This window comes from Rheinheimera sp. KL1, assembly GCF_001275035.1.
Taxonomy (GTDB): domain Bacteria; phylum Pseudomonadota; class Gammaproteobacteria; order Enterobacterales; family Alteromonadaceae; genus Pararheinheimera; species Pararheinheimera tangshanensis.
The window spans coordinates 1-57671 of sequence record NZ_LAMX01000033.1 but is presented as its reverse complement, the minus strand read 5'-3'; the positions used below and the strand labels follow the sequence as shown (position 1 = coordinate 57671).

46 protein-coding genes (1 of these 46 running past the window's edge) are annotated in these 57671 nt (G+C 47.5%); 26 read left to right on the top strand and 20 right to left on the bottom strand.

Annotated features, from left to right (window positions below; translation table 11 throughout):
* Window positions 1-1693, top strand: the 3' portion of a protein-coding gene (locus WH43_RS18225) for a S9 family peptidase (protein WP_053425989.1). The gene continues 761 nt to the left of window position 1, outside the view; the window shows 1693 of its 2454 coding nt (coding positions 762-2454); the start codon falls outside the window, past its left edge; its stop codon occupies window positions 1691-1693.
* A 45-nt stretch (window positions 1694-1738) separates the two neighbouring features.
* Here WH43_RS18225 and WH43_RS18220 read toward each other — a convergent pair whose 3' ends face one another.
* Window positions 1739-2398, bottom strand: coding sequence for an RluA family pseudouridine synthase (locus WH43_RS18220; protein WP_152342898.1), 660 nt, complete (start codon window positions 2396-2398; stop codon window positions 1739-1741).
* A gap of 104 nt (window positions 2399-2502) precedes the next feature.
* Here WH43_RS18220 and WH43_RS18215 point away from each other — a divergent pair, with 104 nt between their 5' ends.
* Window positions 2503-3189 carry an RluA family pseudouridine synthase gene (locus tag WH43_RS18215; protein WP_053425987.1) on the top strand — a complete coding sequence of 229 codons (687 nt, stop codon included), beginning with the start codon at window positions 2503-2505 and terminating at the stop codon, window positions 3187-3189.
* On the opposite strand, the gene rrtA is transcribed toward WH43_RS18215, so the two are convergent.
* A complete protein-coding gene (gene rrtA, locus WH43_RS18210) occupies window positions 3152-3751 on the bottom strand; it encodes a rhombosortase (protein WP_286050006.1) in 600 nt (199 codons plus the stop codon). The two genes, WH43_RS18215 and rrtA, sit on opposite strands and share 38 nt — an antisense overlap.
* Before the next feature lie 148 nt (window positions 3752-3899).
* Here rrtA and ggt point away from each other — a divergent pair, with 148 nt between their 5' ends.
* A complete protein-coding gene (gene ggt, locus WH43_RS18205) occupies window positions 3900-5636 on the top strand; it encodes a gamma-glutamyltransferase (RefSeq protein ID WP_053425986.1) in 1737 nt (578 codons plus the stop codon).
* Window positions 5637-5657: 21 nt separating this feature from the next.
* Window positions 5658-6389 carry an enoyl-CoA hydratase gene (locus WH43_RS18200; RefSeq protein ID WP_053425985.1) on the top strand — a complete coding sequence of 244 codons (732 nt, stop codon included), beginning with the start codon at window positions 5658-5660 and terminating at the stop codon, window positions 6387-6389.
* A 133-nt stretch (window positions 6390-6522) separates the two neighbouring features.
* Here WH43_RS18200 and WH43_RS18195 read toward each other — a convergent pair whose 3' ends face one another.
* A complete protein-coding gene (locus WH43_RS18195; protein ID WP_053425984.1) occupies window positions 6523-6966 on the bottom strand; it encodes a hypothetical protein in 444 nt (147 codons plus the stop codon).
* Window positions 6967-7071: 105 nt separating this feature from the next.
* A complete protein-coding gene (cysK, locus tag WH43_RS18190) occupies window positions 7072-8043 on the bottom strand; it encodes a cysteine synthase A (RefSeq protein ID WP_053425983.1) in 972 nt (323 codons plus the stop codon).
* Window positions 8044-8169: 126 nt separating this feature from the next.
* Between cysK and WH43_RS18185 the strand changes: the two genes are divergently transcribed.
* The 4 genes from WH43_RS18185 to WH43_RS18170 all read left to right on the top strand — a co-directional run bounded on the left by WH43_RS18185 (window position 8170) and on the right by WH43_RS18170 (window position 12505).
* Window positions 8170-9015, top strand: a complete 846-nt coding sequence (locus tag WH43_RS18185; RefSeq protein WP_053425982.1) for an AAA family ATPase — start codon at window positions 8170-8172, stop codon at window positions 9013-9015.
* Window positions 8963-10195 carry a vWA domain-containing protein gene (locus WH43_RS18180; protein ID WP_286050005.1) on the top strand — a complete coding sequence of 411 codons (1233 nt, stop codon included), beginning with the start codon at window positions 8963-8965 and terminating at the stop codon, window positions 10193-10195. Before WH43_RS18185 ends, WH43_RS18180 begins: the two co-directional genes overlap by 53 nt.
* 57 nt (window positions 10196-10252) lie before the next feature.
* Entirely contained in the window at window positions 10253-11284 is a 1032-nt protein-coding gene (locus WH43_RS18175; protein WP_053425980.1) for an RDD family protein, read from the top strand.
* A 102-nt stretch (window positions 11285-11386) separates the two neighbouring features.
* Window positions 11387-12505: a beta-ketoacyl-ACP synthase III gene (locus WH43_RS18170; protein ID WP_053425979.1), complete on the top strand. Its 1119-nt coding sequence runs from the start codon at window positions 11387-11389 to the stop codon at window positions 12503-12505.
* A gap of 67 nt (window positions 12506-12572) precedes the next feature.
* Here WH43_RS18170 and WH43_RS18165 read toward each other — a convergent pair whose 3' ends face one another.
* On the bottom strand, window positions 12573-12881 hold the full coding sequence (locus tag WH43_RS18165) for an isoamylase early set domain-containing protein (RefSeq protein WP_053425978.1): 309 nt from the start codon (window positions 12879-12881) through the stop codon (window positions 12573-12575).
* A 428-nt stretch (window positions 12882-13309) separates the two neighbouring features.
* Here WH43_RS18165 and WH43_RS18160 point away from each other — a divergent pair, with 428 nt between their 5' ends.
* Both WH43_RS18160 and WH43_RS18155 read left to right on the top strand, forming a co-directional pair.
* Window positions 13310-14530 carry an efflux RND transporter periplasmic adaptor subunit gene (locus WH43_RS18160; RefSeq protein ID WP_053425977.1) on the top strand — a complete coding sequence of 407 codons (1221 nt, stop codon included), beginning with the start codon at window positions 13310-13312 and terminating at the stop codon, window positions 14528-14530.
* Window positions 14530-17718, top strand: a complete 3189-nt coding sequence (locus WH43_RS18155) for an efflux RND transporter permease subunit (RefSeq protein WP_053425976.1) — start codon at window positions 14530-14532, stop codon at window positions 17716-17718. The genes WH43_RS18160 and WH43_RS18155 overlap by 1 nt, the downstream gene beginning before the upstream one ends.
* 206 nt (window positions 17719-17924) lie before the next feature.
* Here the strand turns inward: WH43_RS18155 and WH43_RS18150 are convergent, their stop codons facing one another.
* From WH43_RS18150 to pabB, 3 genes are all read right to left on the bottom strand, one after another.
* Window positions 17925-19304: an L-serine ammonia-lyase gene (locus WH43_RS18150; protein ID WP_082335855.1), complete on the bottom strand. Its 1380-nt coding sequence runs from the start codon at window positions 19302-19304 to the stop codon at window positions 17925-17927.
* 133 nt (window positions 19305-19437) lie between these two features.
* Window positions 19438-20004, bottom strand: coding sequence for a CoA pyrophosphatase (locus WH43_RS18145; RefSeq protein WP_053425975.1), 567 nt, complete (start codon window positions 20002-20004; stop codon window positions 19438-19440).
* A gap of 4 nt (window positions 20005-20008) precedes the next feature.
* Window positions 20009-21397, bottom strand: a complete 1389-nt coding sequence (gene pabB / locus WH43_RS18140; RefSeq protein ID WP_053425974.1) for an aminodeoxychorismate synthase component I — start codon at window positions 21395-21397, stop codon at window positions 20009-20011.
* A gap of 315 nt (window positions 21398-21712) precedes the next feature.
* On the opposite strand from pabB, the gene WH43_RS18135 reads away from it, so the two are divergent.
* From WH43_RS18135 to WH43_RS18120, 4 genes are all read left to right on the top strand, one after another.
* The gene (locus WH43_RS18135; protein ID WP_053425973.1) at window positions 21713-23233 is read left to right on the top strand and encodes a fumarate hydratase; all 1521 of its coding nucleotides are present in this window, start codon (window positions 21713-21715) and stop codon (window positions 23231-23233) included.
* Window positions 23234-23285: 52 nt separating this feature from the next.
* Window positions 23286-25307, top strand: a complete 2022-nt coding sequence (locus tag WH43_RS18130) for a S9 family peptidase (RefSeq protein ID WP_053425972.1) — start codon at window positions 23286-23288, stop codon at window positions 25305-25307.
* A 95-nt stretch (window positions 25308-25402) separates the two neighbouring features.
* Window positions 25403-25621: an MmcQ/YjbR family DNA-binding protein gene (locus tag WH43_RS21230; RefSeq protein ID WP_286050004.1), complete on the top strand. Its 219-nt coding sequence runs from the start codon at window positions 25403-25405 to the stop codon at window positions 25619-25621.
* Between the two features lie 166 nt (window positions 25622-25787).
* Entirely contained in the window at window positions 25788-30347 is a 4560-nt protein-coding gene (locus tag WH43_RS18120; protein ID WP_053425971.1) for a sensor domain-containing protein, read from the top strand.
* A gap of 10 nt (window positions 30348-30357) precedes the next feature.
* Here the strand turns inward: WH43_RS18120 and WH43_RS18115 are convergent, their stop codons facing one another.
* Both WH43_RS18115 and WH43_RS18110 read right to left on the bottom strand, forming a co-directional pair.
* Window positions 30358-32214, bottom strand: coding sequence for a M48 family metallopeptidase (locus WH43_RS18115; protein ID WP_053425970.1), 1857 nt, complete (start codon window positions 32212-32214; stop codon window positions 30358-30360).
* Window positions 32215-32219: 5 nt separating this feature from the next.
* Window positions 32220-32810: a LemA family protein gene (locus WH43_RS18110; protein ID WP_053425969.1), complete on the bottom strand. Its 591-nt coding sequence runs from the start codon at window positions 32808-32810 to the stop codon at window positions 32220-32222.
* Window positions 32811-33137: 327 nt separating this feature from the next.
* Here WH43_RS18110 and WH43_RS18105 point away from each other — a divergent pair, with 327 nt between their 5' ends.
* Window positions 33138-36146, top strand: coding sequence for a di-heme oxidoredictase family protein (locus WH43_RS18105; protein WP_053425968.1), 3009 nt, complete (start codon window positions 33138-33140; stop codon window positions 36144-36146).
* A gap of 63 nt (window positions 36147-36209) precedes the next feature.
* On the opposite strand, the gene WH43_RS18100 is transcribed toward WH43_RS18105, so the two are convergent.
* The 3 genes from WH43_RS18100 to asnB form a co-directional block, all read right to left on the bottom strand.
* Window positions 36210-36470: a VF530 family DNA-binding protein gene (locus tag WH43_RS18100; protein ID WP_053425967.1), complete on the bottom strand. Its 261-nt coding sequence runs from the start codon at window positions 36468-36470 to the stop codon at window positions 36210-36212.
* Window positions 36433-38451 (bottom strand): hypothetical protein, encoded by a 2019-nt coding sequence (locus WH43_RS20960; RefSeq protein ID WP_286050002.1) that lies wholly within the window; start codon window positions 38449-38451, stop codon window positions 36433-36435. Before WH43_RS20960 ends, WH43_RS18100 begins: the two co-directional genes overlap by 38 nt.
* Before the next feature lie 230 nt (window positions 38452-38681).
* Entirely contained in the window at window positions 38682-40346 is a 1665-nt protein-coding gene (gene asnB / locus WH43_RS18090) for an asparagine synthase B (protein WP_053425966.1), read from the bottom strand.
* 297 nt (window positions 40347-40643) lie between these two features.
* Between asnB and WH43_RS18085 the strand changes: the two genes are divergently transcribed.
* The 6 genes from WH43_RS18085 (at window position 40644) to WH43_RS20955 (ending at window position 44868) form a co-directional block, all read left to right on the top strand.
* Window positions 40644-41468: a DUF3025 domain-containing protein gene (locus WH43_RS18085; protein ID WP_053425965.1), complete on the top strand. Its 825-nt coding sequence runs from the start codon at window positions 40644-40646 to the stop codon at window positions 41466-41468.
* A gap of 39 nt (window positions 41469-41507) precedes the next feature.
* The gene (locus WH43_RS18080; RefSeq protein ID WP_053425964.1) at window positions 41508-42308 is read left to right on the top strand and encodes an ATP-binding cassette domain-containing protein; all 801 of its coding nucleotides are present in this window, start codon (window positions 41508-41510) and stop codon (window positions 42306-42308) included.
* A complete protein-coding gene (locus tag WH43_RS18075) occupies window positions 42309-43511 on the top strand; it encodes an ABC transporter permease (RefSeq protein ID WP_053425963.1) in 1203 nt (400 codons plus the stop codon).
* Between the two features lie 149 nt (window positions 43512-43660).
* Complete coding sequence (locus tag WH43_RS18070) at window positions 43661-44410, top strand: NUDIX domain-containing protein (protein ID WP_053425962.1); 750 nt, start codon at window positions 43661-43663, stop codon at window positions 44408-44410.
* A gap of 103 nt (window positions 44411-44513) precedes the next feature.
* Window positions 44514-44726 (top strand): hypothetical protein, encoded by a 213-nt coding sequence (locus tag WH43_RS18065; RefSeq protein WP_053425961.1) that lies wholly within the window; start codon window positions 44514-44516, stop codon window positions 44724-44726.
* On the top strand, window positions 44719-44868 hold the full coding sequence (locus WH43_RS20955) for a hypothetical protein (RefSeq protein WP_286050001.1): 150 nt from the start codon (window positions 44719-44721) through the stop codon (window positions 44866-44868). Before WH43_RS18065 ends, WH43_RS20955 begins: the two co-directional genes overlap by 8 nt.
* A 651-nt stretch (window positions 44869-45519) precedes the next feature.
* Here WH43_RS20955 and WH43_RS18055 read toward each other — a convergent pair.
* From WH43_RS18055 to WH43_RS18045, 3 genes are read right to left on the bottom strand one after another with little or no spacing between them, the layout of a single operon-like run.
* Complete coding sequence (locus WH43_RS18055; RefSeq protein ID WP_053425960.1) at window positions 45520-46155, bottom strand: outer membrane protein; 636 nt, start codon at window positions 46153-46155, stop codon at window positions 45520-45522.
* Window positions 46156-46187: 32 nt separating this feature from the next.
* Window positions 46188-48119, bottom strand: coding sequence for a TonB-dependent receptor (locus WH43_RS18050; protein ID WP_082335854.1), 1932 nt, complete (start codon window positions 48117-48119; stop codon window positions 46188-46190).
* The gene (locus WH43_RS18045) at window positions 48026-48607 is read right to left on the bottom strand and encodes a carboxypeptidase-like regulatory domain-containing protein (protein WP_053425958.1); all 582 of its coding nucleotides are present in this window, start codon (window positions 48605-48607) and stop codon (window positions 48026-48028) included. The genes WH43_RS18050 and WH43_RS18045 overlap by 94 nt, the downstream gene beginning before the upstream one ends.
* Before the next feature lie 191 nt (window positions 48608-48798).
* Here WH43_RS18045 and WH43_RS18040 point away from each other — a divergent pair, with 191 nt between their 5' ends.
* Together WH43_RS18040 and WH43_RS18035 are read left to right on the top strand one after the other, a co-directional pair.
* Window positions 48799-49542, top strand: coding sequence for an SDR family NAD(P)-dependent oxidoreductase (locus tag WH43_RS18040; protein ID WP_053425957.1), 744 nt, complete (start codon window positions 48799-48801; stop codon window positions 49540-49542).
* A 9-nt stretch (window positions 49543-49551) separates the two neighbouring features.
* Window positions 49552-50094 (top strand): DUF2878 domain-containing protein, encoded by a 543-nt coding sequence (locus WH43_RS18035; protein ID WP_053425956.1) that lies wholly within the window; start codon window positions 49552-49554, stop codon window positions 50092-50094.
* Here WH43_RS18035 and WH43_RS18030 read toward each other — a convergent pair.
* The 4 genes from WH43_RS18030 to WH43_RS18015 form a co-directional block, all read right to left on the bottom strand.
* Window positions 50072-51463 carry a sensor histidine kinase gene (locus tag WH43_RS18030; RefSeq protein ID WP_053425955.1) on the bottom strand — a complete coding sequence of 464 codons (1392 nt, stop codon included), beginning with the start codon at window positions 51461-51463 and terminating at the stop codon, window positions 50072-50074. The genes WH43_RS18035 and WH43_RS18030 overlap by 23 nt on opposite strands.
* Complete coding sequence (locus WH43_RS18025; RefSeq protein ID WP_053425954.1) at window positions 51463-52140, bottom strand: response regulator transcription factor; 678 nt, start codon at window positions 52138-52140, stop codon at window positions 51463-51465. The genes WH43_RS18030 and WH43_RS18025 overlap by 1 nt, the downstream gene beginning before the upstream one ends.
* A gap of 62 nt (window positions 52141-52202) precedes the next feature.
* Window positions 52203-52778 (bottom strand): DUF3833 domain-containing protein, encoded by a 576-nt coding sequence (locus WH43_RS18020; RefSeq protein WP_053425953.1) that lies wholly within the window; start codon window positions 52776-52778, stop codon window positions 52203-52205.
* Entirely contained in the window at window positions 52775-53320 is a 546-nt protein-coding gene (locus WH43_RS18015) for a chalcone isomerase family protein (protein ID WP_152342896.1), read from the bottom strand. Before WH43_RS18015 ends, WH43_RS18020 begins: the two co-directional genes overlap by 4 nt.
* A gap of 496 nt (window positions 53321-53816) precedes the next feature.
* On the opposite strand from WH43_RS18015, the gene WH43_RS18010 reads away from it, so the two are divergent.
* The 3 genes from WH43_RS18010 to WH43_RS18000 all read left to right on the top strand — a co-directional run bounded on the left by WH43_RS18010 (window position 53817) and on the right by WH43_RS18000 (window position 57548).
* A complete protein-coding gene (locus tag WH43_RS18010; RefSeq protein WP_053425951.1) occupies window positions 53817-54350 on the top strand; it encodes an NAD(P)H-dependent oxidoreductase in 534 nt (177 codons plus the stop codon).
* Window positions 54351-54374: 24 nt separating this feature from the next.
* Window positions 54375-56192 carry a monovalent cation:proton antiporter-2 (CPA2) family protein gene (locus tag WH43_RS18005; protein ID WP_053425950.1) on the top strand — a complete coding sequence of 606 codons (1818 nt, stop codon included), beginning with the start codon at window positions 54375-54377 and terminating at the stop codon, window positions 56190-56192.
* 198 nt (window positions 56193-56390) lie between these two features.
* The gene (locus WH43_RS18000) at window positions 56391-57548 is read left to right on the top strand and encodes a GGDEF domain-containing protein (RefSeq protein WP_053425949.1); all 1158 of its coding nucleotides are present in this window, start codon (window positions 56391-56393) and stop codon (window positions 57546-57548) included.
* The last annotated feature ends 123 nt before the right edge of the window (window positions 57549-57671 follow it).

Below are 57671 nucleotides of genomic sequence, written 5' to 3'. Positions count from 1 at the left end.
GTCACCTAAAGGCGATATGCTTTTGGTTGCGCTCGCGGACAAAGCTGAATGGCGTGATAAAACCGACATTATGCCAAACTACATTACGGCCTCAGGCCAGATCGCAGCAGAGGAGGTGCGTCGTCGTGTGGCGGATCAGAAACCTCAATCTCATCAGCTGTTTTTAGTGGATGTCAAAACTCAACAAGCCACAGAACTGAAGTTTGATACCTTGCCTGGCTTTGATGAAGATGTATTAGCGGCGGTAAAAGCTGAAAATGCCAAAGCACAAGGCAAAACCTATCAGTCGAAGAAGGCGCCTCGTGCTATTGAGCTGATTAATGATTGGAGCTGGAACCAGTCCGCTATTCAGTGGCATAACTCAGGTTCACAGGTTGCCGTAATGCTCAAAGCCTGGGACAACAAAGACCGTTGGCTGGCGACTGTCGATTTTGCCAAGAAGCGCCTGGTTAGTCAGCACCGTTTGCATGACGAGGCCTGGATCAACTACAGCTTTAACGACTTTGGCTGGTTAAGCCAGAAAGAGACCTTGTATTACCTGTCCGAAGAGTCAGGTTATGCGCATTTGTATGTCAAAGCTTTAAATGGCGATGCGAAAAAACTGACGGCCGGTACTTTTGAAGTCAGCAACCCACATCTATCGAAAAACGATCAGTACCTGTATTTCAAAGGTAACGTCAGCCATCCTGGTATTTATGAAATTTATCGTGTGGCGTTAAATAACGGTCAACTGGAACAGATGACGGCTTTAAAAGGCTCGGCCGATTACCAGTTATCGCCGGATGAAAACAAGCTGCTGTTGACCTGGTCTAACTCTGTAACACCACCAGAGTTGTACCTGATGGACAACAAACCTAAAGCGAAAGTGACTCGGTTAACCTATACCGTATCTAAAGAACTGACCGCACTAAATCTGGCGGCACCACAAGTTGTTGCAGTTCCGTCCAGTCATGGTAAACAACCGGTATTTGCCAAACTCTACTTGCCTAAAGATTATCAGCAAGGCGAAAAACGCCGTGCCGTGATTTTTAACCACGGTGCAGGGTATCTGCAAAACAGTGATTTGGGGTGGTCTGGTTATTTCCGTGAATATTTGTTCCATAACCTGCTGATCCAAAAAGGGTATGTGGTGCTGGATATGGATTACCGTGCATCAAAAGGCTATGGCCGTGACTGGCGTACCGCTATTTACCGTCAAATGGGGACGCCTGAGACTCAGGATTTAGTGGATGGTGTGAAATACCTGGTGGCCAATGCTCATGTAGATGAAAAACGTATTGGTACTTATGGTGGGTCTTATGGCGGCTTTATGACCTTTATGGCGCTGTTTACCCAACCGGATCTATTTAAAGCCGGTGCAGCACTTCGTCCTGTCAGCGATTGGGCTTATTACAACCATGGTTACACCTCAAATATTCTGAACACACCAGATGTTGACCCTATAGCCTATCGTCGTAGCTCGCCTATTTACTTTACTGAAGGTTTAAAAGGCAAACTGTTGATCAATGCGCCTATGGTTGATGACAACGTGTTTTTTCAGGATGTAGTGCGGGTGGTACAGCGTTTAATTGAGCATGAAAATGCTAATTTTGAGACAGCAATTTATCCGGTCGAGCCACATGGTTTCCGTCAGCCAAGCAGCTGGCTGGATGAGTACAAACGCATCTTCCGTTTATTTGAACAAGAGCTGTAACAGAGCAATACCAATGAAAATGGGGTCAATTGACCCCATTTTTACTTAATCAAAATCCGGTTCAAGTTCAAAGCGCAATAATTGCGATGAATAAGGCTGATACACTTCTAAACACAGCGCCTGCAATAATAAACGCGGCGCAGCGGCATATGCTTCGTCATGCGCATAAAAAGCATCGCCTAAAATCGGATGCCCCAGGCTTTGCATATGCACCCGCAACTGATGCGAACGTCCAGTCACAGGTCTGAGTTCCACTAAACTGCTTTGACCGTCAAAACTTAACCGCTGAAAATAGGTCAGCGCAGCTTTACCGGTTTTCTGACAGATTTTTTGTAGCGGTGGCTGAGTTGGATCCGCAAGCAATGGTGCGTTGACCATACCTTGTTCAGCTATCTGACCCCAGACCCGGGCGCGATAGATTTTTTTCACAGAGCGCGAGGCAAACTGCTGTTTTAACACCGCTTCAGCTTTACGACGAAGGGCGAAGACCACTAAACCTGATGTACTCATATCAAGGCGATGCACCAGTTGGGCTAATGGAAACTGCTGCTGCACCCTGCTTAACAGGCAATCCTGCATCTCTGCGCTGCGGCCAGGATTGGTTAATAAACCACTGGGCTTGTTCACCACCAAGATGTCTTTATCCAGATACAAAATATCCAGCACGGGATTAGTTGGTGGGTTATACACAAAAGGCCGTTGCATCCACTTACTCTTATTCATACAGATGGTTAGTACAGATTAGCTACTGCAGTTATAGCCCCAATTCTGGCATACTAGCCTTCACTTTGTATCTAGTTATTTGGTCGATGAAAACTGCTATTGATGATTTGGCGATTTTACCCGCCACAAAAGAGGCCTGGACTTTGCTGTATCAGGACGAATTTCTGTTGGTAGTGAATAAACCTGCGCATTTGCTCACTGTGCCAGGTCGCCACCCACAAAATCAGGATTGCCTGATAAGCCGTGTCCAGCAAGAGTTTCCAAATGCTGCTGTGGTACATCGGCTGGATTATGACACCTCAGGTTTATTAGTGTTGCCTCTGACTAAAAAAGCCTTATCGACCATCAGTAAAGAGTTCCAAAGCAGGGGGACAAAAAAGCTCTATCAGGCTGTGGTTTCAGGTGTGCCATATCCTCCCGTTGGTACTGTTGATAAAGCCATAGCTGCAGATCCGGACAACAGGCCTTTGTATAAAATCAGTTCGGATGGTAAAGCCTCGGTGACGCACTATAAGGTGCTGAAAGAATTACCTGAACATCAGGCCTCTTTGGTGCAATTGGAGCCAGTGACAGGGCGCTCACACCAATTACGGCTGCATATGCAAAGCATGGGGCACGCAATTTTAGGTGATCCTTTTTATGCAAAGCCCGCGCAGCAACAACAAAGCAGTCGTTTAATGTTGCATGCTGCTGAACTTGAGTTCACTCATCCACAAAGCGGTGAGTTGATGCATTTTAAAGCTGAGGCTGATTTTTTAAAGGCATTGTGTTAATCAGACGCACAAACAGCAGGCCAAGTAGCAAACCACAGACCACCCCATACAAATGAGCGTCTATCGCTACATTCGCCTCTATCAAAGCGGCCAGTTCTGCATCTGGCCCCTGGTAGTGCTCGTAAGCTACTTTGGCAAATACGCCGAATAAAATAAGCCAGCCGGATTGAATTTTATGGTTGATATCAAGCAGTGCTCCCACAGTAATAAAACAGTGCAACCAGCCAGATAAACCGACATAAATTTGAATATCAGGGCTTAGCAGATACAAAAGAACACTAATACCCAGACAACCAAAGAGCAGCAGCAAGGTAAAGGATTTGAGGCTGTAGTAAAGCTGATGCAGCATCAGCGTCAACACCAAAGCCGCCAGGTTCATTGCTAAATGCCAATGGTTGCTGTGCAGCAAATGGCCAGTCAAAGCGCGCCAGATTTGTTCCGGCTGAGCTCTGTGGTATTCCAGCACAGAGCGCAACTGTTCAGGCAGAAAATGCAGGGCGACCAGTAGCAAAACAAAAGCCAGCAGGCCGAACTGGAAAGAAGACAACGCGCGAAAATTCATCAGTACCATCATGTGCTTGATCAAACTGCTGCTATGCAAAAGCATTCGTCGCTTCAGGTCAAGGTTTTTAACGTGAAAAACTGCTTCAGTCATTGATCCAACTGGCCCGACTAGGTAAGGTGAAGGTCTGTCGTAGGTAGGAAAAACAATGATAACAATGAAACCCAAATGTTGGGCTCTGGCAGCGACCTTGCTGTTTAGTAGCTCCGCTTTATTTGCCGCTATTACCGATCCTGAAGCCACCACGGCTATAGAACAAAAACAACTGGTCATAGCCAGGCATTATATGGCCTCTGCTGCAAATCCGTTGGCGGTAAAAGCTGGCGAGCAGATCCTTGCTAAAGGGGGCAGTGCGGTCGATGCAGCGATAGCCATGCAACTGGTGCTGGGCCTGGTGGAACCACAAAGTTCAGGTATTGGTGGTGGATTATTTTTACTGCACTGGGATAAACAAAAAAACAGCTTAACTTCGATTGATGGCCGTGAAACTGCACCTGCGGCCGCCGGACCTGATTTATTCGTGCAAAACGGCAAGCTGATGAGCTGGCGTGAGGCTTTTGTCGGTGGTAAAGCTGTGGGTGTGCCCGGAGTGATCAAAGCATTGGAGCTCGCGCATCAACAGCATGGTGTATTGCCATGGGCCGAACTTTTTACTCCGGCTATTGAAATTGCGGAGCAGGGTTTTACGGTATCGCCCCGATTAGCGGGTTTACTTAAAGCCAATTGGAATCCGGGGCTGGATAAATTTGCCTTAAGTGCCGCCTATTTCAAAACCGAAGGTCAGTGGTTGCCAACAGGTTTTGTGCGTAAAAACCCCGACTACGCAGCCTTACTGAAAAAAATTGCCAAACAGGGCAGTCAGGCTTTTTATCAGGGCGATAATGCAAAAGCTTTAGTTGAAGCTGTGCAGCAGGCCGCGGTGAATGCTGGCAATATCACCCTTGCTGATGTCAAGGCGTATCAGCCAAAACAGCGTGAGCCGCTTTGTATTCCCTACCGGGAGTTTAAAATTTGCAGCATGGCACCGCCAAGCTCAGGGGGATTAGCTGTACTGCAAATGATGGGGATGTTGTCATATTACCCTCTGGCGAAACTCAAACCCAATTCAGTAGAAGCTATTCATCTGATCAGTCAGGCCGGTAAATTAGCTTTTGCCGACAGAGAACGTTTTGCGGCTGATCCGGATTTTGTCAAAGTGCCGGTTCAGGGCTTGCTGGCAGCGGATTATCTGAAGCAAAGAGCTGGCTTATTAACTGCTCCAGAAGGCGCTGCAGCTGTTGCTGGTCAGCCGCAAGGCGCCGAACCTTTGGCATCAGGCAACGCCATTGAGTTTGCTAACACCAGCCATTTATCTGTAGTGGATAGTAAAGGTAATGCAGTCAGTATGACCACCAGTATTGAAAATGCTTTTGGCTCAGGACTATTTGTGAATGGCTATTTACTGAACAACCAGCTAACCGATTTTTCATTACAAGCAAAAGTAGATGGCTATTGGGTGGCCAACAGAGTAGAAGCTAAGAAAAGACCTCGCTCTTCAATGGCTCCTATGATGGTGTTTGATAAAGACGGCAGCTTGGTCTACATCACAGGCTCACCGGGTGGCAGCCGCATTATTAATTATGTAGCGCAAAACCTGGTGGCTGTGCTTGATTGGGATATGGATGCGCAACAAGCAGCCAACTTACCACGTTTTACTCACAGAAATGATGGCTTAGTACTGGAGCAAAATACCAACTTAAGCCAGCTGGTGCCGGCATTGTTAGAACTGGGATACAAGCCAAAATTAGCCGATTTGAATAGTGGCATTCATGCTGTAGAGATTAAAAAAGACCGTTTGGAAGGTGCTGCCGATCCAAGACGTGAAGGCATTGCAGCGGGTCAGTGAGCAAAAGGATCAGGACAAGACATGAGTATTAAAGTATCGACAGAGGATGGCGTGTTAAGCCTGACTCTGAACAGGCCGGATAAAAAAAATGCGCTGAACAAGCAGATGTATCAGCAACTGGTGCAGCAATTGCAGCAAGCGGCGCAGGATGATGCGGTCAACGTAGTTCTGCTGCAAGGCTCTGCAGAGTGTTTTTCCTCGGGCAATGATTTAGCTGATTTTCTACAAAGTGGTGAGCTCAATGACACTCATCCAACAGTGATGTTTTTGTATGAAATGGCGAAGTTTCCAAAACCTGTAGTCGCTGCTGTGGCAGGTTTGGCAATAGGTATTGGTACTACGGTGCTGCTGCATTGTGATTTGGTGTACAGCACTGCTGATTGTCGTTTTCAGTTGCCTTTTACCCAGTTGGGTTTATGTCCTGAAGCGGGGTCGAGCCTGTTGTTGCCTCTGCTGATTGGCCACCAGCGTGCCAGCAGTCTGTTATTGCTATCAGAGGCTATAGATGGCAATGAAGCCTGGCGTATAGGTTTGGTGAATCAATTGGTGGCAAAAGAAGAGGTGCTGGAGTTTGCCCTGAATAAGGCGAGGAAGCTGGCAGCTTTACCAACAGATGCGGTGCAAAGCAGTAAAAAACTGATGAAGACGGGCAGTGCTGTACAGCAGACGATAGCGCTGGAGCTGGTGGATTTTAGTCGTTTATTACAAGGACCAGATTGTCAAAGGGTGATCCAGCAGTTTTTTAGGGGGTAACCTGCAGCACAGCCACATTGGTTGAAGCTGCAGGGAGGCGGCAAGTGATTGAGACCCCAGCAGCAGAGTTCAGCTCTGTGACTGGAGCTATAGCCTGCAGGCAACGATGCTGCAGCTTCACGTCAGAAGCTTATCAGACGTCTGTTCGTGAATAAGGATTAGGTTTGACCCCTTCTACCAGCCAGCGGCCATCTTCTTTTACCATTTTAACAATGCGCAGCTCTATTTTTTTATTGCCGTTGCTTTTGCCTTCAAACAACATAGTGATTTCGGCATGGTTACCATATTGCTCACGCAGGTTTTTGCCGGTGCGGTCAATGCTAATCACCACTTCATCAAAACTCATGTTGTATAAGGTGCGTACCACGCCTCTGGTATTGCCATACGCATCCAGAATACGGGCGTAAGATTCTGTGCTCAGCGCTTTGGCACGCTCTAAATCTTTAGTGGTGTACAACGAATGAAAAAACTCACCGGCAGCAAATTCGGGTGAGCCTAAATCGGCATTTACTTTGGGGCCATCTTCAGAGCAGGCGAACAGCAGCAATGAAAAAAGTAGTGCTAAAATTTTTTGCATTCGTTTTACCCAAATGAAATAAACAACCTACAGTCTGGGGAACTCCGTAGCAAAAGTAAAGAAAAAGGCCACAGAAGTAGCCTTTTTGTAGTTCTAAATACTTGATTAAGCTTGTAATTCGCTTTCAGTGAAGAAGTCGGCAAAGAGTGCGCTTGATAAATAACGTTCTGTGGAGCTTGGAATGATCACCACAATGTTTTTTCCAGCATTTTCTGGTTTTTCTGCCAGACGTTTGGCTGCAACGACTGCTGCACCTGAAGAAATGCCTGCCAGAATACCTTCTTCTTTCATCAGACGGTGAGCCATTGCAATGGCATCGTCATTACTGACAGTTTCTACCGCATCAATGACGGATAAATCCAGGTTGCCCGGAATAAAACCTGCGCCTATCCCCTGAATTTTATGTGGGCCAGGCTTAATTTCCTGACCAGCCAGCGCCTGAGTGATCACTGGAGAGTCCACAGGTTCCACGGCCACGCTAATTAGCGGATGCTTTTTCTCCTGCTTAATATAACGACTGACACCCGTAATAGTACCGCCTGTGCCTACACCAGCAACGAAGATATCCACCTTACCATCTGTGTCATTCCAAATTTCAGGACCTGTAGTGTCAAAGTGAATTTGTGGGTTGGCCGGGTTTTCGAACTGTTGTAAAAATACGTATTTGTCAGGATCGGACGCCAGAATTTCTTTGGCTTTTTCAATAGCGCCTTTCATGCCTTTCGCGCCTTCAGTCAGCACTAAATTGGCACCTAAAGCTTTGAGCAGCTTGCGGCGCTCTAAGCTCATGGTCGCAGGCATGGTCAGAGTTAAAGCATAACCACGGCTGGCAGCAACAAAAGCCAGAGCTATACCTGTATTACCAGACGTAGGTTCGATAATTTCTTTACCTGGACCTAACAGACCTTTTTTCTCCGCATCCCAAATTAACGCCGCACCTAAACGACATTTCACTGAAAAACTAGGGTTACGGGACTCGATTTTGGCGAATACATTGGCACCTGAAGTGACACGCTTTAAGCGCACCAGCGGCGTGTTACCAATAGAGAGTGAGTTATCTTCATAGATCTTTGACATAATAAAAAACCTTCAGGGTTTGATGAATGGGTATAAGAATACCCGCGCCTTGTTAAAACGAAAGAAAAGATTTGATATAAGATATTCCCATCTTAAGCCTGTCCTTTAAAAAAGAAGTAATCACAGATGATTTTCCAAAGCACAGAACACTATATTTTATCTCCTGAATTGGCACTGGCCGTTAACGCTGCAGTGACCTTAGAAAAACCTTTATTGATCAAAGGTGAACCTGGTACTGGCAAAACCCGCTTAGCAGAAGAATTAGCCGCAAGCTTAGGCACTGATTTGATTAACTGGCAAATCAAATCCACCAGTAAAGCTCAGCAAGGTTTGTATGAATACGATGCAGTATCCCGCTTACGTGATGGCCAATTGGGCAGTGAGCGGGTGGCCAACATCAGCAACTACATCAAACCGGGTAAACTCTGGACTGCTTTTACCGCAGAACAACGCCCTGTGTTGCTGATTGATGAAATTGACAAAGCTGATATTGAATTCCCTAACGATTTATTGCACGAGCTCGATCGGATGTCCTTTGATGTCTACGAAACAGGAGAACGTATCACTGCAAAGCAACGGCCAATAGTGGTGATCACCTCCAACAACGAGAAGGAATTACCAGACGCTTTTCTTCGTCGCTGTTTTTTCCACTACATCCGCTTTCCGGACAAAGACACCTTAACTCAAATAGTGCTGGCGCATTTTCCTAAACTACAGGCCGAGTTATTAACTGCCGCGTTAGAGGTGTTTTTTGACTTAAGAGCGGTAGACGCTTTGAAGAAAAAGCCGTCAACTTCTGAGTTACTGGATTGGTTAAAACTTTTGTTGGCTGAACAAATAGCGCCATCGGTATTGCAGGATAAACAACATCAGGGCGGTTTGATGCCGTTGTATGGCGCCTTACTGAAAAATGAGCAAGATGTCGCTTTGCTGGAAAAACTGGCCTTTATGGCCCGTCGCGCTGGCCGTTGATATGCTGATATCGTTCTTTTTAACTTTACGAAAATACGGTTTGAAATCCAGTATCACGGAGCTGTTGGATTTACTCAAGGCGTTGCAGCAGCAACTTATATTTGCAAGTACAGATGACTTTTATCTGCTTGCGCGTTTGTGTCTGGTCAAAGATGAAAGCCAGTACGACAAATTTGACCGTGCTTTTGCAGAGTATTTTGAAGGCATTGAAAGTCTGGATTTAGCCTCGCTTATTCCGGACCACTGGCTATTGCCCGGACTGATTAGGCAGTTGAGTGACGAAGATAAGGCCAAACTGGCTTCTTTAGGTGGGCTGGAGCAATTGCTGGAGCAATTTAAGCAACGTTTAAAAGAGCAGCAGGAAAAACACGCTGGCGGCAATAAATGGATAGGCACAGGCGGCTCTTCCCCTTTTGGTGCTTATGGCTTTCACCCTGAAGGTATCAGAGTTGGCCAGCAGGGCAGTGGTCAGCGCCGGGCGGTTAAAGTTTGGGATAAGCGTGATTTTAAAGACTTTGATCAAAATGCCGAACTGAATCACAGAGCGATGCAGCTGGCACTGCGACAATTGCGGCGTTTTGCCCGTACCGGACAAGCCACAGAACTGGACTTAAACGGCACTATTAAAGCCACAGCTCAGCAAGCGGGCTGGCTGGATTTAAAGTTTCAGGCGGAGCGGCATAATGCCGTCAAAGTGCTGATGTTTTTTGATATAGGCGGCTCTATGGATGATTATATTCATGAATGTGAGCAGCTGTTTGCTGCCGCCCGCACTGAATTTAAGCATCTGGAGTTTTTTTACTTTCATAACTGCCCGTACGAACAGGTATGGCGCACTCATCAAAGACGCAGTGCTGACGCAGTCTCTATTACTCAACTGGTACAGACTTATCATAGTGACTACAAAGTCATTTTTGTGGGGGACGCCACTATGGGCCCCTATGAAATCACCTATCCGGGCGGTAGTGTCGAGCATTTTAACCCTGAATCCGGCGAAGTCTGGTTAAAACGCTTGTTGGCGCATTTTCCCAATGCAGTCTGGCTCAACCCACAGCCGCAAGCCTGGTGGAGCCATTATCACTCCATTGAAATACTGCAAAAACTGATGCAAAACCAGATGTATGCTATGACGCTGGACGGTTTAAGCGGTGCCATCCGGCATTTATCAAAGCGGCATTGAAAAGGCCAGACGAACTGATTAAAGTGGTTTATTCATCAGGCATTTACGGAAAATTTAATGCAGCACGAACAGCCGGACCATCAGGATATCAGAGAAGTTGCGCCCGACACTTTTGTTGACGAGACGGGCCATCAACTGACCAAAAAAGAAGTTCGGCAAATAGTCACGCCTCATGCTTTTTTTGTGGCTGATGAGCTGATAGGCCAGCCTTTGGCCAAACCCCTGCGTCGTGGGGTTGCCATGGGTATAGACGGCTTAATTATCAGCGGTCTGGCATCGGCCAGTCTGATATTTGTGTTACCCACTATGCTGTATTTATGCTGGAACAGATACAAAACCCACAACAGCAATCATCTGTTGCTGATGGTGTTTGCAACTCTGGCTATGCTGGGGACTTTAAGCTGGGCGCCACAGCTGGTGCAAGAACAGGAGCAGGATAGGACCTCAGCCTCAGACATGAATTTAACCCCGCATGCAGGTGCTGAACTGGCTAAAGTGTCGATAGAGTTGTCCAGCAAAGCCTGTGATGACAGATGCGTCGAAGACAAGATAAAAGAGCTGGCGCTTGAGCTGCAAGAGTCTGGAGTCAGTGCTGAACACCAGAGAGATTTGCTGAATGAGGTGTTGGATATCACTGAGCTTAAAGGTACTGAAAAACGTGCTTTACTGGATCAGTATGTAACAGAACCCACAGCAGTGGCTGCGGAGCCCGTTGTTACTAAAACTGAAGCTGTCAACGAAGAATCCTCTTCAATCTTGGATAAGCTAAAAAACTCAGATTACAGCCTGATCAAATGGGTCAAAGGCATACTGGCCGACTTTGGCCTGGGTTATGGTTGGGCTATGGTTTATTTTACCTTTTTTGTCAGTTGGAATAACGGCCAGACCATAGGCAAGTTATTGACTGGTATTCGTGTGGTGCAACTGGATAACCAGTCTTTGACCTTGTGGGCCTCCTTTAGCCGGCAAGGTGGTTACGGCGCAGGTTTTGCAACAGGACTGATTGGGTTTGCGCAGATTTTATGGGATCCAAACCGACAAGCGATACAAGATAAAGTCGCCAGCACTGTCGTGATCCAACAGCCTTGAGCGAATAAAAAATCTCGGCAGGTCGTGGTCGTATTAAGCTAGAATAGCCACCAATTTAGCAACTCATCAAAAGAAGTTGCATTTATGACAAAGGTATTCTGAATGAAAAATGTGCTGATCAGCGGCTCAGGCCTGTTTACTCCCACCGAAATTGTCACCAACGAAGAGTTAGTGGCCAGTTTTAATCAGTATGTCGATTTATTTAACGCACAATATGCTGCTGAGATTGCATCAGGCGAATTGGCTGCACTGGAGTATTCCAGCTGCGAATTTATTGAAAAAGCCTCAGGCATCAAATCCCGCCATGTGTTGCACAAAGAGGGGATCTTAGACCCAGCCGTGATGATGCCGGTTTTCCCTAAGCGTGGCGAAGACGAGCACCCTGAAATGGTGGAGATGGCGATAGTGGCAGCGCAGGAGGCCATGGCGCAAGCCGGTAAGACGGCCGCAGATATCGATCTGATTATTTGTGCTGCGTCTAATATGCAGCGGCCTTATCCGGCTTTGTCTATCGAACTGCAACAGGCTTTGGGCGCAACAGGTTATGCTTTTGATATGAACGTGGCTTGCTCATCCGCTACTTTTGCTATTAGCAATGCGGTGAATGCCATTCGTGGTGGTATGGCCAAAGTGGTGTTGGTGGTCAATCCTGAATTTGCCTCACCCCAAGTGAATTACACCAGTCGTGACAGCCACTTTATTTTCGGTGATGTCTGCACCGCTACTATTATTGAAGCCGAAGATACAGTCACTTCAGAGAATGCGTATCGCATTCTCGGCATGAGTTTAAAAACTGAATTTTCTAATAATATCCGTTGTGATGTAGGGTATACCGAACATTGCCATCCGCAAACTGATCCAGACACCCCCTTTTTCAAACAACAAGGCCGTAAGGTGTTTAAAGAATTACTGCCGATAGTAGCCGATGTGATTTTAAATGAGATGCAGCGTTTGGCTGTAACTCCGGATGATCTAAAACGTTTATGGTTGCATCAGGCCAATATTAATATGAATCTGTTTGCGGCCAAGAAAATCTTAGGCAGAGATCCTTTGCCCGAAGAAGCTCCGCTGGTGCTGGATACTTATGCCAATACAGCCTCAGCAGGTTCTATTATTGCCTTTCATAAACATAAAGAAGGTATTCAATCCGGCGAAAAAGCCATTTTATGCTCCTTCGGGGCAGGCTACTCCGTAGGTTGTCTGGTGCTGGAAAAACGTTAATTGATCAATGGGGAGCAGAGCAAAATGAAGCCGTTGAGTTTCATTTTACTCTGCTCCCTGTTAGTTTTTACAACTGCACGACTGAGTTTTGCTCATAGCTGACCTGAGTTGGCACATAAGCGTCAGCTTGCTCATCATTCAGCCAGGTTTGCCCATCTACCACATATCTGAACTGATACTGCTTCTCTTTGTCCAGATTTAAACTGGCAGTAAAATCACCCGTTTTAGTTTTTTTCATCAACACAGCTACGGGATCCCAGTTGTTGAAGTCTCCCGCCAAAGCGACAGTTTGAGCCTGCGGATACTGATGACCTGCAAAAGTAAAAGTGACTTTGCAGACGGGTTTCGTTTTTAAATACTGTTTACTGATACTCATAGCCGCTTCCTTCCTGAATTACTTTGGGTTTAAAACCACACTCTATTGCATCGTGATGACAATGATGTGTCTAAAAAATAACCAAATCTTGGTCATCTCCACCATAACGAAGCTACAGAAGTCCCCAAAAGAACTTTCTGGAATGGGTATAGATGATTTAGCTATTTATCTGCCAGACACAGACTGAAGTTGTAACTAAATATGTCGAAACTTCACGCAGGGTTCTGTCTGAACTTTTGATGAAGCAGGTCCAACCCCTCTGCAAGGCCTTTGTTTTAAGGTCTGACTGAAAAAAGAGACAACAAAAAAGAATAAATAGCGCACTACGGATTTTGGCGACTAATAAAAACCTTAACATCTACAGGTACAGTTCTGGCGTACACAAAGGTAAGATAAAGTCAGACAGTATTGTGACTAAAGGACTAAAAATGGCGGGCAAGTGGGTGAAAGCTGGGGTTCCTGTATTAATTGTGCTGGGCGCTGTAATTATTGCTTCAGCTCTGGTTGCGGGAAAAAAACCACCAGAGCAAAAAAAAGAAACACGTAAAGATTTGTTTGTTGAAGTAAAACCTGTCAGTCGACAAAACCTGACTTATCAGGTCTGGTCTCAGGGAACAGTGCAGCCTAAAGTGATCACCAGCCTGACCTCTGAAGTCAATGGAGTTATTGTTAAAGTAGCGGATAACTTTATCGAAGGGGGATTTTTCCGCGCCGGAGACTTATTGATCCAGGTCGAGCAATACGATTATCAAACGGCGGTTAAATTGGCCGAGGCGAATCTGGCCCGCGCACAGGCGCTATTAGAGGAAGAAAAAGCCCGCGGCAAAGTAGCGGCAAAGGAGTGGAGTGAGTTCAGCGCAGGTAAAGCTCCTGAACTGGGTTTACGCCGTCCCCAATTGGCACAGGAACTGGCGAATGTGCGTTCTGCTGAGGCTGAACTTGAAAATGCCCGCCGCAATTTAATCCGTACTGAAATACGGGCGCCCTACGATGGCATAGTCAAAGTTAAAAATGCCAACATTGGCCAGTTTATCAGCCGTGGTTTTAACCTGGGCACTATTTATGGCACAGAAGTAGCGGAAGTCCGCTTGCCTTTGTCAGATAACGATGTGGGCTATTTAAATATGCCTGGTTTCACCACCTCAGAGCAGCAGCAACCTGAAGTGTTGTTATCGGCAGAGGTGGCAGGACAGCCACTGAACTGGCAGGCCAGACTGGTGCGTACTGAAGGCATGCTGGATGATGAAAATCGGGTTATTTATGCTGTAGCCGAAATCAAAGATCCTTATCGTTTAAAATCAGACGGTCAGGCTCCATTGCGTTTTGGCCGTTTCGTCAAAGCCCGTATCGATGGTAAATCAGGCGACAATCTGGTGTTGGTTGAGCGGCACTTATTAAAGCCAGATCAAAAGGTGCTGACAATCAGTAAAGACAATAAGCTGCATATTCGCTCTGTTACCGTGCAACGGATGGACGAAGAGTACGCTTATATCAGTGCTGGCTTAGATTCTGCTGAACAATTAGTACTGACCGCTATTGCTAATCCTTTGGAAGGTATGGCATTGCGTACCTCGGCTGATACGGCAGTCGATCATGCAGAAAAAGAGAAAACAGCGATAGCGGCCACTGAGAACGGAGAGAAACGCTAATGCAGCCATTGGATCAAACCCATAAAGGCTGGTTAGCCTGGTTTGCCCGCAATAGCGTGGCATCCAATTTATTGATGGTTATTTTATTGCTGGCAGGTATCGCCAGTGTATTCACTATTAAAAAGCAAACCTTCCCTGAGATTCAGTTAGAACAGGTCACCATTCGGGTGGCTTATCTGGGTGCTGCGCCGCAGGAAGTGGAAGAGGGCATAGTTGATAAAATTGAGGAATCCTTACGAAGTCTCAATGGAATTAAAAAAATCCGCTCTAATGCGGTGGAAGGTTTAGCCACTGTCAATGTGGAAATTCAATCCGGATATGATATTCAGGAAGTGATGAACGAAATTAAGATGCAGGTGGACTCTATCTCATCTTTTCCCGAACAAACAGAACGTCCGGTAGTGTACAACACTAAATTCCAGAGCAATGTGTTGTGGTTATCTGTCTATGGCGATACCGACCAACGCGGCTTAAAAGAATTTGCCAAAGATGTGCGGGACGAGCTGAAAAAACTGCCTGGTGTTAGCAAAGTGGAAGTGGTTGGGGCTTTGGACTACGAGGTCTCCATCGAGGTGTCAGAGCATAAGCTACGCGAATATGGCCTGACCTTTAACCAGATTGTGACTGCAGTGCGTGGCAGTTCTGTGGATTTACCCGGTGGTTCTATTAAAGCGGATAATGGCAATATTTTACTCCGTGCCAAAGGCCAGGCCTACCGTCAACAAGACTTTGCCGACATAGTGCTGATCAACAGAGCCGATGGTACCCGTTTATTATTGGGTGATATCGCCAAAGTGAACGATGGTTTTGTCGAGATGGAGTCTTACTCTACCTTTAACGGCAAACCTTCTGTGTCGATTAAAGTGGATGCGGTAGGCGAGGACAATACCTTAAAAATTGCGGCTGCGGTGAAAGACTACGTCGGGAAGAAAAAGGCTGATTTGCCCGATAGTATGAATATAGATTATTGGGGTGACTCGAGTTATTACCTGCAAGGTCGGCTGGATCTGATGACGGACAATATGCTGATGGGCGCTTTACTGGTGCTGATCAGTCTGACGTTGTTTCTGGAATTTCGTGTCGCTTTTTGGGTGATGGTGGGTATTCCGGTCTGTTTCCTTGGCACTATAGCGCTGATGCCTTTGTCGATGTTTGATGTGTCGATCAATATGATCAGTCTGTTTGGTTTTATTCTGGTGCTGGGCATACTGGTGGATGACGCCATCATCATAGGCGAGAGTGCCTACACGGAAATTGAAAAATACGGCAAATCCGCCGAAACCGTGATCCGCGGCGCTCAGCGTGTGGCTATGCCTGCCACTTTTGGTGTGTTAACCACCATTGCGGCCTTTATTCCTATGTTGATGGTCGGTGGTCCTCAAGGACCGATTTGGGAGTCTATCGCCTGGGTAGTAATCCTCTGTCTGCTGTTTTCTATGGTCGAATCCAAGTTTATTTTGCCCGCGCATTTAATTGCGATGGACAGCAAGCCCTGGGATCCGGATCGCCATGGCATTTTTTATAGCTTAGGTCGTGCCTGCAGCAATGGACTTAAGTTTGTTCGTCTTAAAGTATCAGGGGCAACGGACAGTTTCGTTTATGGTCGTTACAAAAGGGCTATTGCGTGGTGCATTGAGTATCGCTACATCACGGCGACCAGCTTTTTCGCCATGATGGTGCTGATGATAGGTTTAATGGCTGGTGGTCATGTACGTTGGGTATTCTTTCCTAATATCCCAAGCGACTTTATTAATGCCAATTTAACTATGATGGAAGGCTCATCAGGCCAGGCGACAGTGCAAGCCATGCAACAGTTGGAAGCGGCTTTGGTCAAAACCAACGAGCAGATAGTGGCGAAGGGAGAAGAGGGGCTGATGAAGCACCGCTTGACCTTTACTGAATCAGACACTCGTGGTGAGCTGGTGATTGAACTGGAGAAAAGTGAAGGTCGTAACATAGATGCCAACGAGTTCGTCCGGTTATGGCGCGAGCAAATCCCGGAAATTGCAGGCATAAAAACACTACAAATTTTCTCTTCCACCAGTGGCGGTGGTGGCGGTGATATCTCGTTCCAGCTAAAAAGCAAAGAGCTTGATCAGTTGCGTTTAGCTACTGAAGAGTTAAAAGCTGCTATGGTCGCCTATCAGGGCGTTTATGATATTGAGGACAGTATCAGTGGTGGCAACGACGAAATAGTGCTGAAGATTAAGCCTCAGGCTGAGGCTTTGGGTATTACCTTGTCTGACCTGGCCACTCAGGTTCGTTACGGTTTTTACGGTGCTGAAGCTCAGCGTATCCAGCGTGATGGCGAAGAAGTCAAAGTGATGGTGCGTTATCCGAAAGAAGAGCGTCGTTCAGTTGGCAATCTGGAGAATATGAAAATCCGCACTGCCTCAGGTGCCGAAGTGCCATTTTCTCAAGTCGCTGAATACAAAGCTCAGCCCAGTTATTCTGCGATCAACAGGGTAGATGGTGAGCGTTCCGTCACTATTAGTGCTTCAGTAGATAAAGCGTTGGCCGAACCTATGAAGATCACGAAGGAGTTACAGGACAAAGTGCTGCCGAAACTTGCAGAAAAATACGGCATTGAAACGGCATTGGAAGGGGCCAGTCTGGAAGAAGCAGACGCCATGACTGACTTAGCCTTAGGTTTCCTGCTGGCATTGTTTGTGATTTATGCGCTGTTGGCTATACCGCTGAAATCCTATACTCAGCCGCTGATTATTATGTCAGTGATCCCTTTTGGTTTAATTGGTGCCATTTTAGGTCATATGTTGCTGGGCCTGAGTGTCAGCATTATGTCCTTGTTCGGTTTGATTGCATTGGCTGGGGTTGTAGTCAATGATTCGCTGGTGATGGTGGATTTTGTCAACGAATCGCGCCGCAATGGTATCCCATTAAAAGAGGCTGTGGTTGGTGCTGGAACCAGACGTTTCAGGCCTATTATGCTGACATCTTTAACCACCTTCTTAGGTCTTGCGCCTATAGTGCTTGAGAAAAGCTTACAAGCGCAAATTGTAGTGCCCATGGCAGTTTCACTGGCCTACGGTATTTTGTTTGCGACAGTGATCACTTTACTGCTGATCCCCGCTTTGTATGTGATACTCGATGACTTTTTAGGGGTATTCAGAAGTAAAAAGGCTGAAGATACAACCTACACAGTGGATGAGTTACCACAGCAGAAATGACATCACCCATAAAAGACGCCGAAAGGCGGTCTTTTATGGGGTATGCCGGCAACGAAGCACTGGTTTCAAGGACTCAGACTCATCCCCAAAGTCATTGATGTTGCAGCGAGGCGGCAAGCAAACGAGACCCCGGGAGCATAGCTGACTATGTGACTGGGGCGAGAGGATGCAGCCAACGAAGCTGCAGCTTCAAGGACGCAGGGGATTTAACATTCGATGATATTGACCGCTAACCCACCGCGCGACGTTTCTTTGTATTTGCTTTGCATATCACGGCCTGTATCCCACATGGTTTTTATCACTTTATCCAAAGTGACTTTGTGCTCACCCGTACCACGTAAAGCTAAGCGTGAGGCGTTGATGGCTTTAATAGAACCCATCGCGTTACGTTCAATACAAGGTACCTGCACTAAACCGCCGACAGGGTCGCAAGTTAAACCCAGGTTATGTTCCATACCAATTTCTGCAGCGTTTTCGACGTGATCGACAGAGCCGCCGAGGATCTCAGTTAAAGCACCTGCAGCCATAGAGCAAGCGACACCCACTTCACCTTGGCAGCCGACTTCAGCACCTGAAATTGAGGCATTTTTCTTATATAAAATACCAATAGCGGCCGCGGTTAACAGGTAACGGCAGTAAATGTCCGGCGTCACAGGCTGAATGTATTTGTCGTAATACATCAGGACGGCCGGAATAATACCTGCGGCACCATTAGTAGGTGCTGTCACTACACGGCCACCAGCGGCGTTTTCTTCATTGACCGCTAAGGCAAATAAATTCACCCAGTCCATCACTTGCAATGGATCGGAGCTTTTTTCCGCCATCAAGCGTTTATGCAGGGCAGGGGCGCGGCGTTTGACCTTTAAACCGCCAGGTAAAATTCCCTCGGTTCGAATGCCACGCTGCACACAGTCATACATGGTTTGCCAGATTTTTCCCAGCTCCTGCTGAATTTGTTGCTCGCTACGCAGCACTTTTTCGTTTTCCATCATCAAACCTGCAATGGATAAACCGTTTTCTTTACATAGCTTCATCAGCTCGGCGCCGCTTTCAAAAGGGAAAGGTGGTGGGTTGTCAGCGGCAAACTGACTGGCGGCCTCCTTTTCTTTGGCAAAATCTTCCGCTTTAACAATAAAACCGCCGCCTATTGAGAAGTAAATTTCGCTGAACAACACTTCATGACCAGCATAAGCTATCAGCTCCATGCCGTTGGAATGCTCTTTTAAAGTTTTGCGACGGTGAAAGACGATAGCGCCTTCGCGTGGGAACGCGACGGAATGCTTTTGATCCAGCAGAATTTGTTGAGTGTCATCGACGGATTTTAATAAAGCGGGGATCGCATCCGGGTTAATGTTTTCCGGTAAAAAACCGGACAAACCTAAAATGACAGCCTTGCCTGTCCCGTGACCAATACCAGTTTGGCCTAAAGAGCCAAAGAGTTCAGCTTTAACGCTGGTTACTTGATCAAATAAACCCATGGCTTGCAGGTTTTCACAGAATTTTTTTGCGGCACGCATTGGGCCTACAGTGTGAGAACTGGATGGGCCAATACCAATGCTAAACATATCAAAAGCACTAATAATCATTGGAGTCTGCTTTTCGTTATAAGAATTGGGCGCCATTCTAACGGAAGCAAATGAATTTCGTAACTCGCTTTGTAACTGGTCGGTGCTTAGTACAGCAGAAACTGTACGCGGTGCTGTTCTGATTTTGTTACAGTCAGTAAAAATGCAGTTGTTGTTTTAACGAATAGAGGATAGCCGCTGTTGCGCCCCAGATCAGATGTGGGCCATAGGGCATAAAGTGCACAAGATGCGACTGGCCATGCATAGCAAAATATTCACTGTGAATGTTTTGTGAGTCCAGTACGAAAGACAAAGGCAGCCAAAAGGCCGATTCTACCTCAGAGGCTTGCAGTTTGAGTTCAGCCTCCTGGTTTAACAAGGCGATCCAGGGCTGAATTAAAAAGCCAGTACCTGTGGCGTAGCTGGGGAGCTGGCCAATCAACTGCAGTTGCTCTGGAGTGATACCTGTTTCTTCATGAGTTTCACGCAAAGCGGCCTGATGGCTTTGCTCATTTGCCTCCATCTTACCGCCGGGGAAACTGATTTGGCCCGGATGGTGGCGTAAGTCAGAACTGCGTTTGGTCAGTAGCAGTTGCAATTCGCCTTGATACTCTCTTAATACAACCAGTACAGCAGCAGCTTTACTTTTCTCCATCTGCAACAACACAGAGCCTTTGGCTGGTTGAAGGGAAAAACGTTGTAAAAACTGCTGCCGGTTCATATGGTTAGTCCATCAAGGCTGATGTTGTTTCAGTGAGCAAAGGCAGGATCTTATTGACCTTATGGAAGGTCTCTGCGTATTCGGCATCGACCTGTGAGTCGGCCACTATACCGCCTCCGGCCCAGCAGTAAGCTTTGCCTTGCGCCATCACTAAAGTGCGGATAGCGATATTGCTGTCCATATTACCGCTGCTGTTGATATAGCCTACAGCCCCGCAATACACAGAGCGACTATTGGGTTCTAACTCAGCAATGATCTGCATGGCCCGCACTTTAGGAGCGCCGGTAATAGATCCACCCGGAAAAGCGCCGCGCAACAAATCACAAGCGTCAGCACTTGTGCTTAAAGTACCGGTAATAGTGCTAACCAGATGATGCACTGCGGGAAACGACTCGATGGCAAATAAAGCCGGTACTTTGACCGAGCCTGGTACACAGTGTTTGCCTAAATCATTACGCAGTAAATCGACAATCATCACATTTTCTGCCCTGTCTTTCGAGGCTGTTTGCAGCTCATCGGCGCTTTGCTTATCAAGCTGAGCATCAGCAAAACGTGGTCTGGTGCCTTTAATTGGCTTGGTTTCTACCTGACCCGCTTTGAGCTGTAAAAAGCGCTCTGGCGACAAACTTAATACGGCACCTTGGGGCAAACGCAAAAAAGCCGAAAAAGGAGCAGCATTTTTACTGCGTAAGGTTAAATATGCCTGCCATTCATCACCGCTGTAACTGGCTTCAAAACGCTGAGCTAAATTAATTTGGTAACAGTCACCACTTTTCAGATAGTTTTGTACCTGGTCAAACTTCTGGCTGTAGCTGGTTTTATCCATATTAGCTTGCCATGTTGTCGTGAGTTCAAAAGGTGTGATGTCAGCTGTATTATTAAAAAGTGCTGCTTTTTCTGTCCAGTGCGCAGCCGCATTGCCCCGGTAATCGACATACCACAGTTGCTGCTGTTGTTTATCTAAAATCAGGGCCCAGAGGTAAATACCAACCGCCATATCAGGAAGCAAAGTTCCTGCATCTGTCGCTTGTGGCACGGGTTCAATCACTGTGCCTAAGTCATAAGCAAAATAACCTAGAGCGCCGCCGATAAAAGGTAAATCAGCATGGTCTGATAACGTGGGTGTATCCGGAAAATAAGTATGGATAAGTTGCTGCAAGGCGCCAAAAGGATCCATTTGCAACAACTGAGGTTGGCCTCGTTCGGTTTGGATTAATTGACCCTGCTGATAGACAAGGGTCGCGACAGGGCGAGCCACTAAAATATCAAAGCGACTGTTGACGTGATTACTTGCCGCTGAGTCGAGCAACATGGCCCAAGGTTCTGCAGCTATTGCAGAAAAATACTCCAGCAGATGCGGCACTTTGGCATCTAACTTCAAAAACTGTGACATAAGTCGTCTCATAAAACGGGCTAATTCCGGCAAAAATACGCTTGTTGACTAGCCGCTGGATCTGTTGCGCTGTATGATATCAGCCCAACTGATATTAGTTAACCTGAACACAGGAAAAGCCGCTTTGTCTGGATGCAGAACAGACAGAGGCCAAAACACAAGAAAAGATAATGTTACCCTAAGTCATTGGAATTTCAGCGCAACGACAGCGAGTGAATCCCCGCAAGCATAGGCACTATGCATGCGGGGCGAAAATCGAAGTCAGTAAAGCTGCAGTTTCAACAGCGGCGGGGAAAACAGAAGGGCACAAAGAATATGACCGTAATTAGCCAGCAAGACTTTATCGACAGCATCGAAGATGCGTTGCAGTACATCTCTTTTTATCACCCGCTGGATTTTGTTCAGGCGCTTGAAAAGGCCTATCACAAAGAACAAAATCAGGCCGCCAAAGATGCCATAGCCCAAATCCTGATCAATTCCCGCATGTCGGCTGAAGGCAACAGACCTATTTGTCAGGACACAGGTATTGTCACCTGTTTTGTTAAAATCGGTATGGATGTCAAATGGGATAAAACCGATATGACAGTGCAGCAGATGGTGGATGAAGGTACACGTCGTGCTTACCTGAACCCACATAACCCGCTGCGTGCCTCTATTGTGGCTGACCCTGCAGGTGCCCGCAAAAATACCCAGGACAACACACCTTCTGTGGTTCATATCGATATGATCCCGGGTCATCATGTGGAAGTGGCTATTGCGGCCAAAGGCGGCGGTAGCGAAAACAAAACCAAAATGGTGATGCTCAATCCATCGGATTCAGTGGTGGAGTGGGTGCTGGAAACGCTGCCGAAAATGGGTGCTGGCTGGTGTCCGCCAGGCATGTTAGGTATAGGCATTGGCGGTACGGCAGAAAAAGCAGCAGTGCTTGCCAAAGAAGCCCTGATGGAGCCTGTGGATATTCAGGACTTACTGGAAAAAGGTGCTGAAACAGCCGACGAAAAACTGCGGGTTGAACTGTACGACAAGGTCAATAAACTGGGCATCGGTGCTCAGGGCCTGGGTGGTTTAACTACAGTGGTGGATGTAAAAATCAAATCTGTCGCTACTCATGCAGCGTCAAAACCAGTGGTGATGATCCCGAACTGTGCTGCGACCCGTCACGTGCACTTCCATTTAGATGGTTCAGGCCCTGCGGTGTTGACACCTCCGAAGCTGGAAGATTGGCCTGAAGTGACCTGGGAGCTGGGCAACAATGTTCGCCGAGTGAATTTGGATACAGTGACCCCTGCAGATGTGCTGGAGTGGAAAGCAGGTGAAACTGTACTCCTGTCGGGCAAAATGTTGACAGGGCGCGATGCGGCGCATAAACGTATCGCTGATATGTTAGCGAAAGGCGAAGCGCTGCCAGAAGGCGTCGATTTTAAAAATCGTTTTATTTATTACGTCGGTCCTGTCGATGCTGTAGGTTCTGAAGTCGTAGGCCCAGCCGGTCCAACTACAGCCACCCGTATGGATAAGTTTACCGACATGATGTTAGGTCAAACTGGCCTGCTTGGTATGATTGGTAAGTCTGAGCGCGGCGACAAAACCGTAGAAAGCATTAAAGAGCATAAAGCTGTCTATTTAATGGCGGTCGGTGGTGCTGCGTATTTAGTCTCTAAAGCTATTAAAAAGTCCCGAGTTGTCGCGTTTGCCGACTTAGGTATGGAAGCGATTTACGAGTTTGACGTTGAAGACATGCCTGTCACTGTGGCGGTTGACAGTCAAGGAAATAACGTGCATAAACAAGGACCTGCTATTTGGAAAGTGAAGATAGCTGAACTTGCCAATAACTAAAATTAATACATAACGCCCTGACCCTCAGGGCGTTTTTCTACCGGGAGAATCTATGAAAGCCTTGATCTTTCTGACCGCGGCTTTGTTAAGCGGTGCTGCTGTTGCCAAAACCCCACTTACTATTGAACACTTAAATAAACTCAACAAAGTTTACGATGTCGTAGTATCCCCTGATGGTCGTTACCTGGTGTATGGCCAAAAAAATGGCGGCTTTGCTCCAGCAGATACTAGTGCCGATCTGTATTTGATTGATTTGCAGCAAAACAATAAAGTCAGCCGTTTAACCTTTAACGACGACAAAGAACACAGTGTAGCCTGGAGCCATGATGGCAGTGCGCTGTATTTTATCGCCGGCCGTTCAGGGACCTCTCAAGTCTGGCGTTTGCCTGTAACTGGTGGTGAAGCTCAACAAATCACGGATTTGCCTTTGGATGTTGATGGTTTCTTAGTCGCAGAAGACAACAGTAAAATTGTACTGCAAATGGCCGCAAAGCCGGGTTGCGAAACCTTGTCCTGCACCGTCGAAGCGAAGCAAATCAAAGCCGGACAGCAAGACAGTGCTATGGTCTACGACCAGTTGATGGTAAGGCATTGGGATACCTGGGCGGATGAATTCAGAAGTCATTTATACATAGCAGATTTAACGGGCAAAAAAGTCACAGATGCCAAAGACTTATTGCCAGAATGGAACACCGACATTGCTGGTATTAAAGAAGTGTCATTTACGCCAGATGGTAAAAATCTGGTATTCAGCGCGAAAATTCCAGGTATCGATCAAGCCTGGCATACCAACTTTGATATTTTTCAGGTATCGGTTAAAGGTGGCGAAAAAGTCAATTTAACCCGCGATAACGCAGCCTGGGATGCCAAACCTTCATTTTCCAGCGATGGTCGCTTTATGGCCTACCTTGCGATGAAAAAACCAGTGTACGAGGCCGATCGTTTTGGTTTGATTTTATTGGATATGGTGACAGGTCAGCGCAAAGAGCTGGCACCAGAATGGGACAGGTCCATCAGTGACTACAAGTTTGGAGCGGACAACAGAACTATTTATGTCACAGCACAAGACACGGGCCAGCACGGTATTTTCTCTATCAACACCAGTTTTGGTGATATCAGCAAAGTCTATGCAGAGGGCACTGCCGGTGACTTAAATGTGGCGGGCAACAAACTTATTTTTACTAATCATAGCCTGGATAAACCTACGGATATTTACCAAATCACTGCTGAAGCCGGAGCGCCAGCCGCTTTAACTCAAATCAACAAAGAGGCGTTGGCAGATATTCAGTTTGCTGAATTTGCTCAGTTTAATTTCCTTGGAGCCAATGACGAAACTGTGCATGGTTACTGGATGAAGCCTGTCAATTACAAAGAAGGTAAGCAATACCCCATTGCTTTTATCGTGCATGGTGGCCCGCAAGGCAGCTTTGGTAATATGTTTAACTACCGCTGGAATGCGCAGTTATGGGCCGCTCAGGGCTATGGCGTCGTGATGATCGACTTCCACGGCTCGACTGGCTATGGTCAGGCTTTTACTGACTCTATTGCCCGCGACTGGGGTGGCAAGCCACTGATTGATTTACAAAAAGGTTTAGCTTTTATCACTGAAAAAGAAAAGTGGCTGGATGGTAAAAACGCCTGCGCTTTGGGTGCATCCTACGGCGGTTATATGATGAACTGGATTGCTGGTAACTGGCCTGAAGGTTTTAAATGTTTAGTCAATCATGCTGGTTTATTTGATATGCCAAGTTTTTATGGCAGTACCGAAGAGTTGTGGTTCCCTGAACATGATATGGGCGGCCCGGTTTGGAATAAAGACGGCGATTATCAGAAGTTTAATCCGTCAGCTTTTGTCGATAACTGGAAAACCCCTATGTTGGTGATCCACGGCTTAAAAGACTACCGCGTGCCTTATGCACAGGGACTAGCGGCTTTTACTACCTTACAGCGCAAGGGTATTGAATCCAAACTGGTGATATTCCCTGATGAAAACCACTGGATTTTAAAACCACGTAATGCCGAGCGTTGGTACAACGAAGTCTTTGACTGGATGAAATTGCATACCAGCAAATAAGCGGTACTGTTCGCGGAAGGCTGCCTGTGCAGCCTTCTTTATTTTTGTAATTTGCGTTGTGTTTCTTTATTGCAGCAATCAGCCGGATGATGTCTATGCAATTTTCCGATGTGCGTCATTACTGCCTTGAGTTGATGGGAAGCGAGGAGGATTTTCCTTTTGGTCCCGATCTCTATGTCTATAAAATAAAAGGTAAAATCTTTGCTATCCTATTCACTGGACAGGGCGAAGCGCGATTGAATTTGAAATGTGATCCGGATGAAGCTTTGGCTTTGCGAGATATTTTTCCGGCGATAAGCCCGGTTATCATATGAATAAAAAACACTGGAATACGCTGCGTTTAGATAACACTGTGCCGGAGCTGGAAATAAAAAGACAAATCGATCAGTCCAGACTATTGGTGCTCCAATCTTTATCTAAAGTACAGAGGCAGGCCTTACAGCTCGAACCAGATCAGAAAAATAAACGACACGGACAGACATGACTAAACCTGCTTACCCCTTAACTGCTATTCGAATTGTACTGCTTTACTGTGGTTTTGCGTTGCTGTGGATTTTTGGTTCCGACCATTTATTGCATCTGACCATCAGTGATCCTGAAGTAAATTCATTATTGGGCACAGTCAAAGGAGTGGCCTTTGTATGTATCAGCGGCTGCATCATTTATGTGCTGCTGGCCACCTGGCGAAAACAGCAGTTTTTTGATTCTGTCGTTTCAGTACGATACAAACAATTACGTGTTATTGCTGTTATTTTGGCGTTTTTGCTGGCTATACCCACTATGGCTTACATCACCAAATCGATTCATGGTAGCCAGCTAAAAACACAAGCCCTGGCCGATCTGCGCAACGTCACTGAGATTAAAAAACAGCAGTTAGAACTCTGGTTGGCGGAGCGGCAATACGATATCAATGGGTTATCCCGAGACAGCTCATTCCGGCAAGAATTACAGCATTACCTTGAGCAAGGAACACATAGCACACAGGTACAAAATCGATTGGCCGCTCTGATTACCGAGCACTCTTTTCATTCCGTATTGTTACTTGACCCCAAGGGTAAGCAACGTCTTTTATTAGGAAGCCCTCTAAAATTCGATGTCTGGTCTGCTGGACAAGACCAGGCTCAGCCAGCCACCCAATGCGATCACAGCAAGGTGGACGGATATTGCCAATTAAGCTGGTTTATACCACTGGCGATAGGGCAACAGATTTATCAGTTGGTCTTTGTGGTGGATACCAGCCTGTATTTATTTCCATCTATTCAAAACTGGCCTGTGTCCAGTCCAACCGCTGAAGTGCTGCTGGTACAGCAGCGAGGCCGTTCTGTGGTGTTTTTAAATCCATTGCGTCACCCGCAACTCTCTGCGACACACGATACTGATACTGATACTGATATTGATGGCCCGCTGTTGGTTGCAAAAGCATTGAGGCAGCGTCAATTTAATACGGCTGAAGAGTTAGATTACCGCCATCAGCAAGTACTGGGCGCTTATACACCGATACGGCAAACCAACTGGATGCTGGTCAGCAAAATAGATGTAGCGGAAGTATTGCAGCCTTTAGATACCTTGCTGCTGTGGCTGTCGATGATCTCCGGCACCTTGTTGATGCTAATGGTGCTGGGTGCTTTGTTGTATTGGCGCGAATTGATGCAGTCACATCAACTGGCATTAGCGGCTAAACAAACGGAGCAGGATAAAACGGTTCAGGCATTTTTCGATATGCCATTTTCTGGTATGGCCATATTATCCCGCACTCATCAGCCTTTTATCCGGGTCAATCAAAAACTGCAGTCTTTGTTGGGCTACTCCGAAGCTGAGTTACTCAGGTTGTCCTTGCGTGATTTGGCATTACACCCCGAACAATTTATGGCAACCAGTTTTTCATCTAAAGATCAAAATCTAGCCCAGACCGATATTCAGCTGCAACATCAATCAGGTCGTGTTTTAACCATCAAATTGATGATGCAACGATTTAGTCAGGAAGGCCAACCCGACCAGCTGTTGGCTACCTTTGATGATGTGACAGAGAAGCGCCAGCTTTATGCTGATTTAAATCGTAGCAACCAGCAACTGCTGCAAAACTCACAGCAACTGGATGCTATTTTGGCGGCCAGTTCGACCGTATTACATCGTATTGAGTTAGATGGCAGCCAGTGTAGAACCAGTTGGGTGAGTAGCAATGTCGAGCGTTTATTTGGGTACAGTGTAGAACAATCCTTACAGGAACAATGGTGGGAGAAGGGCGTTCATCCCGACGATAAAGCCAGGGCAGAACTCGCCGTTGAGCAAACCTTGTTGCATGGTCATTATCGTCATGAGTATCGTTTTTTTGATGCCGCTGGCTATTTACGTTTTATTCGGGATGACTTGCGTTTACTACCTGAGCTCACAGAAGGGCAGCAGCATATTATCGGAGCTATGGTTGATATTACTGAGCTCAGGCAAGCCAAACTGGAGCAGGAAGCCAGCAGCGATAAGCTGAAAACCTTATTTAATACCATGTCTGAAGGCTTGGTGTTACACGACAAAACCGGGGCAATAGTCGATGCGAATCCGGCTGCAGAGCGCATGCTCAACTGCAGTCTGGCAGAAATGCGAGCTCAGGAGCCAAGAGCCGAAGAGTGGAATACCATCTATGAAGACGGTTCTCAATACCCCACCGAACTTTATCCAAGCAATGAGGTGTTGCGTACCGGCGGACCTGTGCGCGATGTGGTGATGGGCATAGAACGTGGTCAGGTGCAACGCTGGCTCAAGGTGAATGCTGAACCCTTATTTGAACAAGAGCAGTTGTCTGGTGTTTTAGTGACAGTTGATGATATTAGCGCTGAAGTGCATTTTCGTCGGGAACTAAAGCAAAGAGCTTTAGTGATGTCGAATCTTGCCGATATGGCGGCCCGTTTTTTACAGCACAGTGACTGGTTACAGTTATTACGCAGTATGTTGCCGTCTATCACCCGAGCTTTGGATGTGGATGCTATTTATTTGTATAAGAATACAGTGCAACAAGAGCTGATCAGTGGTGCTCTGTTGACGCAGTGGCGCAGAGATCAAAAAGAACATGTCCGTACCTTCAAACAGTTAAACCATAGGTTATCCCGCTGGTATCCGGCGATTGAGCAATTGATGAAAGGAAATATGGTTGCAGGGCAGGCAAAAGACATGGATCCGATGTTGCAACCTGTACTGAAACGTTTCCGTATTCAGGCCATAGCTCTGATGCCAGTGATGGTCGATGGTGTCTGGTGGGGATTACTTGGTGTTGAGCAGCATCACAGATGCCGCGAGTGGAATCAGGTTGAACTGGATGCGCTAAAAATGCTGGCAACAGCTTTAGGCAACGCGGTGAAACGCCAACAGTTTGAATCGTCCCTGCAGCAGGCTGCAGCTGTGTTTGAAAGTACCCGAGAGGGGATTATGGTAACGGATGCGTCCAACCGTATCATTCAGGTGAATCAGTCGTTATTGCAGATGTTAGGTTATAAAGAGTCTGAAGTCGTTGGCAATACTCCTGCGATGTTTTCATCAGGACGGCACGATCAGGCCTTTTACACTCAAATGTGGCAGGAACTTTCTGAGCAGGGACACTGGCAGGGAGAAGTGTGGAACAGGCGTAAAAACGGAGAAATCTACCCTGAGCTGCTCAGTATCAGTACTATTCTCGACGCTGCCGGGGATATTAGTCATTATGTAGCTGTCTTTGCAGATATTACCCAGTTAAAAGCGTCGGAGCAGGAATTGGCGTATCTGGCGCATCATGATGTGCTGACTGACTTACCGAATCGCTTGCTGATGAGTTCACGGCTACAAAATGCGGTGGATTTAGCGAAACGGGATCAGCATCAGTTTGCGGTACTGATGATGGATCTCGATCGCTTTAAGTACATTAACGACAGTTTTGGTCACCCAGCTGGTGATGAGTTGTTAAAACTGGTGGCCGCCTCTTTGAAACAACGTTTACGTGAAATAGATACTGTGGCCCGCTTTGGTGGAGATGAATTTATTATTCTGCTGGAGCAACTACATCAAAGTGAAGATGCCGCTCGTTTCGCGACCCAATTGATCAACGATATGAGTCAGCCCTGGCTGTTAAGTAACAATGCGGAAGTCAGGATTGGTGCAAGTATTGGTATTTCTGTGTATCCGGATCATGGCACAGAAGGAGAGACGTTACTCAGCAACGCCGATGCTGCCTTGTACCGTGCTAAAGAGCAGGGGCGGGGGCGTTTTGCTTATTACTCTGATGATTTAACTCTATATGCCCGTCAGCGTATTGATTTAGAGGCTCGCTTGCGTGGAGCTTTGGCTCAGGATCAGTTTTTGGTGTATTACCAACCACAGCTCGAGATCGAAACCGGCCGCATTGTGGGTGCTGAAGCCTTGGTGCGCTGGAATGATCCTATCGAGGGACTGATAGCGCCAGCACGTTTTATTCCCATAGCGGAAGATACAGGACTGATAGGATCTATAGGGGATTGGGTGCTCGCACAAACCTGTCGTCAAGGGGCCTTGTGGCGCGAAGCAGGTTTACCCGATCTGAAACTAGCCGTGAATTTATCTTCACATCAGTTCAGTCATGGAAATATTGGAGCTCAGACAGCGCAGATCCTAAATGAGACGGGCTTCCCTGCCAGGTTCCTGGAGCTTGAACTCACGGAGAGCGCCATTATGTCGCGTGAACAACAAGCTGAGCTGGTGCTGTCTGACTTGCACCAAATGGGGGTCAATCTTGCCATTGATGACTTTGGCACAGGCTATTCTTCCTTTGCTTATTTACAACGTTATCAGTTGGATGTACTGAAAATAGATAAAAGTTTTATTGATGATGTGGCAGAGAATACTGAAAGTCAGGCCATAGTCACTGCTATTATCTCTATGGCACATATTCTCGGATTAAAAGCTCTGGCTGAAGGAGTTGAACAACAGGCACAGCTGGAGTTCCTGCGTCAGCAAGGCTGTGATTATTATCAAGGCTATTTATGCAGTAAACCTTTGCCCGCTGAAAAATTTGAACAACTGGTGCGCAATCAGAACTTCTGATTGCGTTATCTTAAGCAACAGACTGATCCGGACTGGCTGGTATTTCCAGCAATAACGCCAGCGCCTGCAATAACATGGCTTCCTGATCATTAACCAGCTCATCGGCCTGTACTGCTATTTTTAGCATCTGCCATAACTGTTGTTTCAGGCGTGGCGTACTGTGAATAAGGGCTGGCAACTGTTCAGTCAGCTGCGAGAGGCTCATAGCAGGACGAGCAGTGGCAGAAGGCAAAGCAAGCAGCTGTAAACCACTACTCCAGGCTTGCTGCTGTAATTTTTCATCTTTGGCCTGTTGGGCACACAACGACAGTAAGGCCAGCACAGATTGCTGAACCTGCGCCAGATTGCTGCTGCGATCCCTGCGATGCAACAGTGAAGGATTAAACTGACTGCCAACACAGTGTTGTAACCAATTCAGTATTGTCCATTCCAATAAATCTTCCTGACCATCACAGCGGCTCAGGTTCTGGCATAAGGTCTGAAATTCAACAAACTGCTGCTGCGACAACTGTTTTAAAGCCGGCACGGCTATTTGAATTAACTGCAGCTTTTGCTTGCCTGATAAACGACTGACTTCATCGTATAACTTATCGACATTCTGCAGCAGTTGATGGTCGCCTTGCGCTTTGACCATAGCCCACTGTTTTTCCAGATGTTCGCTCTGAAGAAGACAAGCACAGCACAAAGCTGGAGCTGAAAGGGCGTGACGGCTAGTCTCCAGCAAAAATGCCGGCAATACAGATAGCACCGCCGCAGATTGTCGCTGTCCGGTTTGAACTGTGGCTGAAGACTGTTCGCTGCTTTGCTGTTTCAGCTGTGTTTCGGTCGGGAAAACTCCGTCCCAGCTTGGATCCAGCCGTTTGATCCGTTGCTGTAAAGGCGGGTGCGTGGCAAATAGGCTGCTCCAGCGACTGATGGCTTCAGCAAAAAATAAGTGACTCATTTCATCTGCATTAGGGTTTTTAACCTGACTGCCGAACGTTGCTGCGCCTATAGATTTGAGTGCACCCGCTATGCCTGATGGATTTCGGGTAAATTGCACAGCGCTGGCATCGGCTAAAAACTCACGCTGACGGCTAACGGCAGCTTTGATCAGGCTGCCAAAAAAAGTGCCTAAATAACCCAATACCATCAGGCCTAAGGCTAAACCTAAAATACCACCACCATTGTCTTTTGATTTTGAGCTACCAGTCCCCACAGCTCTGTGACGACCCATGCTGCGAAGCAGGAAATAGCCGGAATGACCGATAAATTCAATGCCATGCAATAAGGCTATCAGACGGATATTCAGTCGCATATCGCCATTTAAGATATGACTGAATTCATGGGCTATCACTCCTTGTAATTGATCGCGGTTTAAAAGGTTCAGGCATCCCTGAGTAACGCCTATCACCGCATCAGCTGGCGAATAACCTGCAGCAAAAGCATTGATTGATGATTCGTTCATCAGGTAGACCGGAGGCACCGGTACTCCAGCTGCAATGGCCATCTCTTCAACAATATTCAGTAGCCGTTGTTGTTTGTCGTCCGCCAGTTGATAGTCCACCAGACGACCGCCCAGCGCTTTAGCGACCACTTGACCGCCCTGACTCAGTTCTGCCCGCTTGATGCTGACCACCACAGCGATCACGGCAAACACCAACAGGCTGATCCAGCCCATCATGTGCCACGGCAGTTGGCTGAACCAGTCCGGATGCTGTGGCCTGAGCAGCAGCTGATACTGCTCCGGCTCCATCACACCTAAAGTGACCATCACTAACAGATTGGTCAGGATCAAAAGCGTGATCACCGTCAGAGTAAACAGCAACACCAGGAGTTTGGTATTGCTGCGCGCCTGATCCTGAGCGGCAAAAAAGTTGCTAGCCATCGCGCTTAGAAACTGACTTTAGGTGCAGTCTGGATCTCTGCACTATCAGCAAATTCCAGCAGTTTGGCATCGTTTTGATGACCAAATAAACCGGCAAATATCACGGGCGGGAAACTTTGTTTATAGCTGTTGTATTCGGTCACTGCATCATTAAAAGCCTGACGGGCAAAGGCTACTTTATTTTCGGTGCTGATCAGCTCTTCGGTCAGCTGCATCATAGTCTGATTGGCTTTTAAATCAGGATAAGCTTCCATCACCATACTGAATTTAGTCATAGCACCTTGTAGTGCTGATTCTGCACCGGCCAGTTGACTGATAGCGCCTGCATCGCCGGGCTGAGCCGCAGCTGCTGCTAATTGGCCCATGGCACTGTTACGCGCAGCTATCACCGCTTCGAGTGTTTCTCGTTCATGGGACATATAGGCTTTGGCGGTTTCCACCAGATTAGGAATTAAGTCGTAGCGGCGTTTTAGCTGTACTTCAATTTGGGAAAAGGCATTTTGAAATCGATTTTTCAGCTTCACCAATTGGTTATAAATAGCCATGATGAAAAACAAAATAACAGCGGCGATCACTAAGCTAATGATGGTGGTCATGGGATTTCCTTATTACCAATAATAGAATCTATTCCGTGCCACTTTAGCATTGTAAAAATTAGTTGAATAGCTTAAGCACAATGCAGACAAAGTGGTGATGGGGTTGTCGCTTTATCGCTCTGTGTTTTACAGCAGTATGCTCACTTCATGCACCAATGAAAAAACAAAGGTCTGAATACAAAGCTACATACAATTAATTACAAAAGAAAAGTAGTTCTTCCCTCATGATTTGGTTGTTTGTTGCCGCTTTGGTGAAAAGCGTCCTCAGTCTTTTTTGACAACTGGGGGAGATGAAATTTTATTTAGTGTTAACGTGGAGTTAGTGGTATGGGCCCGTATTCTTTTGTGCAATCAGGTACAGATAAGTTAAAACGAAAACCTTGGCTGATGGTGCCTTTGTTCGCATTATCCATCACAGCATGCGGTGGGGGCGGTGACACAACTGCAGTACCTGATCCATCAGGTTCAGATAAACCACCTGTGATTGCTCCCCCCATAGTTACCCCACCTGTAGAAAATCCGCCAGAAAATCCGCCTCCGGTACAAGAGTTACCTGAACCCGAACTTGAGACTTTGCCTGATGTAAAAGCAGCTTCATTGCCCAAAGCCGGAGCCCCGTCTTTACCGCCTCCTCCTGCTTCTTTAAGAATTCCGGACAGTGTTTTAACAATGGCAGTCGCTCAAGCTCTCTCTGTTGTGAGCGTGACCTCTTCCGGTGATGGGAATGAAAACAATACGGCTGCCAAAGCTGCAGACGCAGATCTGACCAGCAGATGGGAAAGTGCCTGGGGTGATGATGTTAGTGATGCGGACAACGCCTGGCTCCAATTCGACTTTGGAGTAAAAACTGCCGTTGGTAAGATGACCTTGCATTGGGAGAATGCTCATGCTGCGGAGTATGCTATTTACATATCGGATGACGCACAGAATTGGTATCAACTGCGTTATGTCGTTGACTCTAAAGGCAAGACCGAAGAGTTTTTTAACCTGAATATGTACGCTCGCTACCTGCGCATTCAAGGCATAAGCCGTAAAACTCAGTATGGTTATTCTTTGTTTGAGGCCGAATTTGCAGCACCTGACAGCACAAACTCTATGCCTGAACTCAATACCTCTGCGATCACTTTTCCTTTAAATGGCTCAGGACGTGTTCCATTGCCAGCGCCGGTAAAGCCCATTGAGATGGTTCGCTTTACTCTGGCCGATGGCACCCTGGTGACCCGGTTTGGTATGGTTGGACGCTCGCGCCATGCACGCGAGCGCGGTGAAGACTGGAATGAAATTGGTTTTGGCGTGAATGACACTGTTGATCCAGCAGGCAAACCTTTAGATAAAGGGCCTGGCGCGCATTTAAATTTTGTCGCCAATTACTTTAAAAACCGCACCTGGGGTGTGGAGTTTATTGACAATAGCAATGTCGCTGGGGTCACTGAACCTCGTATTGTAGTGAACCAATATTACCAGCAAGCGCAAAAAGGTGGTGGGCACTCTTTTGTTCGTCGTTTTGATGAACCTGGAGTCACAGGTTTTGGTTGGATGAGCCCTGGTGATTTACTGGATGACTCGACCTATCAGGATCCTGGTGCCGCCTGCCCAGTAGTGGCAAAACCAGCCAATGGTGTCTTGTTACGTCCTGACAGCGGTTATAACGGAGTGATTGGCGCGAATGACGGCTGCAGCGTGGTGTTTGACCGCTACCCCGGCCACAGAGCGCTTTCTGCAAATGCCGATGGTGTGCTGGTCCCGAATGGTAGTTCTGTTGATCCCAGAGTCCTTCGAAAAGGTGACGTGATTGAGTTTACCGGGTCGTTTTTCTCTACGCGGGAGGCGATGGATGCCATAGGCGATAACGGTGCTTTTCGTTATTACACCAACGAGCTGACCTATGTGATGGGGCAAGGCTTGCGCCCTTGGTACGGTGTGCAGCCACGCCTGATGAACGAACCTCTGCCAGAGCACACCTTGCAGGGGGGCTTAGGCTCTGTTTCCTACGATTATGCCGACAATTCCACCTTTATATTTCAGCAGCCGCATAACACTATTGGGATGCAGAATATGCAACGTTTTATGGAAGGGCGGCGCTGGTTGCATACCAACTTATGGACAGGCGAGCATAACGAAGATGGCAATGATCGCAACGACGCAGGTCGTCAGTTGCAGGGGCCGCGTTTTAATCAATCATCCTGTTTCAACTGCCATGTGAATAATGGTCGTAGCGTGGCGCCTACGGTGCGTAACCAGAAGTTGGATACTATGGCAGTGCGGGTTGGTGCGACCGGAACCGACGCCAATGGCCATTATCTGCCGCATCCGATTTATGGTCAGGCGCTGCAAATGAATGCCCGCTCTGTCGAGACAGGAGCTTTGCAAAACTGGGGTAACGCTGCCTGGGTTGCTGATTTTGTCAGCCGAAACGTCAGTCTTGCCGATGGCACGCAAGTAGAGCTGCGTAAAGCCACTGTTGCTTTTGAAGGACCTGAACCTGAAGTCTATTCCGTCCGTCAGGCCCAGCCTTTAATAGGGATGGGATTATTGGAGGCGATCTCTGATGAAACTATTTTATCCAGAGTTCGCAGCACACCAGACGCTGATGGTGTATTGGGGACAGCGAACTATGCGTACGATCCCGAAACCGGAGAAGTACGCTTAGGTCGCTATGGCTGGAAAGCCAGTAAAGTGAGTATACGTCATCAGGTAACTAATGCCGCTTTGCTGGATATGGCGGTGACCTCTTCTGTCTATCCGAAACAGGCCTGTTTAGCTGGTCCACAAGATTGCGACAGCGCAACAGCTGAGCCGGGTTTACCGGATGAGGCCGTGACTGCGATGACACAGTACTTGCATTTATTAGCTGTACCGGCGCAGCGCAGTGTCATAAGCGGTTTTCCTAAAGGGGTTTCTCCTCTGGCCTATCTGGATGTCGATCCAGCCCAAATAGCGGCTGGTGAAAAAGTCTTTAAGGATATTCGCTGTGTGGCTTGTCACGTCAGTGAAGTGAAAACCAGCGCTCGCTCTGAGTTTGACGAAGTGCGTAACCAGACGATTAAACCTTACACAGACCTGTTACTGCATGATATGGGACCAGAACTTGCTGATAATTTTAGCGAAGGTCTGGCAACTGGTAGTATGTGGAGAACTCCGGCACTTTGGGGCATAGGCTATACCCAGTTTGTGGCTGGTGGCACTCCGGCAGGTTATTTACATGATGGCCGCGCCCGTACCTTAACCGAAGCTATTGTATGGCACGGTGGTGAAGCTGAAGTGATTAAAAATCGCTTTGTGAACTTGCCTACCGCTGAGCGTGAAGCTTTATTAGCGTTCCTGAACTCCTTGTAATATCGACAAAAAAGCCCGGTGCAGACAGACTCTGTACCGGGCTTTTTATTGAGAAGCTGCAGCTCACTCTGACTTTTGAGTTTTTTGATACAACTTCAATTTGATAAACAGCTCTTCCACTTGGGTTCTGGCCCATGGCGTTTTGCGTAAAAACGTCAGGCTGGATTTAATGCTGGGGTTGTTACTGAAACATTTCAGCGGTATTTGCTTTGCTAAAGGCGCAAAACCGCCATGCTGTTCAAGCAACAGCTCCAGAATTTGCTGCAGGGTGAAACCATGCAGCGGGTTATTGTGTTGTGGCTGATTTGGGGCTTGGGTTGCCATAAGGACTTTGCTCTGTCGTCGCTAGAGGCCGGAACTGGCCGTGGTAGTTTTCATCGTCTGTGCCAATCATCAGCGCGGTTCCTGGGATCAATGGGCTTGGGCTGGCCAAAGCTTCGACTTTAAAACCATCGATTTGCCACAGTACAGGCCGTTCAGCCATTAAGCTAATCGGCTGTTTTGTTGACGGATTCACCAGTGCCAACGGATACACAGCACTGGTAAAAGGGCCGTTATCTGAGCTATCAAGTACAGCGCTAGCCCAGAGTACGTCAGCTTCCAGATGTAAGTCGGCTATCACTCTGTTGTAGTTACGGCTTTTCACCGCAGTCGGGCCTGTCACCTGAATTTTCTGGCTATTCCACTGCAAACTGGCTGCCGCTATGTCCAGTTCGCCCCATTGCAAAAATCCTGCAGCTGTTGCTGAACCACGTTCACCTAAAATCACCAGATAACGGTTCACATCTTTTTTCGCACAGGCCAAACCTTCAAAGTTATCGCCATCCTGCTCCGGGCTGCTGTCACGCTCAACAGGTAATTCGAAAGTGTTCAGCACCTGCGCATAGGTAGGGAAGACTTTGATATGAAACAGTCGGCCGAACGAGCCTTGCCAGGTGCCACTTTCTGCTATTAAAAACTCACCATTTTGGCCCGGTAAAGCACAGATAGCTTCTAAATCGTTAGACGCCTGACCGGCTGGCCAGTTAGTGACAAATAAGTTCTGTGCTGTCAGTTGTTGATCCTGATTCAATTGGATCAGCGTTAACCTGTCACCCTGGCGTTGAATTTTTTTATCCTGTACCGCCAGATAATGGTTTTGGTCCAAAGCGGCTAAACCACTGATCGCAGGTAAGGCGGTTTGAGTTTTAGGCCGGTACGGCGTGTACCAGCGTGGGTCAACCGGCATTTTAAACAGCAGTGGCGACATACGTTTAAATTTATCGGTATGGGTGCCGCACTGAATATTATCGCCGTAGTGTTGTTTCCACGGGTCGTTAATTAAATACACTGTGCCGTTATGAATAGTCACTGCTTCCAGCGCTGTTTGCACCAGTTTGTCGTAGGCAGGGCAAAGGCCACTGTCATCTGTACTGACATAAAAACTCAGCTTTTGCACAAAAGGTGGAATGCGGTTGGTTAAATCAAACACCCATAACTCATCGTCATTCCGAGCCACAGCAACTAAATAACCGGGATGGCCTAAAATCGGACTAGGTAAAAACTCAATACCATTAATAGGATGATCGTTGTCATCCAGCACAGGTAAAGTCAGATTAGCGTCTATCACTTTGACAAAGTTATCGCGTAGCCAAAAGTCCTGAGTTAAACGGGTTTTAAATAATCTGGGTTTATTGACCATGTCTTGTTCGAGCGCCAGATATAAATTCTGGTGGTCATCCACAGCTAAACCTTCAATACCGTCATTCGGAAAATTACCTACTTTGGCCTCCAGCGGAAACTGCACAGGTCGGATTGCCACAATTTCGGCACGGGTTAAGGCACTGTCGACCTGAATTTTTAACAGCAGAGTAGGGTAAGCCGTCGAGTTGGACTGATTAAACTTTTTTGCACACTCATTACTCAACTGATAAGCCGACGCATCTTCTGTCACTGTGATTAAGGTCGTGTCATCCAGCCTGTCCCATGTCAACGCTTCTAAATCGGGCTTATCTGCTAAATAGTTGTAAAAGCAGCTGCTTTTTAAGCTGTCTGCTACTGTGATTTGAATCGGCTGAGTAATAGCTGTGGCAGTGTTGGGGTCGATACGGAACAGCTTCATCCGCGTGCTTTCATGAGCACTTTGATCACCGACCACCACCAGCTCTCCTTTTCGGAAGGTGACGCCTGAGGTTTGAGGGTCGAGTAAGGTTTGTTTTTCTATATCGGTAAGCCATTGGCCTGTCAGAGCCGTTTCTGCATTCAGATCCCCACTTAAGCCAGCAAGCAGCACTATAGTGAACAGGGATTTGGATAAATTGATCACAGTCGTCGATCCATAATTCAGGGCACATTCAGATGGCGCCTAACATACGATCTACCGGACTATTTCGCTAGCGAAACCCGATAAAAACGCATTATTCGCCGAAAAAAAATACAATCAATTGAGGAATAGCAGAGGATGAAAAGAAAAGCCACAGAAAGGCAGTGCTAATCTGTGGCTTTTCATCTGTATTAAGTCCTCACCTGAATCACTACGTCAGATGAGAGCTCATATCAATAGGCTTGTTCGTGAACGTCCCGCACTGCACGACCTGAAGGGTCTGTCATTTGCGCCATTTTCGCATCCCAAGCCAGAGCTTCAGGCGTAGAGCAGGCGACCGACTTACCGCCAGGCACGCAGGATATTGCGCCAGGATGAGGGAAGTGCTCTTCAAAAATGACACGGTAGAAATAAGCTTCTTTGCTATCCGGCGTATTGACCGGGAAGCGGAAAGCGGCAGTAGCCATTTGTTGATCCGACACTTCTTTTTCGGCATGGGCTTTTAAGCTATCAATCCAGCTGTAACCAACGCCGTCTGAAAACTGCTCTTTTTGACGCCATAAAATTTCGTGCGGTAACAAACCATCAAAGGCCTGGCGCAAAATGTGTTTTTCCATTTTGCCTTTGCCACACATTTTCGCTTCAGGATTTAACCGCATGGCGACATCCATAAAGTGCTTGTCGAGGAAAGGCACGCGGGCTTCAATACCCCAGGCTGACATAGCTTTGTTAGCGCGGTTGCAATCGAACATATGCAAGCGGTCCAGCTTACGTAAGGTTTCTTCGTGGAATTCTTTGGCGTTTGGCGCTTTGTGGAAATACAAATAGCCACCAAAAATTTCGTCAGAACCTTCGCCCGACAACACCATTTTAATCCCCATGGCTTTGATTTTACGGGCCATTAAGTACATAGGGGTTGAAGCGCGAATGGTGGTGACATCATAGGTTTCGAGGAAATAAATCACGTCGCGCAGTGAATCTAAACCTTCCTGCACAGTAAAGAGCACTTCGTGGTGCACTGTGCCTATGGCATCCGCTACTTTACGCGCGGCCACTAAGTCAGGTGAGCCTTGTAAACCCACAGCAAAAGAGTGCAGGCGAGGCCACCAGGCTTCGGATTGACCATCATCTTCCACGCGATTACGGGCAAATTGCTGAGTGATAGCCGAAATCAGTGACGAATCCAAACCACCGGAGAGTAACACGCCATAAGGCACATCGGACATTAAATGGCTTTTTACGCTTTGCTCCAGAGCAGCGCGCAGTTCGCCTAAATCAGCCGGGTTGTCTTTGACCGCATCAAAACTTTGCCAGTCGCGCTGATAGTACTTCACCAGTTTGCCTACTTTGCTATCAAAATAGTGACCAGGTGGGAATTCCTGCATTTGTTTACAGACAGGCACCAGAGCTTTTAATTCAGAGGCCACATACAGCTGACCGTGCTCGTCGTAACCGTAATACAGCGGAATAATACCGATATGATCACGGGCAATCAGGTAACGGTTTTGCTCTGCGTCATACAGAATAAAAGCAAACATACCTTGCAGCTGATCAATAAAGTCAGCGCCGTGCTGTAAATACAAAGGCAATATCACTTCACAGTCCGACTTGGTCTGGAACTGGTAGTCGACGGTTAAGTTTTTCTCTAAATTTTTGTGATTATAAATCTCACCATTCACTGCCAGAATGTGATTTCGATTTGGATTAATCAGGGGCTGAGCGCCATTTTCAGTATCTACAATCGCCAGACGCTCATGCACTAAAATTGCATTGTCGTTGTTCCATACACCCGACCAGTCTGGTCCACGGTGGCGTAATAACTTAGATAACTGTAGCGCCTGCTGGCGCAAGGCTTTAACATCAGTCTTGATGTCAAGCACCCCGAATATCGAACACATGATGGGTAACCTCTAATTAATTATTTAAGCGTTTACCCTAAGTTATTGGCGTTGCAGAGAGGCGACAAGCGAACGAGTCCCCATGAACATAGTTGTCCTATGTGATTGGGGCGAGCGAACGCAGGCAACAAAGCAGCAGCGTCAAGAACGACGGGCAAACAGATTTTGGCAGTATGTACGTCTATACGTACTCCTTGAATTTGCCAGCTTACGGGAAAATTGCAAGAGGTTTTTCGTGCTTTTTACAGGTAATTGCTACGGTATGGTTTCAGTACAACAAACGGTTTTTTCTTATTCATGCAAAAAAACAACGTAAATTCGCGATTCACAGCACCGCTGGAATGGCAGCCAGAGCTTTTTGCTGAGCCCGGGCTATTCAGCGCTTTAGCCGCTATTTTTCCTTTAGCAGAACAAACAGATTTCCCATCCCCAGAACTGCTGACCTTATGGTTACATCGCTATACCGCATTAAAAAATTGGAGTTTTGTCGATAGTACAGTGCTGGACCAGGATGGCCGGTACTATGAGGACTTCATTTATCAAAGTCAGCAAATTCCAATGCGTGCCAACAACTGGCATGACTTTTTTGGCGCTTTAATCTGGTGTTTATTTCCTCAAAGTAAAAAGTTGATGAACCAGTTGCATGTGGCGCAAATTCAGCAATTTGGCAACAAAGAACGCACTAAGGTACGGCATAAATTAACCCTGCTGGATGAGTGTGGTGTGCTGCTTTGTATCAAACCATCACAGCGTTATCTGCTGGATTTGCTGCGCGATCAGCAATGGATACAAGCTTTTTATCAACATAAAGCCCAATGGCAAACACTTACGCCGCTGATGTTTGGCCATGCCAACTATGAAATGGCGACTAAGCCTTTTATTGGTTTAACAGGCAAATTATGGTGTATTGAACTACCGGAACATACAGCGTTGCCTGAAGGTATAAAAGGTTACAATTTTGTTGATGAATTATTGGCGAAACAGCTTGTGTGCACAGAACTGTTACTTGATAATCAACAGCTTAGTCCGTTACCTTTATTAGGTGTTCCGGGGTGGTACAAAGAACAGGGGCTGGCTTTTTACGCCGACACCAGCTACTTCAGACCAAAACGACATACCTGATAGATCTAAAGCAACAAAAGAGTCAGCAGGGAATAAGGCATGATAAATATAGAAGCTTTGGCTAAATCTTTTGCCATCAGCCGTGGCCAGAAGTTGTCAGATAGCGAAAAACAAGATGTGCGCTACAGCAAAGAGACATTTCATTCGGTTCGTAATGTCAGTTTTGAATGCGGCTCTGGCGAAGTATTGGGCTTATTGGGCCCTAATGGCGCTGGTAAAACCACCACCTTACGTATCCTTTCTACGGCGTTGCAGCCAGATTCAGGTTCTGTGCTGATTGAAGGCGTCGATGTATTAAAGCAGCCGATACTGGCGCGGAAAAAAATTGGTTTTTTATCCAGCAGTACGGGCTTGTATGGCCGTTTAACGGCTTATGAAAATATCGCTTATTTCGCCCGTTTGCATGGCATGAGCGAAACTGCATTAAAACAGCGTATCGAAGAGCTGTTCACGCTGCTTAATATGCATGATTTTGCCAACCGCAAAGCGGACGCTATGTCCAGCGGTATGAAGCAAAAAACCGCCATAGCCCGCGCCGTAGTGCATTCGCCTAAAGTGGTGATTTTGGACGAACCTACCACAGGCCTGGATATTATGACGACCCAGACGGTGTTGGACTTTATCCGTAGCCTGAAACAGCAAGGCACGCCGGTCATCTTCTCCACTCACCATTTAGATGAAGTGGCTTCTTTATGTGACAGGGTGGTGGTGATAGATAAAGGCATCAGCGCATTTTCCGACAGCTTTGATGTATTTAAAGCCTTAAGTGCGGACGGTGACTTACGCCAGTCTTTTATGAATGTGATTCATCCGACAGGACAAAACAGGGAGTACAACTAAATGTGGCAAGTCTATTTAAAAGAGCTGACCGAATTACTCCGCGATAAAAAGACTATGTTTTTTGTTATTTTGCTGCCGATCCTGGTGTTCCCTGTGCTGTTTGGCATTATGGGGCTGGTGGTTGCCAATGTAGCTAAAAATGCCGAAGCTGAAGAGCACAGGTATGTGATTATCAACGCCGATAAAGCGCCAGAGCTTGCTGAAGCTTTGTTTTATCATAAAAACTTTAAAAAAGTAGAGTCGGACCTGACTGATCCTGAAGCCTTAAAACAGGCGATTCGCGACGATAAATTTGATTTAGCTATTATCATTGCCGACGATTTTAGTGCGGAAGTCAGCAATATAAGCCAAAGTAAGTGGACTGTGATTTACAATATGTCGTCCCAGTTGGATATGATTGATAGATATTTCAATGAGTTGCTGCGAGATTATAGCAAGAAGCTGCAACTGGCCAAGCTCGATAGCCTAGGGGTCGCAGCAGACAAGGTGGATGCCTTACTGCAACCTGTGAAGCTGGAAAAAGTAAATACAGCGGAAAGCCGTGAAAACTTAGGTGAAAAAATCGGTGGTTTTGTCGCTTATATCCTGATCCCTTTGTGTTTAATCGGTTGTTCTTACCCAGCTGTTGATATAGGTGCAGGCGAAAAAGAACGCGGCACTTTAGAAACCTTATTAATATGCCCGATCAGCAGAACCTCTATCGTGTTAGGTAAGTTCCTGACCGTATTGACCACAGGGTTGGCCTCGGCTCTTATTACCGTCAGTAGTTTTGGTGGTTGGGGTTATGTGATTGGATCGTTAATGGGCGTGGATATAGTGGCTAAAACCATGTCAACTTTAGGTGTAGCCGACTTGCTGTTGATCCTGATGATGCTAATTCCATTGTCAGCCATTTTCGCAGCTTTACTATTATCGCTCTCTATTTATGCCCGCAGCTTTAAAGAAGCACAAAACTACATAGGCCCTTTGAGCATGATTGTGTTTATGCCGTTGATTGTTGCTTTAATGCCTGGCGTAGAACTAACCTGGGCTATGGCGATGCTACCTATTGCTAACGTGGCTTTGGCTATTAAAGAGCTGATTAAGGGCACTATGGATATCGGCATGTTAGTAGTTATTTTTGGCTCAACAGTAGTGATAGCAGGGGCTATGCTGGCCTTTTGTGTCAGCTGGTTCCAAAAAGAAAAAGTATTGTTCAGATAACACGGCAAATCCTCTTTGCTGTGGGGTGGGGCTTGTCTCCACCCTAAGTCTGTCTGATTTAATATAGGGGCGTCGTTTATCGGCGCCCGTCTCGTTTCTGGACATATGTAGTCATTAAAGCTGCAGCTTTAAGTGCAAAGGTGAGTTTGATGAAGTTATTTGATGCACTGGTAAATCCCTATAACGGAGTTTACATAGGCCCGGAGCAACTGCCTGATACGCTGGCCGAATTTGCTGCTCGCCTGGCCGCCTCTGTCGACGTATGGCAGCATCAGCACGCTTTAGTCTGGCTTGAGATACCGGCACGCCGTTCAGAATTCATTGCTGCAGCTGTTGCCTTTGGTTTTAGCTTTCATCACTGCGCGCCAGACCAACTGATGTTATGCAAAAAGCTACAAGCCGATAGCTATTTACCTTTAGCCGCGACTCATAGCATTGGGGTAGGGGCAGTGGTGTTATCCGCCGCTGGCAAGGTGTTACTGGTGCAGGAAAAACCACTGCCGGGCAAAAGCCCTGGTTATTTTAAATTGCCAGGCGGCATGGTGGATGCCAAAGAGCATCTGGCAGACGCTGCAGTGCGTGAAGTGCAGGAAGAAACCGGAGTAACAGCCCGTTTCGACAGCTTTTTAGGGTTACGCCACCATCATCAGGGCCAGTTTGGCGCATCGAATTTGTATATGGTATGCCGCTTAACAGCCGAAGAAACAGAGCCTAAACCAGATCCACGCGAAATACTACAAGCCCGCTGGTTCGACTGCGCTGACTACCTGGCCGACCCCAACGCCAGCCCTTACAACAAGCTTTTGGTACAAACGGCCTTAACTGGTGCGCGACTTGCCAGTCAGAAAGTACCGGGTTATATGAAAAGCCCTGACGAGTATGAGATTTTTATGGGGTAGGGTTAGATTTAAAGGCCTTTGGTTCAAAGGCGTTATCAACCAACAGTTGAGCTATAGTGTTCGAAGAGTTAGGCTATTCACATTATGAAGGTGGAGTAAAAAAATGTTAAGTATCCAGATCGACAATCCAGAACTGGAAGCCGAATTAAAACAGGCATTTGGCAGTGATCCGCAGTCTGTAGTTAAAGCTTTTGCAGACTTTGTACAGGCAAGAGGATTAGCCGACGATATTCAAACTTCGATAGCAGAGTTAGAGCAAGGCAAGGCACTCAAATCCGCTGACGTGTTTACATCTATTCGTGCAAGGTATGAGTAACTTACAACTGATTTTTTCGCCACGCGCAAAAGAGCGTTTGTTACAAATTGCTGAATACCTCTCTGGTCAAGGGCTAGAAAATGCCGCTGTTATTGAATACTTGAATCAGTTTGAATTGTGGTTAAATAAAGTTCTGCTCTAGTTTCCTGAATCAGGTATTGAACTCCAAGAATATGGAGCAGGGATAAGAAAGGTCTGTTACAAGAAGTACAGCTTGGTTTATCGCGTTACATCCTTTCAAATAGAAATTCTGACCGTTTTTCGCGAGAACCTGCCTTAAGTTTTTGTTTGGCAGTGATCCACAAAGTACAAACAGAAGCTTGTTATGTGCTGCCATAAAATGGCTATTCCTGTATTAAATGGATCGCCTGCTGGGAAGGCCGCTTTTATCCATTCTATTGTTGGAGCCAAAAAGCAAAAGGCATCCGAATTTACCCCCAAGGCCATAGGCTGCTGAACGCCAGATACAGCAATTATCCGGTTAACTGAGCGTCTGGTATGAGCGAATAGCAGACATCCATAACCTCCTAATAATCGCAATGAGAATAACTGCTATACCTTAATTGCGAACATTCGTTTTTTCGTGAGATTACATCAATGTAGGTTAACCGATACCACTTCTAAATTATCGACTCTTGCATGCCATTTCGCTGCATGAACACTCGACCCGGTTAAGGCTAGCACCGGTAGCCTCGGCGTTATAACCGACCATTTTTAAAGTAAAAGAGCTGCCTTTGCAGCTCTTTTAAAGGGGCATCGATCACAAATGAAGCTAAACAGCGAAAATCGCAGCTTAGAAGCGGTAAGTTGCGCCGAGCTGCCAGGTAAATGGTTTGTAATTCAGGCTGCTAAATTGTGCTTTGGTTTTTTCATCTTCCAGCGTACCGGATTTACTACCGCTATGGCGTAACTCAGTATGCACAGACCAGTTTGACGATAAACGATACTCGAGACCGGCAAAGCCCTGATAGCTGAAATTGCCACTGTTGGAGTAAGACGTTTCGACACCATTGCGCTCCAAATCAATATCAATTTCCTGGATCCAGCCAACACCTATACCAACATAAGGCGTTAGGCTGCCCCATGGTTCGAAGTAGTACAGACCGTTCAGATAAATAGTGTTCGAGGCATAATTACCATCCGGGTAAATGTCTTTACCCACCATGGTTTCACTATCATTGCTGCGATATTCCCACGCAACTTCGGCGGCAATGTTGGCGTTGTAGCGGTAGCCGAAGGCACCGCCCAGCACCAGACCTTTTTCCAGCTCCACATCAATTGGCGCCGTTGCCGTCTTGCCGGTCACATCGTTCATGTAGCTGATACCGGCATAAGGTTTGACATAATAGTGGGCGGACTCGGCCGCCTGTGCTTGCGCCATCAGTGCTGTCAGCACAGTGAGGGCAGATAACAGGTAGGTTGTTTTCATGATGTTCTCTCCAGTCAACTAGTTGTTTTTTATTACCACTGCAATTTAAAGCCCAGCAGAATGATCGATTCGCCATCCTCGACCACGTCAAGGCCGGTGCGTTCGTTAAACTCGGCTGAGCTGGGATTGTCAGAACCTAACAGGTTGATGATATCGACAAAGGCCACTAGGTCAGTCCAGCTGTACTGGCGGCGATAGTCGGCGCGGAAATTCACCGAGCTAAAACCGTCAAACCGGTCGATATTGCGCGTAGTAGTTTCTTTGGAATACCGCAGTAAGCCACTGTCCGGTAACACGTTTTGGTTGATGACAAAGCCATCACGCGGGGTGCCGGACGCCCATTTCCAGCGCGCGGAAAAACTCCAGCGATCATCGAGCTCATAAATGCCGCCGAGTTGAACAAAATGCGGCCGGTTAAAATCGGCCACGTAATACGCCGTGTCTGCCGCATCTTTGACGCGGGATTTGTTGTAGCTGTAATTGGCCTGCAAAGACCAGCCATCACTGAAGCGTTTCGTGGCTACCGTATCAACGCCCCAAGAATAGCCCTCGCCGGTGTTGCGCAGCGTTTGCTCAACGCCATCCTGTTTCACCAGCAAATCACTTAATTGCTGATAGTAGGGTTCAAACAACAGCTCAATATCGCTGGTCAGCGCATATTTCCAGCCGACGCTAAGCTGCACTGTGCGTTCGTTTTTCAGGTCTTGGTTGCTGTTATCCGCCGCCAGGTCGTCAAAGGACGGTGGTTGATAATAAATGCCGGCCGTGGTGGTCATTTGTAAGCGGTCGGTCACCAGCCAGGACGTGCCAAAGCGTGGCGACACCAGATTTTCATCGGTGATGCCATCGCGCTCCAGCCTGGCACCGGCACGGAAATTCCAGTCGCCGAAATCGACCGTTTGATTGACATAACCTGATGCATTGGTCGCGCTGCTACGAAACAAACTATTGGTATTGTCGGGCGTAAGTACGATGTAGTTAGCATCAGCAGGCCGACTGTCGTCACGATCATAGACATAACGGATCCACTGCACGTCATTCAGACGTTGCTGGTATTCCACATCAATGCGTTGCAGCATCAGGCCACTATCGAGCTGGCCAAAATCGTTAAAAGTGACAAAGTCCGACCGCCAGCCGTATTCACGCTCATCAATGGAAGAGGACAAAATATTCTGCCGCACCGGCACCTCGCCGCCAGCAGAGGCTAGATAAGGCATGGCTTCGCCAATCGAGGTGGTTTGGCCGAAATCACGGATGTAAACCCGGTTGGTCCACTGCGAGTCAGTGCCAATTAACTGAGCATAACTAATCGCCAATAAACTATTGTCGGCTTCCGAAGTAGCCAACTCTAAATCTTCCCAGTTGCCCGGATCGTCTTCGTCGGACGCCAGTGCATTTTCCAGGTTACGCTCAAAAGTTTCCGGCGCGTAAATCGCCAGTACATTGAGCTTGCCGTCCGTACCGAATTTAGTGGTGGTTTTGACGATGATATCGGTCAGTTTTGGCGTGCCGATGTCTTCCACGCCGACCGTTTCAAACACCCGGCCAAAATCCAGCCGGCGGGCGGAAAACAACAGCGAGGTATCGTCATCCAGCCGGCTTGGGCCATCATAACCAACTTCCAGACCGGATAAATCCAGCCGGGTAGAATAGCTGGCGCTGTCATTGTTGCCTTCTGCCACATTGAGTTTTAACAAAGACGCTGCGCCGCCACCATAAGCCGGGCTCCAGCCGCCGGGCTGAAATTCTGCGCCGCCAATCACATTGGGCGCAAACACCGAAAAACGCCCACCGCCTTCAATGTCTTCTAAATCACCAAAAGAGTCGTCGAAGTGCACCACCTTTTGAAACGGGATCTCATCGACCAGAATCAGGTTGTCTTTCGGGCCACGTCCTCGCACGGTAAAGCTGGAAAATTCGCCACTGGAGAATAAACCAGGCAGTCCATCCAACGCCCGCAACACATCGCCACCACTTGGACCGCACTGGTGAGATTATCCCCGGTCAGATAGCTGGTACCAGCCGAGGCATTTTGATCCAGCACCCGCTGTGAACTGGTGACCTGAATGCGTTCAATGCTATCAGTTTTGAGTAACTCCACCGCGATAGGGGTAGTTTTGTCCTTGCTGACCCGTAATGTCGGTTCGACAAACAGTTGATAACTGCGGCCGCTGACGCGCACCTCATACAAACCAACCGCTAGGCCCTCAATTTTCACCCGCCCCTGATCATCGGTGGTTTTACTGACTTTCTGGCCGTCACGGCTCTGCAAGCTAATCGCAGCGCCTACGACTGGTCTGGCGGTTTTGCCATCTAGTACTTGCACTGAGACTGCACCATCACCTGCTAACTGTGCGGCAACCACGCTACCCGGCAGCGCAAACGCGCAGGTTAGTAACCAGGTTGCATGGTGGTGGACGTTTTGGTCCGTTGTTTTATTTTCATGCTCCATTCTCCATCATCTGAAACTTCAATCCGGTGATTATGGAACACGCCTTGTTACTGACCACTTACGGCCAGATTAATAAAAGTTAATAAAACAAGCCGGAGAAAGATGACGAAAACTTAATGCAGACTCCACTTTCTGTTAAGCCCATTCCCGTCATACTGAACTTATCTTTTTCTTACAGCAGGACCTCGCAGATGGCGAACCACATTCCCCGTAAAACGATACTGATCACCGGTGCCAGCTCCGGGATCGGTAAAGCCACGACGCTGGCCGCAGCGGCGGCGGGCTGGCAGGTGTACGCCTGTGGCCGTGATCAGCAACGCCTCGACGCTTTAGCCCAGCAAAGCGCCAACATCACCACCCTGGCGTTTGACTTAACCGACCGCACTAGTTGCCTGTTAGTGCTGGGTAAACTCAATGTCGATGTGGTGCTGCTCAATGCCGGGACCTGTGAATACATTGATGTCGAACATTGGGACAGTGAGGCAATTAAACGGGTCTTCGATGCGAACTTTTTCTCCGTCGTATACTGCGTCGAAGCCTTATTACCGAATCTGACTTCGGGGAAACAGCTGTTAATGGTCGACTCACTGGCCAGGTTACTGCCGTTTACCCGCAGTCAGGCCTATGGTGCCAGTAAAGCAGCATTGTTCTATCTGGCACAGAGTCTGGCGGTTGATCTCGGCTTACGCGGCGTCATCGTCAAAACCCTATCGCCGGGTTTTGTCGCAACCCCGCTAACGGCGAAAAACACTTTTGCCATGCCGATGCAAATTACTGCAGAGCAAGCAGCGCAAGCCATTCTCGCGAGTATCAACCAACGCGGCGCGGCTTTTTACTTTCCACTGATTTTTTCGGGGATACTGCGCCTCTTGGCGCTTCTGCCATTATCCTGGCAGCGTAGTTTATGCAAACGCCTGAAGCAACAAGACATTTAGGGGAGGGCTATGAAGTTACCCCGCTATTCGCTGCTCTATAACGTGGTGCTGTTTCAAGTGCTGTGGTTCACCGCAGTGTTGGGTACCAATCAGTATTTGTTTGGTGTCATGCTGTTACTGGCACTACACTTGTTCTGGTGTACCAACCGGCGCGCAGAGCTGTTTTTACTGCTTACCGCTGCTGCGGCCGGCATTGTCTGCGATAGCATCATGGCTATGGCTGGGGTTTACGTCTTTGCGTCCGGTACGCAAACGCTGCCTATTCCCTGGTGGTTAATCGGGCTTTGGTTGGGGTTTGCCGCGACCTTACGTCACAGCATGGCGCCACTGATGAAAAAACCGGTCTTGTTCTCCGTGCTGTCAATTGTGGCTGCGCCTTTAAGTTACCTGGCCGCCGCGAAGTTGGGTGCTGTTGAGTTCCCATTAGGTCAGTTGACCACTGCCCTTGTCGTAGGCCTCAATTGGGCAGTACTCACGCCGCTGTTGATTGGCTTAACCCGCTATAGCGAGCAGTTGAACCCGCCGATCATTACCCAGCAAGCTGGCGATTGATAGGAAAGCGCAATTCACAACACAGGCCGCCAGCGGGATGGTTAGCAAAGCGCACTTCCCCCAGATGCACCAGCATAATGGCATTCACCATGGCCATGCCAAGGCCAAAGCCTGGCGTGGTCCGGCTGCTCTCAGCGCGGTAAAAGCGCTGGGTAATTTTGTCCATGTCAGTGGCTGAGATACCCGGGCCAGAATCCGTCACGCGGATGACACAGTCGCTGCCATCTTGTTGTAAATCCAGGTGAATCGAACCATGCAGCGGTGTGAACTTCACCGCGTTATCCAGTACATTGGCAATCGCCTGAAAAATAAGATCTTTATCACAGACCGCTGTCAGATCACGGCACTCGCAGCTAAATTGCTGGTACCGTTCTTCACAGAGTGGCGCATACAGCTCAATCACATCCTCGACAATCACGTGGACCGGCTGTCGCGCAAAGGCGCTGCATTGCTGGCTGTTTTCCAGTTCCGCAATCCGCAGCAAGCCGGCAAACATCGCCAGTAAATGATCAACATCGGTGACCAGCGTTTCTTTTAGCGCTTGGGGCTGCACCGGGTCTAATTTGGAGCGGATGCGGGTTAATGGTGTGCGCAGATCGTGGGCAATATTATCGGAGACGGTTTTGATGGCATGCACCTGCTGCTCTAGTTCGGCGAACATCCGGTTCAGCGACAGCGACAACTTGCTAAGATCGTCCCAGGAGTTGTCAATCGGCAGCCGCTCGGACAAGCGCCCAGTATCAATGATGCGATCAGCAGTTTCCGAGATGCGGTTAATCCGAGTGACCACGTAATAAGCCACGCCAAAGCTAATCAAGGAGATCGAAAGCAACAGCGCGATCATCAACCAACCAAAAGTACTGCCAACCCATTGCGCAATTTCTAAGTCATCAATATTACGCCCGACCAACAGTTCATGACCAGAAGCAAACCGATAGATCCGCGCCATCACATCATAATGCTCGCTGCGCAGTCGGGTACTCCGGCTGGAATGCTGCAAGAGCGCATTGGGGATCTCAAACATGATCATGCCGTTGGAGTAAGTCATTTCAATAGATGACGGCCAAAACGGAATATTGTGCTGCAGCAGCCCTTGCCCAGAATCACGCATTGCGAAAAGGTAGCCCTGGTCATCAGCTTGCAATGCGCTCAGATGCGAAGAGACAGCATCGATGCCCGCTAACTGTTCCAGTTGTTGAAACTGCTGCATTTTGACGTCAATCGCAGCCTCAGACTCACGCAGGAAAATGTCGTTGTTGGTTAATACCACAAAGTAAAACACAAAAAAAATGCCGACCAGCACCATAGAGCTAAACAATAAGCCGATAAAAAATGACGAGCTGGCGGTAAAACGGCGAATGGCTCGCATTATTTGTCCTGCATCCGGTAACCGGCGCCGCGCACAGTTTCAATCAGCGGGCCGCTAGAGTGCTTCTCGATTTTTTGTCGCAGTCGGCTGATATGCACATCAATCAGGTTGGTCTGCGGGTCGAAGGTATAATCCCAGACGTTTTCCAACAGCATGGTGCGGGTTACCACGCGGCCTTTATTGCGTAGCAGATATTCCAGCAAACGAAACTCACGGGCTTGCAGCTCAATCCGTTCGCCCGCGCGGTTTACCTCGCGGGATAGCAGGTCCATGGTTAAATCGGCACAGCTTAATGTGGTCGTTTGTTGCGTCGATTGATGTTTACGCTGCGCCATGATCTCCACTCTGGCGAGCAATTCTTCAAAGGCAAAGGGTTTAGTTAAATAGTCGTCAGCGCCGGCGCGCAAGCCGCTGACCCGGTCTTCCACCTTACTTTTTGCCGACAAAAACAACACCGGGGTCAGAATATTGCAGGCTCTGAGCGTATTGATAATGGTCATACCATCGACATGTGGCAGCATCCGGTCAAGGATCATCACATCGTAAGGCTCTGTGGTTGCCAGAAACAGGCCTTGCTTGCCGTCAGCAGCCAAGTCGGCGGTATGCCCTGATTCTTTGAGTCCTTTGACGATATAACTGCCCACTTCACTGTCATCTTCAACCACTAAAACCCGCATACACTTGATCTCTTTGTTGCGCTATCAACATGAATCATACGCAATAAATGACCATCGCAACATTAAATCGGCGTAATGTCCGCAGCAGGCGCCCGAGTGTTTTCATTGTCTGTATGTTGTCGCTGCATGAAAATGGTCACTTCAGCAAAGGTAATACCGAACTTGCGAATATACGAACGATTCACCAGCGTTTGACTGTCAAATGCCCACATCCAGTCCTCAAATTTAACATTGTAGGTACTGTCATCGACCGGCAAGTCCATGTGATAACCCCAATACAGCGCATTGCCAAAACTTTGTCCACGCGCAGGGCCAGGGATATCGTTGGCACGGCCATAAAACTTGTTGTTTGCCTGAGGTTGAATGGTCCAAACCCGATGTTTCACGCCATCACCCAAACCATAAAAGAACGTCTCATCTAAGGTTAAAACCCCATTTTGATAATCGCCTTTGATGGTGACAGTAAAGCGTGACACTACATTGCCACTGCGGTTTTGGACGATGCCCCAGCCTTTCACTTCACCGGAGAAAAACCGGACTATATCGAGCTGAGGTTGCTGCGTCTGATACGGCTGACCGTCAATGCGTAAACCACAGCCGGATAGCACTAACAGGGATATCAAAAGCAGCCATTTCATGATTGTTCTCCGAGGAGTTGTGCCCGCAGTGTCGGTTCAGAAGTCGCTTCACTGAGCCAAATATTAAAAAACCAGGTTGAAAACAGGGGGGCGTTGACCTCGGCTAACGGCAGACCATCAAGATAAAAGCGAGTTATTTGCTGCTGGTCAACCACCCCCATTAGCCGGGTACCGTTTTTGACATTGGGGAATATGCGACTGAGTTGCTGGTACCAGCGTGCTAAGGTTGCTTCGTCAGTGAAGCCTTGTTTACGGATCTCTTCAATAGAACGTTTGGCAATGGCCTCGCCGTCCAAATCACGCAAGTAGCTTAATTCCAGCGCAAACGGCGCGCTAGCCTGCCACTTCCCATCGGCTGCATACAGTCTGGTGTCATAAACATCCCAAAACAGGTAAGTCATCCGGGCTTGCCCTACTAGCTTCGCCTGTGGCACCCACTCGCTTATACCCACAGCAGTTGCCGCTTGCGCACCGTAACTGATACTCAGGAGCAACATGGTGATGTAGAAAGGTCGCAATAATGTTGCATTTGTCGCTGTCATAAAACCCTAAATGACTATTCTGGTCTGTGGACAAATTATGCGCGAAATGACAATCAAACCAAGTTACCATTTGGTAATGTTTACACATTAAAATTTCAGAAAATGCGGGTAAGGGGCAGCTTTTATCTGTGCCTGTTTTTCAAACACCGATATATCGATACTTCTGCTCGTTAACCTGTGCTGCCTTTTTTACTGCTCTCGAATTCATCAATATTGGAAATACATTAATGTCCGCTTTCAGTGAAAAGCGCCGATTCAATCGAATCTCAGTGAGTTTCCGCTTCTGGCACAAAGTGACGATTAAGCAGACCTCTCGATACTCTCTACACCACCAGCCAGCCGACTCACCCTATCAGGCTATTTTTCAGGCAAATTCGCACTGAGACACATAGCTTGGCATCATCTGCATCACTGCTTTATTTCTGCCACACCCTTGCCAGAGCCAGCTCGTTCATAAACACTAGTGCTACTGTTTTTAACGGACTATCGGCGCTTTATGATTAGCTTGTTGTATGCCCATCCTTATGCCCGCCATGCCAGGCTGGAACAGATGATGCTTAATGCAGTTCAGCATTGGCCCGGACTTGAGCTGCGCGATTTGTATCAGTTGTATCCTGATTTTTATATAGACGTGGCACTGGAGCAAAAGATGCTGGCCCACAGTAAGGCCATTGTGTTGCATTACCCTATGCAGTGGGGCTTGCCGCCGGCTTTATTAGTGCAGTACCTGCACAAAGTGTTTCAGTATGGCTGGGCTTATGGCAAAGATGCTTCTGCCGGGCCTGTGATGTCGCTGCAGGGAAAAGGCTTTTGGTTAGTTACTCATGCAGTCGCACCCCAGCATGAATTAGACCCTTGTTATCAGCAGACTATGTTCACACCTTTGCGCCAACTGGCTTTATCTTGTGGCATGGAATGGCAACAACCCCTGATGCTGCCCGAGTTAACCGACAGCACTATTGCCACAGAAGCTGCCGAATTATTCCGCTCTGGGCTGGAGCAACTTTCTTCGGCCATAACGCTGGACTAACAAAGCAGCACTAAAGGACTGATTATGCATCTTAACGTTCTGACTTATTTAATGATTTACCTGGCCGCTATGGTGCTGGTGGTGCCTTTAGCCAAGCGTTTTGGCCTTGGTGTGGTGCTGGGGTATTTATTAGCCGGTGTAGCCTTAGGGCCTGCTGGTTTCTCCATTGCCAGTAATACCGACGATATTAAGTTATTGGCTGAGCTGGGCGTGGTTTTGATGTTATTCAGCATAGGGTTGGAGCTGGATGCAAAAAAACTATGGGCCATGCGCCATCGAGTATTTTTGTTTGGCTCGATGCAGGTATTGGTCTGTGCTCTTGGTATAGCAGGCGCCACTTTTTTACTGGGTTTGTCTTATGCATTGTCGGTCTTTATCGGTCTTGCTTTAGCACTGTCATCTACCGCTGTTGCTGTACAACTGATGAAGGATCGCAATTTAATGGGGACTCAGACCGGGCAATCGGTGTTTGGTGCCTTGTTGCTGCAGGACATGGTCGCAATTCCGTTGCTGATTGGCATCAGCTTAATTGCACCTTCTGCGGATACCGCTGAGTTTAAAGCCTTACCTGCTTTGGCTGCTGTAGTCGCTGTTATTTTCACTGGCCGTTATCTGATTGGTTATTTGCTGCATTGGGTAGCCCATTATGGTTCGCGTGAATTGTTTGTTGGCCTGGCTTTATTACTGGTGATAGGGGTGATGGAGCTGATGACCATAGTTGGGGTCTCCGCAGGTTTAGGGGCTTTTATTGCCGGAGTGCTGCTGGCCAGTTCTGAGTTCCGTCATCAGTTGGAGGCTGATTTAGAACCCTTTAAAGGTCTGTTTCTTGGGCTATTTTTTATCACCATTGGGGCAAGTATCAATATGCAGCTGCTCAGTACACAATGGCCACTGATCAGTTTGTTATTGTTGTTATTTGTCGGATTAAAACTGCTGCTGTTGTATGGAGTAGCCAGGGTTATAAACATTGCAGCGCCGGAGCGATTAAGCTACGCCGTTTTGCTTGGGCAGGGCAGCGAATTTGGCTTTGTTCTGGCTGCTTTGGCAACAGCAGGGGCGCTGCTTAGTGCGACCGAAGGTGCCATGTTAAATTTATTAATCGCTTTGTCTATTGCCCTCTCGCCTCTGTTAATGAAAGCTCTGGATGTCTGGTCAGCCCGTCAGCAGCATACACCGCTGCAGAACACCAATGTTGAAGCTTCCGACAGTCCAGTCATTATTGCCGGTTTTGGCCGTTATGGTCAGATTATGGGGCGCTTGTTGTTGTCCAACGGCGTGGTGCCTACAGTGTTGGACCATGACTCTGACACTATTCAAACCATGACAAAATTTGGTTTCAAGGTGTATTACGGCGATGCGAGCCGGATGGATGTGTTGGAGGCCGCCGGCGCTGCGCATGCCAAAATTCTGGTGATTGCGGTGGATGACGTGCAGGCGATCAACGCTATTGTCAGCAGTGCGAAGCAGCATTTTCCGCATTTAATCCTGATGGCCAGAGCCAAAGATGTAGCGCATATCTATCAATTACGTCAGTTAGGGGTTGACCACATTGAGCGTGAACTGTTTGAAGCTTCGTTGCGTCAGGGCAGGGATGTATTAACTCAGCTAGGGATGGGACAGTATGAAGCCAAAGAGCTGGCGGACCGTTTCAGGGCTGCAAACTACCAGCTGATTGATAAAATGCAGCTGGTGCGTGAACAGCAGGACGAGAAAAGCTACATTCAGTTGCTCAGGCAAAGCCGGGAAGAGCTGCAGCGTCAGTTGGAACGAGAGAGCAGGGATGCACCGCAACGTTATCAAGGTGGATATTCATCTGCTGACCATCGAAAAAATACAAGTTAGCACCAGCATAAACACAGGCCATCACCGAGGGGGGGGGAGGCTCACTTCGTTGCCAGGTGCGCGACAGGCCTTAGTTTATCAGCGCTAAATGGTATAAAGCGGCAAGCTAAGTTGTTTGTAAATAGGAAACTCAAAGGGCTATACTGCCATCGTTATCTGATAACGGAGTAATTAGTTATTAATTTTCATGGATTTGAATTGCATTTACCCACGCTGTTGCTGTTAACTCTGCTGGTAAATGTGATGATTGGCTGCTATCTGGCGATGGTGTATTTGTTACGTCGTCATGACCAGAGTTTTCTGTTGTGGTCTGTCGCCTGTTTTGTTTTTGTCGCTGGTGGTTGCGCTGCCGGTGCAAGATACTATATCGACCAGCCTCTGATCACTTATCTGCTGGCCGATATTTTGTTACTGCTCTCTCCTGCTTTAGTGGTAACAGGGCTGGTTTTATTTTTGCGTGGGCAACTGAGCGCCAGATCCAAACAGCAAGTGGCTTTACTACTGACTTTGTACCTATTGCCGCTGAGTATGCTGTATCAGGTCAATAATGCTTCAACAGCATTAACCTCATTCAGCATTGCTGTGATCTTTATTTATGCCATAGTGCTTTTAAAAAAAGCCCGGTTAATCTCGGTTTTTCCTATTTATGTACTGCAATTGTTTTTTGCTGTGCACGCCCTGTTGATGTTATTTCAGTTTGTGTTGGTTATACCATTGATAGGCGAAGACTACAGAGCCTTTAGTTCACCTGGTTTGCAGTGGGTCTTGTTGGGGCATGTGCTTTTAACCACCAGTACAGGGCTGATGTTGCCTCTGTTGTCATTTTCTCATACTGAGAATCAGCTCCTGCGGCTGACTGAGCTGGATGATTTAACCCAGTTGTTGAACCGTCGAGAGTTTTTAAAAAGAGCTGAACAGGCTTTATTGCAAAACAGGCGACTGCAGTACAGTGTGGTTGTGCTGATGATTGATTTGGACCACTTTAAGCAAATTAACGATAGATGGGGGCACGCCATTGGTGATTTGGCTCTGAAAAAAGTGGCCGATTTACTTAAAGTGGGGCTTCGCACTTCAGATTTAATAGGGCGATTAGGTGGTGAGGAATTTGCGGTGTTAATGCCGCACACCAGCGCTGAGCAAGCATCTGCCATTGGTCAGCGTTTGTGTGAACGTATTGCGCATCATGCCTGGGAAATTGAAGCCAGACCGGTGAAATTAACTGTCAGCGTTGGGGGTACTAGTTGCGTTGGTGCCTTGCGGGATCTTAAAGAATTATTGGCCGATGCCGATCAGGCTTTGTATCAGGCTAAGGCTCAGGGGCGTAACCGTATCGTCTTTGGCTCAGAGCATATCTGAGGTTTAATCTGGCGAATAAAAAAACGGCCAACAGGCTAATGCCAGTCAGTTAAGCTGACTGGCATTATTTTTTGTACGCATATTTGCTGGATTTCCTTTTGATTTGCCTTGGATAACTTCGCT

Excerpts from the sequence above, each read along its gene's own strand:
- WH43_RS18220 (WP_152342898.1), bottom strand. The coding sequence starts at position 2,398 with ATGCAACGGCCTTTTGTGTATAACCCACCAACTAATCCCGTGCTGGAT.
- WH43_RS18215 (WP_053425987.1), top strand. The coding sequence starts at position 2,503 with ATGAAAACTGCTATTGATGATTTGGCGATTTTACCCGCCACAAAAGAG.
- rrtA (WP_286050006.1), bottom strand. The coding sequence starts at position 3,751 with ATGAATTTTCGCGCGTTGTCTTCTTTCCAGTTCGGCCTGCTGGCTTTT.
- ggt (WP_053425986.1), top strand. The coding sequence starts at position 3,900 with ATGATAACAATGAAACCCAAATGTTGGGCTCTGGCAGCGACCTTGCTG.
- WH43_RS18200 (WP_053425985.1), top strand. The coding sequence starts at position 5,658 with ATGAGTATTAAAGTATCGACAGAGGATGGCGTGTTAAGCCTGACTCTG.
- WH43_RS18195 (WP_053425984.1), bottom strand. The coding sequence starts at position 6,966 with ATGCAAAAAATTTTAGCACTACTTTTTTCATTGCTGCTGTTCGCCTGC.
- cysK (WP_053425983.1), bottom strand. The coding sequence starts at position 8,043 with ATGTCAAAGATCTATGAAGATAACTCACTCTCTATTGGTAACACGCCG.
- WH43_RS18185 (WP_053425982.1), top strand. The coding sequence starts at position 8,170 with ATGATTTTCCAAAGCACAGAACACTATATTTTATCTCCTGAATTGGCA.
- WH43_RS18180 (WP_286050005.1), top strand. The coding sequence starts at position 8,963 with ATGTCGCTTTGCTGGAAAAACTGGCCTTTATGGCCCGTCGCGCTGGCC.
- WH43_RS18175 (WP_053425980.1), top strand. The coding sequence starts at position 10,253 with ATGCAGCACGAACAGCCGGACCATCAGGATATCAGAGAAGTTGCGCCC.
- WH43_RS18170 (WP_053425979.1), top strand. The coding sequence starts at position 11,387 with ATGAAAAATGTGCTGATCAGCGGCTCAGGCCTGTTTACTCCCACCGAA.
- WH43_RS18165 (WP_053425978.1), bottom strand. The coding sequence starts at position 12,881 with ATGAGTATCAGTAAACAGTATTTAAAAACGAAACCCGTCTGCAAAGTC.
- WH43_RS18160 (WP_053425977.1), top strand. The coding sequence starts at position 13,310 with ATGGCGGGCAAGTGGGTGAAAGCTGGGGTTCCTGTATTAATTGTGCTG.
- WH43_RS18155 (WP_053425976.1), top strand. The coding sequence starts at position 14,530 with ATGCAGCCATTGGATCAAACCCATAAAGGCTGGTTAGCCTGGTTTGCC.
- WH43_RS18150 (WP_082335855.1), bottom strand. The coding sequence starts at position 19,304 with ATGATTATTAGTGCTTTTGATATGTTTAGCATTGGTATTGGCCCATCC.
- WH43_RS18145 (WP_053425975.1), bottom strand. The coding sequence starts at position 20,004 with ATGAACCGGCAGCAGTTTTTACAACGTTTTTCCCTTCAACCAGCCAAA.
- pabB (WP_053425974.1), bottom strand. The coding sequence starts at position 21,397 with ATGTCACAGTTTTTGAAGTTAGATGCCAAAGTGCCGCATCTGCTGGAG.
- WH43_RS18135 (WP_053425973.1), top strand. The coding sequence starts at position 21,713 with ATGACCGTAATTAGCCAGCAAGACTTTATCGACAGCATCGAAGATGCG.
- WH43_RS18130 (WP_053425972.1), top strand. The coding sequence starts at position 23,286 with ATGAAAGCCTTGATCTTTCTGACCGCGGCTTTGTTAAGCGGTGCTGCT.
- WH43_RS21230 (WP_286050004.1), top strand. The coding sequence starts at position 25,403 with ATGCAATTTTCCGATGTGCGTCATTACTGCCTTGAGTTGATGGGAAGC.
- WH43_RS18120 (WP_053425971.1), top strand. The coding sequence starts at position 25,788 with ATGACTAAACCTGCTTACCCCTTAACTGCTATTCGAATTGTACTGCTT.
- WH43_RS18115 (WP_053425970.1), bottom strand. The coding sequence starts at position 32,214 with ATGGCTAGCAACTTTTTTGCCGCTCAGGATCAGGCGCGCAGCAATACC.
- WH43_RS18110 (WP_053425969.1), bottom strand. The coding sequence starts at position 32,810 with ATGACCACCATCATTAGCTTAGTGATCGCCGCTGTTATTTTGTTTTTC.
- WH43_RS18105 (WP_053425968.1), top strand. The coding sequence starts at position 33,138 with ATGGGCCCGTATTCTTTTGTGCAATCAGGTACAGATAAGTTAAAACGA.
- WH43_RS18100 (WP_053425967.1), bottom strand. The coding sequence starts at position 36,470 with ATGGCAACCCAAGCCCCAAATCAGCCACAACACAATAACCCGCTGCAT.
- asnB (WP_053425966.1), bottom strand. The coding sequence starts at position 40,346 with ATGTGTTCGATATTCGGGGTGCTTGACATCAAGACTGATGTTAAAGCC.
- WH43_RS18085 (WP_053425965.1), top strand. The coding sequence starts at position 40,644 with ATGCAAAAAAACAACGTAAATTCGCGATTCACAGCACCGCTGGAATGG.
- WH43_RS18080 (WP_053425964.1), top strand. The coding sequence starts at position 41,508 with ATGATAAATATAGAAGCTTTGGCTAAATCTTTTGCCATCAGCCGTGGC.
- WH43_RS18075 (WP_053425963.1), top strand. The coding sequence starts at position 42,309 with ATGTGGCAAGTCTATTTAAAAGAGCTGACCGAATTACTCCGCGATAAA.
- WH43_RS18070 (WP_053425962.1), top strand. The coding sequence starts at position 43,661 with ATGAAGTTATTTGATGCACTGGTAAATCCCTATAACGGAGTTTACATA.
- WH43_RS18065 (WP_053425961.1), top strand. The coding sequence starts at position 44,514 with ATGTTAAGTATCCAGATCGACAATCCAGAACTGGAAGCCGAATTAAAA.
- WH43_RS20955 (WP_286050001.1), top strand. The coding sequence starts at position 44,719 with ATGAGTAACTTACAACTGATTTTTTCGCCACGCGCAAAAGAGCGTTTG.
- WH43_RS18055 (WP_053425960.1), bottom strand. The coding sequence starts at position 46,155 with ATGAAAACAACCTACCTGTTATCTGCCCTCACTGTGCTGACAGCACTG.
- WH43_RS18045 (WP_053425958.1), bottom strand. The coding sequence starts at position 48,607 with ATGGAGCATGAAAATAAAACAACGGACCAAAACGTCCACCACCATGCA.
- WH43_RS18040 (WP_053425957.1), top strand. The coding sequence starts at position 48,799 with ATGGCGAACCACATTCCCCGTAAAACGATACTGATCACCGGTGCCAGC.
- WH43_RS18035 (WP_053425956.1), top strand. The coding sequence starts at position 49,552 with ATGAAGTTACCCCGCTATTCGCTGCTCTATAACGTGGTGCTGTTTCAA.
- WH43_RS18030 (WP_053425955.1), bottom strand. The coding sequence starts at position 51,463 with ATGCGAGCCATTCGCCGTTTTACCGCCAGCTCGTCATTTTTTATCGGC.
- WH43_RS18025 (WP_053425954.1), bottom strand. The coding sequence starts at position 52,140 with ATGCGGGTTTTAGTGGTTGAAGATGACAGTGAAGTGGGCAGTTATATC.
- WH43_RS18020 (WP_053425953.1), bottom strand. The coding sequence starts at position 52,778 with ATGAAATGGCTGCTTTTGATATCCCTGTTAGTGCTATCCGGCTGTGGT.
- WH43_RS18015 (WP_152342896.1), bottom strand. The coding sequence starts at position 53,320 with ATGACAGCGACAAATGCAACATTATTGCGACCTTTCTACATCACCATG.
- WH43_RS18010 (WP_053425951.1), top strand. The coding sequence starts at position 53,817 with ATGATTAGCTTGTTGTATGCCCATCCTTATGCCCGCCATGCCAGGCTG.
- WH43_RS18005 (WP_053425950.1), top strand. The coding sequence starts at position 54,375 with ATGCATCTTAACGTTCTGACTTATTTAATGATTTACCTGGCCGCTATG.